We start from the raw sequence: 55,519 nt of genomic DNA, 5'->3' as shown, positions 1-55,519 counted from the left end.
ACGCCCGGCGTCAGGCGGCCGTCCGGCTCGGCCTGCGGGACGTGGCCGCCGCCCGTGTGGTGGCGACCGTCGAGGGCGGCCCGCTCGTCGAAGCGGTGCCCGTCACCGGCGACAGCACGCCCACCACCGGTGGCCGTCGCGCGGGCATCGGCCCCGCGGTGCCCGTACGGGACCTTCCGGCGTCGTGGGCCGCCGCCCGTACCGCCCTGCGGTTCACCGCGGAGGGCACCGACCAGGACCCCGGCCCCCGCACGGTGTACGCGGACGAGCTGGGCGGCCTCGCGCTACTCGCGGACACGGTCGGCCCGACCACGGAACCCGTCCCCGACGTCCGCGCCCTCGAACACGCCGTCGCGACGGCCCCCTGGGCGGCGAGCACGCTGAACGCGGTCGCCTTCAGCGCGAGTCTGCGCGCCGCCGCGGCGGAGCTGAACGTGCACCACTCCACACTCCAGGACCGCCTCGTCCAGGCCGAGCACTGGCTCGACTGGCCGGTCCACGACCCGCACGGCCGACTCCGCCTCCAACTGGCGCTGGTCCTACGACGGTTGCACCGGAACGCGGCACGCTAGTACTGCTACACGGAGCGGTGGTACTGGTCGGGGACGTGGACCTGGACCTCCGCGCCCAGTTCACGGGCCGCCAGGCGTGCGAACGAGGGGTTGCGCAGCAGCTCGCGCCCCAGCAGCACGGCGTCGGCCTCGTCGTTGGCGAGGATCTTCGCGGCCTGCTCGGCGTCGGTGATGAGACCGACGGCGGCGACCGGCAGTGAGGTCTCCTCCTTGACCCGGGCGGCGAAGGGGACTTGGTAACCCGGCCCGACCGGAATGCGTACGCCCGAGACGTTGCCGCCGGTGGAGACGTCGAGCAGGTCGATGCCGTGCGCGCGCAGCTCGCCCGCGAAGCGGACGGTGTCGTCGGCGCTCCAACCGCCCTCCTCCAGCCAGTCGGTGGCGGAGATCCGGAAGAACAGCGGCTTGTCGTCGGGCCAGACCTCCCGCACGGCGTCCACGACCTCGAGGGCGAAGCGGACACGGTTCTCGTACGAGCCGCCGTACGCGTCGGTGCGGCGGTTGGAGTGCGGGGAGAGGAACTCGTGGACGAGGTATCCGTGGGCGCCGTGGATCTCGGCGATCTCGAAACCGGCGTCCAGGGCGCGCCGCGCCGCGTCCGCGAACTGGCCCACGATCTCCCGGATCCCGGCCACGGTCAGCTCGGTCGGCACCGGGTGCCGCTCGTCGAAGGCCAGCGCGCTCGGAGCGAGCGGCTGCCAGCCGTACGCGTCCTCGCCGACCGGCGCGCCGCCCTTCCAGGGGCGGTCGGTGGAGGCCTTGCGGCCGCTGTGCACGAGCTGGATCGCGGGTACGGTGCCCTGGCTCCGCAGGAAGCGGGTGATCCGGCGGAATGCCTCGACCTGGGTGTCGTTCCAGATGCCCAGGTCGTAGGGGCTGATCCGGCCCTCGGGGGAGACGGCGGTGGCCTCGACGACGATCAGCCCCGTGCCGCCGGTGGCGCGGGCGGCGTAGTGCGCGAAGTGCCAGTCGTTCGGCGCGCCCGTCGAGGGTCCCTCCGGCGCGGCCGAGTACTGGCACATCGGGGGCATCCACACCCGGTTCGGGATGGTCACCTCGCGCAGGGTGAAGGGCTCGAAGAGCGTGCTCACGGCGGACTCCGTTCGTCGAGGGTGCCGAGCTGCACCTCGTACGATAGGCGTCGTAGTACGGCATGTGTCAAACTACGAGGGATGTCGAACAATCCCCGTACACTGGGGTTCCTGGACGAAGATGAGGTTCCTGGACGAAGTGGAGCCATCGTGACGACCGCAGACCCCGCCGGCAGCAGCCGTGACCTGCCGCACCCGGTGCGTGAGGAGATCCGCCTGGAGTCGGTGCTGCACGCGCTCTCCGACCCCATGCGGCTGCGGATCGTGCGCGAGCTCGCCGCCGTAGGCGACGAGCTCTCCTGTTCGCACTTCGACCTGCCGGTCACCAAGTCCACCACCACGCATCATTTCCGGGTGCTCCGTGAGAGCGGGGTGATCCGGCAGGTCTACCGGGGAACGGCCAAGATGAACGCTCTGCGAGGAGCCGACCTGGACGCGCTGTTCCCCGGGTTCCTCGACAGCGTCCTCGGCGCGATCGAGCGGCAGGGCGAGCGGCTCGGCGAACCTCGGCGAATGGCTGGGTGACCGGCCGGGTGACCGGCGGGGCTCAGACCGAGGCGGCCTTCGGTTCGGCGGCGGCCCCGGCCGAACCCGCCTTCCCCGGCAGGTGGTTGAAGAGCAGGTTCAGGACGATCGCCGTCAGGCATCCGGCGCTGATCCCGCTGTTCATCACCGTCTGGAACCAGTCGGGGAACTTCGCGTAGATCGTCGGCACGCCGACGGGGAGCATGCCCACGGCGACCGAGACGGCCACCACCGTCAGGTTGTTGTTGCCCTTGAAGTCCACCTCGGCCAGCGTCCGCAGCCCGCTCGCGGCGACCGTCCCGAACATCACCAGACCCGCGCCGCCAAGGACCGGCGCCGGCACCGCCGCGACCACCGCGCCCAGCTTGGGCAGCAGACCGAGCAGGACGAGGATGCCGCCCGCGGTCGCCACCACCCAGCGGCTGCGCACCCGGGTCATGCCGACCAGACCCACGTTCTGCGCGAACGCCGTGTAGGGGAAGGTGTTGAACACACCGCCGAGCACCGTGGAGAGACCGTCGGCGCGCAGGCCGTCGGCCAGCGTGCGTGGCTCGACCTTGCGGTCGGTCATCTCGCCGACCGCGATGAGGTCACCGGTCGTCTCCGTCATCGTCACCAGCGCCACGACCAGCATCGACACGATCGCGGAGGCGTGGAACGTCGGCGTGCCGAAGTGGAACGGCGTGCTGATCCCGACCCAGTGGGCGTCCCCGACCCCGCCGAAGTCCGTGAACCCGAACGGCACCGCCACGGCCAGGCCCACCGCGATGCCGACCAGCACCGCGATCCGGCTCAGGAAGGGCGGCGCGAACCGCTGCACACCCAGCACCACGGCCAGGACGAAGCCCGCGAGCGCCAGGTTCTTCGGTTCCCCGAAGTCCTTCGCGCCCACTCCGCCAGCCGCCCAGTTGCCCGCCACCGGCAGCAGCGAGACCCCGATGATCAGGATGACGGTGCCCGTGACCAGCGGCGGGAAGAAGCGCAGCAGCCTGCCGAAGACCGGCGCCAGCAACACGATCGCGAGTCCCGCGACGATCACCGATCCGTAGATCGCGGGCAGTCCGCCGCCCGTCGTCCCGATCAGGACCATCGGCGTGACCGCCGCGAAGGTGCAGCCCTGCATGATCGGCAGTCGTACGCCGAACCGCCAGAAGCCCACGCACTGGATGAGGGTCGCGATACCGCACACCAGCAGGTCCGCGGTGATCAGATACGCGAGGTCGGCGGGCGAGAGCTTCATCGCCCCGCCCACGATCAGCGGTACGGCCACCGCGCCCGCGTACATCGCGAGCACGTGCTGCAGCCCGAAGGCGGCCAGGTGGCGTACGGGTGGGACCTCGTCGACGGGATGCACGGGATGCGCGGGTGCGGTGGTCGCCATGGGCACTCCAGGAGCGGCGGGTGGGGGCGGGGGCGGCCGGACGGCGCGAGGAACGTCCGAACAGCACGAGACCGTAAGGGGCTTGAACAGTTTGTTGATTTCCGGCCCGTTGCCGCTATGTGTCATGCCCACCGAGTCGCGCCCGACCCCGCCGGAAGGCCTCTAGGACGAAGTCGCCGTCCGCGCCGCCGCCAGCAGTGAAGTCCAGTCGGGCAGCTTGACCACACCCCGTCCGAGCGAGGCCCCGAGCTCCGCCTCCGCCCGCTCGATCGCCTCCCATCCGGCCCACGGAACCGGTGTCGCCCCGGCCGCCCGCAGCGCCGCGAGGGGATCCTCGGCCAGCTCCCGTCGCATGAGTTCGGGCGCGTCCTCGACGAGCGAGGTCACCGTCTCCTTGGCGCACGGCCGGTTGGTGCCGATGACGCCGGTCGGGCCCCGCTTGATCCAGCCCGCCACATACTCGCCCGGCGCGACCACGCCGTCCCGCAGCACCCGGCCCGCGCTGTGCGGCACCGTGCCGTGGTCCGTGTCGAAGGGCAGTCCTTCGAGGGGGACGCCCCGATAGCCGACCGAGCGGAGCACCAACTGCGCCTCGATGTCCTCGTACCGTCCCGTGCCCGTCACCCCGCCGTGTCCGTCGGGCGCCGTACGCTCGAAGCGCACCGCGCCCACCCGGGTGCCGTCGCCCTCGTCGGGAAGCAGTTCGACCGGGCGCAGGAAGAAGCGCAGCCGGATCCGGCGGGCCCGGTCCTGCGCCGGTGCGGCGGCCCACCCCCGCAGCACTTCCACATTGCGGCGCTGCGCGGCGGGCAGGTCCGACGGGTCGACGTACTGCGGATCGAGCGCCAACTCCTCGGGATCCACCACCACTTCGGTGTCCGGCAGCGAGCCGAGCTCGCGCAGCTCCTTGGTGGTGAACCGGGCCTGCGAGGGACCGCGCCGCCCGATCATGCTGATCTCGGTCACCTTGCTCGCGGCCAGCGCCCTCAGCGCCGCCTGCGGAACGTCCGTGGGGCTCAGCTCGGACGCGCCGCGGGCCAGCATCCGGGTCACGTCCACGGCGACGTTCCCGACGCCGACGACCACCGCCGAGCGTGCGCCGAGCGCGAAGCCGTCGGTGGCGGAGTCGGGGTGTGCGCTGTACCAGGACACGAACTCGGTCGCCGACCAGCTGCCCGACAGCTCCTCGCCCGGCACTCCGAGATGGCGGTCGGTGGCGGCGCCCACGCAGTAGACCACCGCGTGGTACAGCTCCCGCAGCCGGGTCACGGGCACCCCGCCCGGGCCGACCTGGACATCGCCCAGGAACCGCACCCGCTCGTCCTCCAGGACCGCCCGCAGATTGTTCTGCAGCGACTTGATCTTCTCGTGGTCCGGCGCCACGCCGTAGCGCACCAGGCCGTACGGGCATGGCAGTCGGTCCAGGACGTCCACCCGGACCTCGGACAGCCCGCTCTGGACGAGGCTCTGGGCGGTGTAGACCCCGCTGGGTCCCGAGCCGACGACGGCGACATACAGCACGGCGGAACTCCCAATCCGAAACCCGAACAGCTCGAGGAGATCGCTGATGGCTCCAGCATCGCACCACCGACGCTCCGCTGACAGGGTGCGGCGCGCGGCACACGCGTATGGGTTCATCCGCACGGAAAGTCATGACATGAATACATGTTGTGATCGTTCCGGTGCTCGCCAGAGGTGTCGCCAGAGGTGTCGCCGAGCGTCACCGCAACTCGCGCATCCTGCTGATCTCGCTCGTCTGCTGGGCGATCACGTCGTCGGCCATCTCCTCGACCTGGATGTTGTTGCCCTGGGCCTTCACCTCCGTGGCCATGGAGATCGCCCCGTCGTGATGTGTGATCATCAGCTTCAGGAAGAGCGTGTCGAAGGCCTTGCCCCGCGCCGCGCGCAACTCCTTCAGCTGTGCCTCGGTCGCCATGCCGGGCATCGCCTCGTGCCGGTGCTCCGTGGCCCGCTTGTCGCCGTCGTGGGCCGTGAGCCAGCCCTTCATCGTGGTGATCTCCGGCCCCTGCGCGGCCGCGATCCGCGCGGCGAGCCGCTTCACCTGGCCCGACGCCGCCTGCTTCGGGGCGAGTGCGGTCATCTCCAGGGCCTGGGTGTGATGTTCGATCATCATCCGCGCATAGGCGAAGTCCGCCGTGTTGGGGGAGTCGTCCTCGTTGCGCTGCTTCGCGGCGTCCGCGGCGGAGAGCGTCTCGGCCGCCTCGCCCGGCTTGCCGGGGGCGATCACCGAAGGCCCGCTCGTCCCGGCGGACTTGGGCGCGGAAGCCGAGCCGGAGTCGCAGCCCCCGAGCGTGAGCACGGCGACCGTCAGCGAGGCCGCGCCCAGGAGCGCACGGCGTGTGCGGGGCGTACGGGACGCGCGGGACGTACGACGGAGCAACACATCGACCTCCAGGGGCACATGAATCACCGGACACCTCACAGGTGTTTCATGACCGTCCTAGCACGCCGGTGAACGTTGCTGATCAAAAACCTTCATTACGAGTACGTTGCCATCTGTTGATCAGCGCATGAGTCGGACGATACTTCTGGGGTCCGTGAACCGTTCGACTGCGAACGGCTACAAGGGAGGACGCAGTGACCCTGTTGATCGATCCCCGAACGCGGCGCAGACGCCTGGGAGTTGCCGCGGCCGCGGCCGGACTCCTGGCCGCGCTGCTCACGGCCGGCCCGGCGGCCGCGACCCCCGATCCCGGGGACGGCCCCGCCGTTCCGGAGAAGGTGTCCCGCAGTGATGCCACTGAGACCAGGACGGCGATCGCGAACGGCGAGATACCCGGGCAGGACGAGATCGTCCACTCCGACAACATCGAACACCTCACCAACATCCCCAAGGACGCGCTGCCCGGCACCAATTCCGACCTCGCGTTCCAGGGCAAGTACGCCTTCGCCGGCAACTACGACGGCTTCCGCATCTTCGACATCAGCAACCCGAAGGCGCCCAGGACGGTGGCGCAGGTGCTCTGCCCGGGCTCGCAGAACGACGTGTCCGTCTCCGGCAACCTGCTCTTCCTGTCCACCGACTCCTCGCGCAGCGACAACTCCTGCAACAGCACCACGCAGCCCGCGACCGAGAAGTCCTCGTGGGAGGGCATGAAGGTCTTCGACATCACCGACAAGGCGAACCCGAAGTACGTCGCCGCCGTCGAGACCGCCTGCGGCTCGCACACCCACACGCTGGTGCCCGAGCGCAAGAACGTCTACATCTACGTCGCCTCGTACTCGCCGAGCGCCACCTTCCCCGACTGCCAGCCCCCGCACGACGGGATCTCGGTCATCAAGGTGCCGCGAAAGGCCCCTGAGAAGGCGGCCGTGGTGAACTTCCCGGTGCTGTTCCCGGGCGAGGGGCCGGACGGCGGCGGCAACCCGGGCGCGCCCACCAACCCGGGCGTCTCCAAGACCACCGGCTGCCACGACATCACGGTCCTGCCCTCCAAGGACCTGGCCGCCGGTGCCTGCATGGGCGACGGCATCCTGTTCTCCATCAAGGACCCGGAGCACCCGAAGGTCATCGACCAGGTCGAGGACAACGTCAACTTCGCGTTCTGGCACTCGGCGACCTTCAACCAGAAGGCGAACAAGGTCGTGTTCACCGACGAGTTGGGCGGCGGCGGGGCGGCCACCTGCAACGCGGCCATCGGTCCGAACCGCGGCGCCGACGGCATCTACGACATCGTCGGCAAGGGCGACAAGCGCAAGCTCGTCTTCAAGAACTACTTCAAGATCCCCCGCCACCAGGCCGACACCGAGAACTGCGTGGCCCACAACGGCTCGCTGATCCCCGTCAAGGGCAAGGACCTCATGGTCCAGGCCTGGTACCAGGGCGGCGTCTCCGTCTGGGACTTCACCGACTCCTCGAACCCGAAGGAGATCGCCTACTTCGAGCGCGGACCCCTGACCACCGACAAGCTCACGGTCGGCGGCGCCTGGTCGGCGTACTACTACAACGGCTACATCTACTCGAACGACATCGCCAAGGGCTTCGACGTCCTCAAGCTCAGCGACCGGCGCACCGATCCGGCCAAGCGGGTCCACCTGCGCGAGCTCAACGTCCAGACGCAGCCGGACTACTTCGACTGATCGTCGGACGACTGATCGTCGGACGGCTGCTCGTCCGGTCGTCGGCCGGTCGTGAAGAACCGTGACAGATCGCTCTCGCACGTCCCGCCGGGCACCTCGGTGCCCGGCGGGACACCCATCTCCCAGTCGAGGTGGTAGCGCTCGAACAGCTCGGCCCGCAGCCTCGGGACCGGCATCGGCACACCCGGCACCAGGGCCGCGTACACCGCGCCCATGAGCACCGCCCGCAGCATCGGGTAGTCGGTGTCGGCGTCCTGGGAGCCGTACTCGGCGACGGTCTCCCGCAGCAGCTGCGCGAGGCGCTGCTGCTCCGGACACTGCACGAACCCCTCGCCCTGCAATATCCCCGCCATGTGCTGACGCATCAGCACGGGCCGGTCCCGCGCCAGGCCCAGGATCGCGTCGATGGCCCGCGCCAGCCGCTCGCGGCCGTCCTCGGTACGCGGCTCGCGCTCCAGCCCCTCCTCCAGCGTGCGGTGCATCATCCGGTGCACGGCGGACTGCAGGAGCTGGCGTTTGCCGGGAAAGTAGTACGACACCAGTCCGCGCGCCGATCCCGCGCGATCCGCGATGTCCCCGAGCGTCGTCGCCTCGTAGCCACGCTCGTTCACCAGCTCCACCGCGGCCTGCAACAGCCGCTCCCGGGAACGCCGGCGCAACTCTTCATTGACCGACGGGCTGCGCGGGGACATGCTGGAACTCCTGTGTTGACTGGCTGCCAGCCAACTATACTCAGAGCGTCCGGGCCATGACCCACCGCGGGGGAGGCTTCGGGCTGCCGTCCGCCTGGGGCGACGCGGGGGATCGTCTCAGGCGGACGGGTACAAGGCGAGCGGAATTCCCGGCCGGGCAGGATTCCCGAGCGAGTCGCACAGCCGCGCTGGCCTCCTTAGAGTGGGCGAAAGTGCCGAGGAGGCGGGTGGAGATGGATCAAGAACAGATCCTGGCCAAGATCACGGCGATGGTGGACGACGAGCGGCGGCTGCGCGACGCCGCCGCATCAGGGCAGATCGACAGCGCCACGGAACACGAACGGCTCGGACAACTGGAGCGCGAGCTCGACCAGTGCTGGGACCTGCTGCGCCAGCGGCGCGCGAAGTCCGAGTTCGGGGAGAACCCGGACGAGGCGCGCGTACGACCGTCCTCGCAGGTCGAGGGCTATCAGAGCTGATCGTGAGGGGCCGCCTCCGGGCCGCCTCCGCACCTCCGGGCCGCCCCCGGGTCTCCAGGCCGACATCGACGGCCTCCGGGCCCGCGGGCGCTCCCGGGAAGGCGCACGGGTCAGCCGACCAGGTCCAGCACCGGCCGCAGTCCCTCCGGGCGCCGCGCCGCGGGCAGGTGGTCCACGAAGTGCACCGCGCAGCCCAGCGCCGCCGCACCCCCGTCCGCGCGGCGGTCGTCCCCGACCATCAGCGTGTCCTCGGGGGCGATGCCCAGCGCCTCGCAGGCGGTCGCGAACAGCCGTGGGTCAGGCTTCTGAATGCCGTGCTCGTACGACAGTACGTACGCGCCCACGTACCGGTCGAGGCCGTGCTCACGGAAGACGGGCCGCAGATCCCAGCCGATGTTGCTGACCACGCCGACCGCGACCCCGCGCTCGCACAGGGTGTCGAGCACCTCGGCCGTGTCGGGGTAGGGCCCCCACGCCGCCGGGAGCATGTGACGGTCGTACAGCGCGTCGTGCAACCGGGCATCGGGCAGCCGCACCTGGCGGGAGATCGCCGTGTACATGACCCGGTGCTCCTCGGCGCTCGCGTCCCGCCTGCGCCACAAGTCCTCCGAGCCCTCCGGCAGCCGGGGCGCGACGCCACCGCCGGGCAGCGCGCCCACCGCCTCCAGGGCCTCCGCCGCCTCGGTCAACTCCCGCTCCGGCAGGGTGAGATCGGCGTCCCTGAGCACCGCGCGCAGCCAGGACTCGGTCGGTTCGGCACGGAACAGGGTTCCGGAGAAGTCGAAGAGCACGCCTTTGATCGTCATGAGGGAGATCCTTCGGGGCGCGCTCCGCGTCGGTCAAGCACGCTCCGGGCGGGTCGAGCACGCTCCGTGCCGGTCAAGTACGTTCCGAGCCGAAGAGGCGCTCATGGGTCATCACCGCCAGGGCGACCACCAGCGCACCGAGCAGCCAGCCGCCCAGGACGTCCGAGGGCCAGTGGACCCCCAGCCAGACACGGGTCAGGCCGACACCCACGACGGAGACCACGGCCAGCGCCAGTGCCGTACGCCGCAGCGCGCGCCCGGCGCCGTACAACTGGAGCAGCCACAGCAGCAGCCCGCACACCACCGTCGCGGTCATGGCGTGGCCCGAGGGGAAGGCCGCGTAGTGCGCGGAGTCCACGGGGTCGGGCCAGACGGGGCGTGCCCGGCCGACCGCCGCCTTCAGTGACTGCTGCGCCACCGTGCCCAGCACACCGGCGGCCGTCACCCACAGCGCCGGCCACCACGCCGAACGCCGCCACACCAGCCCGAGCACGACCAGCGCACCCAGCGCGCGCATCGTCCACGGGTCCCACACCCAGTCCGTCAGAACGCGGAACACCTGGGTGACACCGGGTTCGTCGACCGCCCAGCGGTGCGTGGTACGCGCGATGTCGCCGTCGAGGGCCGACAGCGGTCGCCAGGAGAACGCGACCAGCAGGAGAAGCAGCACGGACGGAACGGCGAGCACCGCCGCGGTGACTGCCGCGGTCCGTGCAGTCGGGGTACCAAGCGGTGGGTCGAGGGGCGGGGAGCACATACGGTGATCCTCACCGACGTACGGGGCCGGGGGCCAACCCCGTGGCGCCGAATCGCCGCTGTTGCAGCTAGCCGAGCGCCCGCAGGCCCGGTACGAACGCCACCAGCAGGGGGATCACCGGCACCAGCGTGGCCGCCGCCGTCAGCCGCAGCCGCCGCGACGGCGTCAGCCGGTCCGGGGGAGCGAGCAGGCGGTGCACCCGCTGCGGGACGTGTGCCTGTGGAGTCGGACAGGGGCCGAACACGCCCCGGTCCTCGTTCAGTTCCACCAGCGCGAGGGCGGTCGTGAGGCGGCCGAAGCGGCGGGAGGCCATGTCGTCGGCGGCGAGTTCGACCAGGCGGTGCATCTCGTCGCGGAACGCGGCGAACACGGGCACCTGCGGAAAACCGACGGCGAGGGCGGCCGAGCAGTGCAGCAGCCAGTCGTGCCGGGCCTGCGCGTGACCCTGTTCATGGGCGAGCACGGCGTCCAGCTGACGCCCTTTGAGACGGCGCAACGCGGCTGTGGTGACGACGAGTTGGGGAGCGGTTCCGGGCAGCCACCAGGCGTCAGGACGCTCGCCCTCCAGCACCACCAGCCGGTCACTGCTCGGCTCCTCACCGGGCAACAGCGGTGCGCGTACGAGGAGTTCGTCACGGCTCTGCCGACGGTGGGCCCGGGCCCGCAGCACCTCGCGGACCAGCATCGCCGCGGTCCAGGCACCGCCGCAGGCGAGCGCCACGGCGGTCGTCGCGGCCCACGGGCTCCCCTTGCTCAACGCGTAGGCCTCCACGACGGAGTGCGGAGCGGGGGCGAAGACATGGCCGCGCACCGCCACCCACGCGGCGGCCGCGCTGAGCGTCATCGACAGGACGCAGCACAACAGAACGGCCGCCACCACGCACTGCCACGCCCACAGGGCGACCACGGGTTCATGGTCCGGCCACTCCGCCCGGGCGAGCAGTCGTGGAGCGACCACGGCGGCCAGGGCGCCGAGCAGCAACAGTGCCGCGGGGACCATCATGAGGTGAAGCCTATGAGCGGAGCGTCGCCGGGGGATACGGCCCGCGACGACAAAGTGACGTACGCCACGGTTTTGCGTGGCCGGGGCCGGAGTGGCGCTCAGAGCGTGACCAGCATGGCCAGCATCGCGATCCCCATGGACAGACGGCATGCCTGTGACAGCTCGGGGCGGTCGCCCCAGCCGAGGGTCCGGGGGGTGCCGCCGAGCGTCCCCGAGTCGCCGGCCATTGCCGAGACCGGCAACAGCCGGGCCCCGGAGCGCAGCACGTACCCGACGAAGTAGACCAGGAGCGCCCCCGTGACCAGCGGAATCCCGGAACCGCCGCCGTGCTCGTGGTGCCCGGGGGAGGCGGCCATCGCGGCGGCCATGTAGACCATGGCGCAGGCCCCGACCAGATGGTGCAGATGGTGCGGGCTGCTGCGGACCGACCACAGGGTGCGCAGCGCGGCGGCAGCGAACACCGCGGCGTACGCGAACCAGGCCCAGCGCGGCGGGGTGGCCGCCGCCGCGGGCACGGCCATCGCGGCCATGCCGAATCCCATGAGCGCCTCGGCGCCCGCGGTGCGGCGCTGCTCCTCGACGGGGCTGCGCATCCGCAACAGGCAGTAGGCCCCGCTCGCCGCGCACAGCGCTACGAGCAGCCAGCCGGGTGACGCCGGTCCGTGCACCGCGTACCTCCCCGCTCGACGGAGTCGGACAGTCGTTGATGTCGGACAGTCGGTCAGGTCATGCCCGGTCAGGGCGGTGCGCAAGCGAGCGCACAGGTGTACACGGGGGAGCGTGCGGGAGTGCGTCGCAGGTGGGCGTGGGTGGGCGGTGACGGGAGAATATATTTCACTAGTAAAACACCTGCTAAGCTTGAAGCTATGAGCAGTGCGACCCCCCAGATCCCCCGTGTACGCCGCCGTCCCCATGGACGTCACCGCTCTCATGGACGTCGTCTCCCGCTGGCCGGTGTGCTGCGGCTCGGCCGCCCCGCCGACATCTGGTTCAAGCCCGCACTGAGCGTGGTCGCCTCGGTCGCCCCGCCGAATCTGACGCTTCTCGCGCTCGGCCGACTGGACCTGGCGATGTACACCATGGCCGGATCGCTCTGCGCGCTCTACGCCCACAACCGTCCGTACGCCGCCCGCGCCCGCGCGCTCGCCTGGGTCGTCCTCGGCATGCTCGGCGGCCTCGCCGTCGCGCTGACCGCGGCCTCGCTCACGACGAACGCCGTCGTGCTGGTCACCGTCGGCGCGCTGCTGGCTGCTGTGCAGAAGGCGCTGTGTGACGCCACGCGCATCGGGCCGCCCGGTCACGTGGTCCTCGCCTTCATCAGCTCCGCGTCCCTGTTCGTGCCACAGACGCTCGGCCAGGTTCCCGGCCATCTCGCGCTGGGCGCCGCGGCGGGCGCCTGGGCGTGGATCGTCGGCATGGCACCCGGACTCGTCCGCCCGCACGGGCCCGAGCGCCGTGCGACGGCGCACGCGCTGAACGCCGCGGCCACCTACGCCGAGACAGCGGGCAGCGGTGACGGGGCCGCCCGGGCCCGCGCCGCCGCGGCCGCCGCCGTGCACGGGGCCTGGCACTCGCTGCTCTCCACCGGCGCCCGCAGTGCGCCCCGGCGCGCCCTGGAACGGCTCGTCGTGCGAGCCGAGGTGGCGATCACCGCGCCCGCCGACACGGAGCCCGAGCGGCTGCGGACGTGGGCGCGCGAGGTACGGGGCACCGGGCCCGTACCTCGTCCGGACGACCTCGGGGAAGCCGCCGACGAACTCCTGGGCGTGGAAGTCGAACTCGCCGTCCCCCCGAACCCCTTGTTCCGTCGTCTGGGCCCACTCGCCCCGATCGCCCTGCGCACCGCGCTCGGCTGTGCCCTCGCCGGATACGCGTCGCTCGCGCTCGGCGTCGGCCGCCCCTACTGGGCGCTGGTCACCGCCGCCTCGCTCTACCAGGCCAACGTCACCCTGACCTGGAGCCGGGGAGTGCAGCGCGTCGTCGGTAACCTGATCGGCGTCCTCTTCTTCGCCGTGCTCGCCCCGCTGGCCCATCTCAGCCAGGCGGTCCTCGTCCTGCTGTGCCTCGCCCTCAACTTCGGCGCCGAGGCCCTGATCGGCCGCAACTACTGGCTCGGCAGCATCTGCGTGACCCCCATGGCGCTGCTCATCACCGAGTTCGCCCGCGTCCAGCAGTCCGGTGAGCTGATGACCGACCGGGTCGCGGACACCCTGGTGGGTGCGCTGGTCGGCTTTGGCGCGGCGGTCGCGGTCACCAACCGGCGGGCCGGCGCCCGTATCGAGGACGCCCTCGACGCCGTCGAGCGGGCCCGTGAACGTGCCGTGGGCCTGCTCGACGCCGAGCGTCCCGAACCCGGCGCCCTGGAGTCCGCCCGCCGCGCGCTGTCCGGCGCCGTCGTCGAACTGCGCGCCACCGCCGACGCCGCCGCCGGCGAATGGTGGCAACGCGCCCTGCCGGAGGAGCGGGTGATGCGGGCCGAGCAGTCCGGACACCGTACGCTCGCGGCGACGGTACGGCGGCAGGGACTGCACTCCTTGGAGGGCGCACAGGCATGACGGCAGCGGATGGGCGCGCGACGGACGCGGCACTCGGCCAGAGCGGCACTGCGACCCCGGCGACACCTCGGCACGCGGCGCCGCACGGGCAGCCGAGTCGGATGAGCGAGCCCCCGGCTGGGCGGTCGGGTTCGGCGGGCGCCGTGGTCGGTGGTGCTGCCGGCGCGGACAGTCCGGCGACCCGGCGGTCGGCGTCGGCGGAGGCGCGCGTCGGTGGGCGCGGCCCGTCGGGCGACTCGGCCGGACGCGGGCTCTCGGCGAGTGCTCCACGCGGAGAGGTGGCGTCGACGGACAACGGGACCGGAGAAGCGGCCGACGCGGGTACCCCGGCCGGGGGGTCCACACCGGCGCATCCGCAGGCCGGCCGGTCGTCGTCGGCGGAGCCGGACTCCGGGCCCGCGCGCGCGTTCGGGCCGGCCGGGGCGGACACGCCCGCCGTCCGCCCCGGCACCGCAACGAACACCGAGACCGCTCCCCAGACTCCGTCAACCAGCCCGGTTGCCTCGGGCAGCCCAGCCGCCTCAGGCACTCCGGCTCCCTTGGGCACTGCGGCTCCGTCGGGGAGCCCGGCCGCTTCGGGTACCCCGGCTCCCTCGGGTACCCCGGCTCCCTCGGGTACCCCGGCTCCCTCGGGCACCCCGGCTCCGTCGGGGAGCTCGACTGCCTCGGTTGCCTCGGGCGCTCGGGCCGCATCGGGCGCTCCTGCCTCAGGCGGCCCGGCCGTCTCGGGCACTTCGGCTCCCTCGGACAGCCCGGTTGCCGCGGGTACCCCGGTTGCCTCGGGCAGCCCAGCTGCCTCAGGCGGCCCGGCCGCCCCGGGCACTGCGGCTTCCTCGGACAGCCCAGCCGTCTCGGGCGCCCCGGCCCCCTCAGGCAGCCCAGTCGCCTCAGGTCCCCAGCCCCCGTCTGGTCCCCAGGCCCCCTCAGGTACCGAGACCCACTCAGGTACCGAGACCCCCTCAGGCACCCCCACCACCGCACCCCCCGGCACCCCGCCCCCGGTCGACACCATGGCTGCCGTGGTGCGGCAGTGGCAGGCTGTGCATCCCGGGATCGACACCGGGCCGATGGAGATCATCGGCCGGATCAACCGCTCGGCCGCGCTGCTCCAGCAGGCCGAGGACGCCCCGTTGCGTCGGGCCGGGCTCACCCGTCCGGAGTTCGACGTCCTCGGGACCCTGCGCCGCACCGGTCACGAGCTGACCCCCAGTGAGATCGCCCGCGAGACATTCTCCTCCGGTGCCGCCGTCACCAAGCGCCTGAAGCAACTGACCGAGCGCGGCCTGGTCGAGCGCCGCGGTGACACCCGTGACCGCCGGGTCGCGCACGTCCGGCTCACCGACGCGGGACGCGACCTCGTCGACGGCATCCTGCCCCAGCAGCTCGCCTACGAGACGACGGCCCTGTCCGGGATCGACCTCGCCCGCCAACGCGAACTCGCCGACCTGCTCGGTGAGTTGCTCGGTCAGCTCGAAGGCCGTCTCGGGGTGCCCCGCGTCTGAGGCGTCCCGGGGGTCCACTCGCTTCGAGGGCACTCGCCGTTGACACGAGCCGCGCGCCGCTCCTACGTTCAGGCTCGCCCGGTTCGGAGTTCCGGCTGACGTACGGGATGTCGAACAAGCAGAGTGACCGCGGAGGCGCAGTGGCAGCAGACACCGAGACGCTCACCATCGACCTCGGCACCGACACCGGCGCCTTCCACGGCGGGGCGAGCGGCACGCTCTACGGCCTGTACGGCGACGGAGTGCCCAGTCGCAACGTGGTCGAGGGCATGTACGTGCGCACGGTGTCGACCAAGGCCCAGGACGGCACCCAGCACCCCGGCGCCGACGCCCTCGACATCCTGCCCTCCTTCGTGGACTGCGGAGGCAGGGACGTCTACCTCTACATGACCGACATCTACCGCGGCTTCCCCTACCAGTGGCCGGGCGCCACCGGCGAGGAACGCCTCGCCGACTACCGGGCCAGGGTGGAGAAGCAGGTCAGGCAGGTCCTGACGACGGGTGCCCTCAAGTCCCACATCGTCTACGTACCGTTCAACGAACCCGAAGGCAACATGTTCGGCACGGGGGAGTGGAGCTACGACAAGACCTCCTGGCACACCGACCCGCGGCACTACTTCGCCGCCTGGAAGGACCTCCACCACCTCATCAAGGACCTCGACCCGCACGCGCGCATCGCGGGCCCCAACACCTGCGTCCTGTACGAGGAGGTGCGGGGCTTCCTGGAGTTCGCCAAGGCCCACGACGTCCTCCCGGACGTGGTGACCTGGCACGAGCTGTCGACGCCCGCCGCGATCCGTACGAACGTCGCCAAGTACCGCGACATGGAGCGGGAGTTGGGTATCGGCCCCCTCCCCGTCAACATCAACGAGTACGCGCACAACTACCACCTGTCCGTGCCCGGGCAGATGATCCAGTGGATCTCCGCCATCGAGGAGTCGAAGATCGACGCCGACATGGCGTACTGGAACATCGACGGCAACCTCAACGACTCGGCGGTCGAGGCGAACAAGGGCAACGGCCAGTGGTGGCTGTTCCACACCTACGGCCGGATGACCGGCCGCACGGTCCACGTACGGGCGCCGCACCCCAATGCCCAGTACACCCTCCAGGGCGTCGCCACGCTCGACCGGGACAAGCGCCAGGCCCGCGCCCTGTTCGGCGGCAGCGGCGGCGCCGCGGATCTCGTCTTCGAGAACGTCCCCGCCGAGATCTTCGGCGGCACGGTCCACGCGAGGCTCCACGAGATCCCGTGGACCGGCCAAGTCGGCGCCTCGGCACAGCCGTTGCGCATCAAGGACCTCGAACTGCCCGTCGGCGAAGGCAGGGTGCTCCTTCCCCTCGCCGACCTCGACGCGATGTCCGCCTACGAGGTGATCCTCTCGCCCGGCGGCGACGGGGTCCTCGCGCCGCCCTCGATCGGCTGGCGCCGGTCGTACCACGCGGAGAACGCGACCTGCACGGGCGAGGGTCACTCGAGGAACGGGCCCGAGGGATCCCCCTCCGACGTCGACAGGTTCGCCACCTCGGGCACCTACCACGTCGGCGGACTGCGCACCGGCTCCGACCTCGCCGTCGCCTTCTGTGTCGAGGTCCCGCAGGACGGTACGTACGACCTGAGTGTCCTCGCCAACTCCCACAACCTCCACGAACTCGTGCGGGAGCAGGGCCCCACCAATGTCTTCCTGCGTGTCGACGGAGCGGACCCCCAGGAGCTGCGCCTCCCCCTCGGCTACAAGCCGGTCGTCTGGGGGCACACCGACACCCGGGTGGAGCTGACGGCGGGCGCGCACACGCTCACCCTGTCCGCGCGGGACCCTGACCTCGGCGCCACCAAGGGCGACGCGATCATCGACCGGATCGACCTCGTCCTGCGGGACGCGCACGTGACCGCGCCCGCGCTGTACGAGGCCGTGTACGCGGACCTCGGCGCCGGCGCCCGCGTGACGTACGAGCACCGCGGCGCCCGCGGGCCGGGTGCCGTACTGCTGCCGCCGGGAGGGACCGCCACATTCTGGGTGCACGCGGCCGCCGACGGCGAGGCGTTCGTGACGGTTGATCAAATCGGACTGGGAGAAGGGTTGTTGACGGTCAACGGGGTGGAGGTCGGAGGTCTCGACCGGGACGGGATCCCGCTGTTCCTGGCAGGCGGCATCAACAAGGTGACGGTGACCGGCACTTCGGAGCGCGTCGTCCTCGACCGGCTGTGCGTCGGACCGGGAACCGGACGCCTCGAGACCACCGTGTACCCCGCCGAGGAGGGCACGGTGACGGGCGAGGCCAAGGTGACGGGCGCCCACACCTTCGCCACCGGCGGGAAGGCGGTCGAGGGAATCGGTCGGGGGCCGGACAACGCCCTTACCCTGATCGTCACGGCGACACGCACCGGACGTCATGCCCTGACCGTCCGCTACTCCAACGGCGAGCAGCCCCCGGCCACCCACTACAACCCCGATCCGGTCTGCCGCCACGCGGACCTGTCCGTGAACGGGGCGCCGGCGCACCGGATCCTCTTCCCCACCACCTTCCACTTCAACAACTTCTGGGACCTCGCCGTCCCCGTCACCCTGAACGAGGGCACCAACACCCTCACGTTCACCGCCGACGAACGGCCCGACTTCGACGGCGACACCACCAACGCCCACCATCAGCGCTCCGCGTACGCGCCGGTCATCGACCAGGTGGCGGTGACACCCCTGGCATGAGGTCCGGTCGAGCGTCCGGCTAGCCCTCCTCGCCCGCCACATGAACCCCGAAGAACGCCCCCTGCGGGTCCCGCAGGACGGCGATCCGGGGGCCGTCCGGCACGGACGTGGGCTCCATGAGAATGCTGCCGCCCGCCCCGACGGTGGCGTTCGCGGTGGCGTCCACGTCCTCGACGGCGAAGTACGGCAGCCAGTGCGGCGGCACCGCGTGCGGGAAGTTGTCGTCCATCGCCACCATGCCGCCGAAGTCGGCTCCCTCGATGCCCCACTGCGTGTAGTGCTCGGAGGCGTTCACGGTCCAGCCGAAGACCGTGGTGTAGAACTCGACGGCCCGGTCCGGGGCGCGCGTCAGCAGTTCCACCCAGCCGAGCGCGCCCGGCGCGTTGAACAGCCCCGCGCCCGGGAAGGCCCGCGCCTGCCACAGCTGGAAGGCCGCGCCGGTCGGGTCGAACACCACTGCGAAACGCCCGACGTCGAACACGTCCATCGGGCCGAGGACGACCGTGCCGCCCGCGGCCTGCACCGCGTCCACGGCGGTGTCGGCGTCGGCCACCGCGAAGGACACGTTCCAGGCGACGGGCTGCGACTCCTGGTACAGCGGGGAGATCGCCGCGACCGGTGCGTCGCCGAGGTGCGCGACCGTGTAGCCCCCCGCCTCCTGGCGCGGGTCGGTCTCCGGGCGCCAGCCGAACAGATCGGCGTAGAAGCGCTTGGCCGCCTCCAGATCACTGGTCCCGAGTTCGGTCCAGCACGGACCGCCGGTCACCGGCTTGTCGAGCTTCATGACGTTCCTCCGCCCTTGCGCCAGAAGGCCCCTCCAGCACGCTATGCCCGTGCCCTGGCCGTGGCCATCCGGCGCAGGGCGTCGTGCGCTCAGATTCCGGGGCGGTAGCGCAGCGGATGATCCGCCGGGATCTCCACGAGCACGATCTCGACACCGTCCGGATCCGCGATCCACATCTCGATCAGCCCCCACGGCTCCTTCACCGGCGGGCGCACGATGTCGACCCCGGCCGCCGACAGTTCCTCGTACGCCGCGTCGGCGTCGGCCACCTGGAGCCACAGCCTGAGCGCGGGCGAGGGCGGGGTCGCGGAGCGGCCCGAGACCTCCAGGAAGCCGCCGCCGAGGAAGTAGACCGTGCCGCGCTCGGGCCCTGTCCCGAACTCCCGGTGGACGGCGAGCCCCAGCCGCTCGCCGTAGAAGAAGCGGGAGCGCTCCGGGTCGGTGGGCCGCAGAAGGATCCGACTGCTCAGTACATGCACCATGCACCCGGAGCCTAGGGCCTCAAGGGTGGGGGCGTTACGCTCAGCGGTGCCCGTGCCGCGCCAGAGATTTCGGAGAACCGTTCCATGGACACCGCCGCCGCCACCGGACTGACCTTCCGCGATGCCACCGACGCCGATGTGGACGCCCTCGTCGCGCTGATCGAGTCGGCCTACCGCGGGGACTCCAGCCGGACCGGTTGGACCACGGAGGCGGACATCCTCGAAGGTCAGCGGACCGACCCGGAGGGCGTGCTCGCCGTCATCAAGTCGCCGGGCAGCCGCCTCCTGACCGTGGAGCGGGACGGCGCCGTCGTCGCCTGCTGCCAGCTCGAACACCGCGGCGACCACGCCTACTTCGGCATGTTCGCGGTCAGCCCGGCACTCCAGGGCGGCGGACTCGGCAAGGTGATCATCGCCGAGGCGGAGCGGCACGCCCACGAGACCTGGGGTGTCGCGGAGATGCACATGACCGTGATCTCCGCACGCGAGGACCTCATCGCCTGGTACGAGCGGCGCGGCTACCGCCGTACGGGAAAGATGACTCCCTTCCCGTACGGCGACGAGCGCTTCGGCATTCCGCAGCGCGACGACCTGCAGTTCGAGCTGCTGGTCAAGCCCCTGGCGCAGCCCGCTCAGTAATCCTCAGGCCGTGAAGCGGCCGGTGCGTTTGATCTGGGGATAGTCGGTGGTCGCGCCGTCCAGCTCCAGGGCCCGCACCAGCCGCAGGTGGTCCTGGGTGTTCACCACCCAGCCGATGATCCGCAGATCCGCCTTGCGGGCGTGCTCGACGACCTCCAGGGTCAGCCGGCGGATGTTGAGGCAGACGGTGGCGGCGCCGACCTCCACGGCGCGGTCCACGACATCGATGCCGTAGCGGCTCGCGATGAGCGCCGTGCGGACGCCCGGCACGAGCCGAGTGATCTCGGCGATCGCCTCGTCGTGGAACGACGACACCTCCACCCGCCCCACCAGATCGCGCCGGTGCATCACCTCGGCGAGCGCCCGCGCCGCCGCCGTGTCCTTGATCTCGGCCTGCAGCGGCGCCCTGATGGTGTCCAGGACCTCTTCGAAGACGGGCACGCGCTCACCGTGCCCGGCGTCCAGGGCGCGCAGCTCGGCGAGGGTCATCTCGGCGATCGGCCCCGAGCCGTCGGTCGTACGGTCCACGTCCGCGTCGTGCATGACGACCAGCGCGCCGTCCTTGCTCAGATGCAGATCGAGTTCGATCAGGTCGAGGCCCGCGTGCTGGGCGGCGATGAAGGAACGGAGGGTGTTCTCGGGTTCTACACCCATCACTCCGCGATGACCGATGGTGAGGAAGTTCAAGATTCGACTCGCTTCCGTCGACGGCGGCTCGGCTCGCGCGTGGTCTCGGCGGCACCCACGCGGCAAGGCCGCAGCCTAATCGTCCCGCCGCGCGATGTACCCGCTCGTACGCCAGGCAGGGCGTGTCTGCCGCAAGGGGAGAGCGGGCCGTTGCCGCCGGGGCGCGTCACCCGGGCGTGGGCGAGTCTCGTGGCGGTTGACCCCGAGCGCCCGGAGCCGTTGCTCCTGCCACTTCCCGGTCCTTCCCGCGGATGTCCGTGTACCCGGCGCCCTATAGGGGAAGTAATCGCCCCCACGGTATCCGGCAGGAAAAAGAGCGGTGAAGTAGGGGTGGTGCAGGATAATCTATCGAGTCTCCCCTTGCGGGAAGGAACCTCGTTTACATACGGTGTGCATACGCGAGGTTCTCCCGTGGAGGGTGAGAGATGACGGAAATTCTTGTGTCAGTGGGTCTGGAGGAGCGGGTTCCTCCCGTGGGCAGGGTGGTGGAGCACCCGGCTTGGCCTGTGCTCAAGGATGCCGTGGAGGAGATCCGGCCCTGGCAGTCCAAGGACGGGTCGATCGACTTCGAGGCCGAGGGTGCCCCGGACGCGGCCGATGTCGATCGGGCCGTAGGCCGTGCCATAGACGCCATCGAGCGGCTCGCCCCGCTGCTGCCGCACGACGCCGAGTACCACGAGGCGCTCGTGAAGGACCTGCGCCGCTGGGTCGACGGTGGCTTCCAGGTGCCCGACTTCCTGGACTCCCTGCTGGCCTTCCAGCCCGCCGCGCACCGCGAGGACGGTCTCCAGCATCTGGTCGTCTTCCCGATGTACACGCAGAACGGCAACCTGGACCGCAACTTCGAGGCGGTCGTGCTGCGCATGGTCTGGCCGGACTGGCTGGCGGAGCTGGAGCGCACCCGCTACGACAACCCGCTGTTCTGCGGCATCACCTTCGAGGATTTCACGGCGGGCTACGACACCAACTCGGCCGTCCTCTTCCCGGAGACGATCGCCGTGCGCGAGGCGCCGGAACGATTCTCCTGGGGCGGCATCTTCTGCGACCGCGAGGCCGCCCGCTTCCGCGCCGTCACCGACGCCGCCGTGGACGTCCTGGGCCTTCAGCTGCCCGAGGACATCGCCGCGATGGTCCACGACCAGGACCGCTGCGAGCAGGCCTTCGTGCTGTGGGACATGGTCCACGACCGCACCCACAGCCACGGCGACCTGCCGTTCGACCCGTTCATGATCAAGCAGCGCCAGCCGTTCTGGATGTACGGCCTCGAGGAGCTGCGCTGCGACCTCACCGCCTTCAAGGAGGCCGTGAAGCTGGAGGCCGAGGGCCACCAGCACGGCCGTGACGTGCAGTACGCGGTGCTCTTCGACCGGATGTTCCGTTTCCCCGTCACCGGCGACCGCGTCCGCAACTACGACGGTCTCGGCGGCCAGCTCCTCTTCGCCTACCTGCACCAGCACGACGTCGTCCGCTGGACCGACAACAAGCTGCACATCGACTGGCAGCGTGCCCCGCGGATCACCAACCAGCTGTGCGCCGAGATCGAGGACCTCTACCGGGCCGGCATCGACCGTCCCAAGCTCGTCCACTGGTTCAAGGCGTACGAGCTCGTCTCCACCTACCTCGCCCCGCACCCCGGCTCCCGCTGGGCCAAGGGCCCGGACGCCCTCGATCTGACCCAGCCGCCCCGTAAGCTCGTCGACGACGTGCTTCCGGACGAGTTTCCGCTGAGCATGTTCTATGAGGCGCTCTCCAAGAAACTGAAGAACGTGATCGCCTCCACCAAGGGCATCACCGCGACGAGCGCCGAGCGGGCCGCCGCGTGAGCGCTCGTACCGGGGATGTTCAGGAGGCGAAGGCGATGGCACACGGAAACGGCAACGGACCTCTCAGCGGCGCGGTGATCGCGGTCGCCGGAGCGGGTGGACCCGCCGGGCGCGCGACGCTGGCCAGGCTCGCCGACGCGGGCGCGACCGTCATCGGATCGGACAACGATCCCGAGCGGCTCGCGGAGGCCGTGGACGCGGCCCGCTACGGGCACGGCGGCGCCACCGTCGTGGGAGACACGGTCGACCTGCTCGATCTCGAGTCGACCCGCGAGTGGGCCGTCCGCGTCGAGAAGGACTTCGGCCATGTCGACGGCCTGGTCCATCTGGTCGGCGGCTGGCGGGGCAGCGAGACCTTCACCAGGACGAGCCTCGACGACTGGGACTTCCTGGAGCTGCTGCTCATCCGCACGGTGCAGAACACGTCCCTCGCGTTCCACGAGGCGTTGCAGCGCAGCGACCGTGGCCGCTACCTCCTGATCAGCGCGGCCGGCGCGAGCAAGCCCACCGCGGGCAACGCCGCCTACTCCGCCGCCAAGGCCGCCGCCGAGGCGTGGACGCTGGCCATGGCCGACTACTTCCGCAAGGCCGGGGGCGAGCAGGGGCCGACTTCGGCGGCTGCCATCCTGGTGGTCAAGGCACTGGTGCACGACGCGATGCGCGCCGAGCGCCCGAACGCGAAGTTCGCGGGCTTCACGGACGTCGAGGATCTGGCCGAGGCCATCGCCGACGTCTGGTCGCGGCCCGCCGGTGAAGTGAACGGAAACCGTCTGTGGCTGACCGAGAAGCCGTGAACCCTCCGAAGACCGACGCCCGGCGTCACCACGACCCGGCCGTCCGCGGCTTCGCCAGCGACAACTACGCGGGGGCTCACCCCGAGGTGCTCGCCGCCGTGGCCCTGGCCAACGGCGGGCACCAGGTCGCGTACGGCGAGGACGACTACACGGCGAACCTCCAGCAGATCATCCGCAGCCACTTCGGCGCCACCGCCGAGGCCTTCCCGGTCTTCAACGGGACCGGCGCGAACGTGGTCGCGCTCCAGGCGGTCACCGACCGCTGGGGCGCGGTGATCTGCGCGGAGAGCGCGCACATCAACGTCGACGAGGGCGGCGCCCCCGAGCGCATGGGCGGCCTCAAGCTGCTCACCGTGCCCACGCCCGACGGCAAGCTCACCCCCGAGCTGATCGACCGTCAGGCCTACGGCTGGGACGACGAGCACCGTGCGATGCCGCAGGTCGTCTCGATCACCCAGAGCACCGAACTGGGCACCCTCTACACGCCCGACGAGATCCGCGCGATCTGCGACCACGCCCACGCGCACGGCATGAAGGTGCACCTGGACGGGTCCCGGATAGCCAACGCGGCCGCCTCCCTGGACGTCCCCATGCGGACGTTCACCAACGCGGTCGGCGTCGACCTCCTGAGCCTCGGCGGGACGAAGAACGGCGCGCTGTACGGCGAGGCCGTCGTCGTCCTCAACCAGGACGCGGTCAGTCACATGAAGCACCTGCGCAAGCTGTCCATGCAGCTCGCCTCCAAGATGCGCTTCGTCTCCGTGCAGTTGGAGGCGCTGCTCGCCAAGGACCTGTGGCTGCGCAACGCCCGCCACTCCAACCAGATGGCCCAGCGGCTGGCCGAGGGCGTGCGCGCGGTGCACGGCGTGGAGATCCTCCACCCGGTCCAGGCCAACGCCGTCTTCGCGCGTCTCCCGCACGACGTGAGCGAGCGGCTCCAGAAGCGCTACCGCTTCTACTTCTGGGACGAGGCGGCGGGAGACGTCCGCTGGATGTGCTCCTTCGACACGACCGAGGACGACGTCGACGGGTTCGTGGCGGCGCTCAAGGAGGAGATGGCTCACGCGTAGCCCGGACACCAGTGTCTGCATAGATATGCGGTCACCTGAAAAGTCATTGACTCTCAGGTGATCGCATTCCTATGCTCTCCGGGCATGGAGCTGATCCAGAACACCGCCGACCTGTCTGCCTACTTGGCCGCCGACGAGGTCATCGACCATCACCATCCGCTCGTACAGGAGACGGCCGCGCGGCTGGCCAAGGGGGCCGTCGACTCGTATGCCTATGCGCGGGCGGCCTTCGAATTCGTGCGCGACACCATCCCGCACTCGCAGGACTCCGGCGATCTTCGGGTCACCTGGCGTGCCTCCGACGTGCTGGAGCGGCGCACCGGCATCTGCTACGCGAAGGCCCACGCCCTGGCCGCTCTGCTGCGGGCCGAGGACATCCCGACGGCGTTCTGCTACCAGAAGTTCGACGAGGTGCACGGGCTCGTCGCCGTGCGGTTCAACGGCGCCTGGCACCGGCAGGACCCCCGAGGCAACAAGCCGGGCGTGGACGCCCAGTTCTCCCTGGACGGCGAGCGGCTGGCCTTCACGCCCGACCCCGAGTTCGACGAACTCGACTATCCGGTCCTGTACGCCGAACCTCACCCGGTCGTGCTGAGCGTCCTCAAGGCCGCCCCCGACCGGCCGCACCTCTGGAAGACGCTTCCCGCCGCGCTCTGAGGCCGACCACCCCTCACCCGGACGCGGGCGATGGGTGGGGTGCGACGAGGCGCGGTGGGGTGCGGCGGGGCCGAACTCGCCGCACTCCTGGAGAAGTTCAGCCCCGAGGCGCGGCGCGGATCACCGGCCACGCCCCGGCGTGACGATTCAGCGGGCCTCGGCCGCCTTCACCTCTTCGGCGGTCGGCGCCGTGCCGCCGAGGTGCGCGGGCATCCACCAGGTGTCGTCCGGGCCCTTGGGGCGGACCGGATAGGCGCGCTGCGCGGCCTCCAGGAGCTCCTGGACACGCTCGCGCAGTCGCCGGGTGATGGCGCCCGCGTACTGGTCCTGCGGCGCCTCCACCGGTTCGCCGACCCGGATGGTGATCGGGGTGTGGCTGCGCTTGAAGTTGCGCGGGTGGCCCTTGGTCCACAGCCGCTGGGTGCCCCACAGGGCCATCGGGATCAGCGGCACGCCGGCCTCCTGGGCCATGCGCGCGGCACCCGACTTGAAGCTCTTCAGGGTGAAGGACTGGGAGATGGTCGCTTCGGGAAAGACGCCGACGATCTCGCCGGACCGCAGTGAATCCAGCGCGTGCTGATACGCCGTCTCGCCCTGCTTGCGGTCCACCGGGATGTGCTTCATGCCCCGCATCAGCGGACCGGAGATCTTGTGCCGGAAGACCGACTCCTTCGCCATGAAACGCACCAGGCGCTTCTGTGGCAAGGTGGCCAGACCGTCGAAGATGAAGTCCAGATAACTGATGTGGTTGCTGACCAGCACGGCGCCGCCCGAGCGCGGAATGTTCTCCGATCCCTTGCAGTCGATCTTGAGGTCCCAGGCCTTGAACAACACTTGGGCGAGACCGACGACGGGACGGTAGACAAGCTCTGCCATGGACGGGGTGGACCCTTTCTCTCTGCTCGGGAAGGGGTCTCCCGGCGGGAAAGTTACGCAGCCGTAGGTTTACGGCATTGCGCAGATCGTGCCCCAAGAACGGACGAGTGGCCAGTCCCAGTGCCGCGATGCGGCGAGATCCTCGTCACGTGTCCCCTGATCGACCTCGGACTTCTAACTCACCGTCACTGGGCGCGTACCGTCACCCGACGTACGAGCAGGTACATCTCGCAGCCCAGGCAGTATCCGAACGCCGCGTTGAGGAACGCGGCCGCCAGCGCGCAGCCGGTCGCGGCGAACCCCAGCCAGTCGGGCCCCGCCGTGAAACCGATCAGCCCCACCACGGCGAACACCAGCCCGACGGCCTGCGCGAACTGCGGCGGTTGCGGCGACTCGTACTGTGCGGGCGGCCCGAGTCGGGGGCGTACGACCGTGCGGAACAGCCAGCCGTAAGGGGAGCGCGCCACGCCGCCCGAGGCGCCCAGCGCGAACGCCAGTACCTGCCAGGCCAACAGCCAGGTGCTGCCGGTGATGAGAACGGCCGCCAGTACGACGGTCGTCACGGCCGCACCGAACCGCGGCCCTCTTGCGTCAATGTCCATGAATCAAGCATTCCGTATGAAGGGCGGTCCGTGGACCCGGGAATCTTTGCGGTCTCGTGAATGCTTGTGCTGGAGATGACCGGACTTGTGGTGTGCGTGGTGGTGCTCGCGGCGGCGAGCGCGTTCGGAGTGCTGCAACGGCGGCGGAGCGGGAGGGTGAGAGTGCGCGGGCGTGACGGTGGAAAGCGGCTCGGCGCGGCGGAGTTGGGGGAGGGGCTCGGTGAACGGGCCACGCTCGTCCAGTTCTCCAGCGCTTTCTGCGCTCCGTGCCGGGCCACCCGGCGGGTGCTCACCGAGGTGGCCGGAATGGTCCCGGGCGTGCGCCACGTGGAGATCGACGCCGAGGACCGCCTCGAACTCGTCCGCGAACTCGAGATCCTCAAGACCCCGACCGTGCTCGTCCTCGACGCCGACGGACGGATCGTGCGGCGCGCGACCGGACAGCCGCGCAAGGCGGATGTGATCGCGGCGCTGGGAGAGGCCGTCTGACTCGTGGCGATCATGGTGAGGCATCTCGCAGATGACCGGACGTACTTGACTGCACGCACCACCTATCGTCAACCTGACCGTATGCCCCCGGAACTCCTTCTCTTCGAGCGCGTCCACGTGGACCTGGCCCGCACCGCGAGTGCGCGCTGTCCGGTCTGTTGAGCACCCACGGACCCCCACGTCACCCCTCGCAGAAGGACGACTCCATGACGGCCACGCCCGACCTGGACAGTTTTCGGCTCGCCTCTCCCTCTCCCGATGCGCAACTCGCCTCACCCGACCTCCTGCGCTCCGTCTTCCGGCAGCACGCGGCCGGTGTCGCCGTGATCACGGCGCAGGGAGGCTCGGGTCCCGTCGGCTTCACCGCCACCTCGCTCAGCTCGGTCTCCGCCGAGCCCCCGATCGTCTCCTTCGGCATCGGTGTCGGCGCCTCCAGTTGGCCCGCGATCTCCGAGTCCGAGCACGTCGGCATCCACATACTCGGCGAGCATCAGCAGGAACTCGCCGCCACCTTCGCCCGCAGCGGCGCCGACCGCTTCGGCGCGCCCACCCGTTGGCGCAAGGGCCCGGAAGGTGTTCCCGTCCTCGACGGCGTACTGGCCTGGCTCGTCTGCCGGGTCGCGGCGCGGGTGCCGGCCGGGGATCATCGCATCGTGCTGGCCGAGGTCGTCCTCGGTGATCCGTCGGGCGCGGGCCGCCCGTTGCTGTATCACCAGGGGCGCTTCAACGGCCTGCGCGACTGAAGCTACTCGCCGGTCCTACTGGTGAGTCCTACTCGTCGGTTACGCAGCGTTGCCAAGGTCACAGTTCAAAGCGCTTGCTTAGTGGGCAGGAACTGGGTGTACTGGCGAGTAATATTTCGTTCGGAGCGCGGGTCGCCCCGACCGGGATCGGCCGCTTCAGGCGCCTATGCTGCCTGAAAGAAGGCAGCCCAGAAATGACGATGCAGTAGGAGAGCCGGCGTGAGCTTGAGGATCGTTGTCACTGTGAAGTACGTGCCCGACGCCACTGGCGACCGGCACTTCGCCGATGACCTGACCGTGGACCGTGACGACGTGGACGGTCTGCTCTCGGAGCTCGACGAATACGCGGTGGAGCAGGCGCTGCAGATCGCCGACGAAGCGGACGACGCCGAGATCACCGTGCTGACCGTCGGTCCCGAGGACGCCAAGGACGCCCTGCGCAAGGCGCTTTCCATGGGCGCGGACAAGGCCATCCACGTCGAGGACGACGACCTGCACGGCACCGACGCGATCGGCACGTCGCTGGTGCTCGCCAAGGCGATCGAGAAGGCCGGCTACGACCTGGTCATCTCCGGCATGGCCTCGACCGACGGCACCGCCGGTATCGTCCCCGCCCTGCTGGCCGAGCGCCTGGGTGTCCCGCAGGTCACGCTGCTCTCCGAGGTCTCCGTCGAGGACGGCGTCGTCAAGGGCCGTCGTGACGGTGACAGCGCGTCCGAGCAGCTGGAGGCCTCCCTCCCGGCGGTCGTGTCGGTGACCGACCAGTCGGGTGAGGCGCGCTACCCCTCCTTCAAGGGCATCATGGCCGCCAAGAAGAAGCCGGTGGAGTCCTGGGACCTGGAGGACCTGGAGATCGAGGCGGGCGAGGTCGGTCTCGAGGGCGCCTGGACCAAGGTCGACTCCGCGACCGAGCGCCCGGCGCGCACGGCCGGCACGATCGTCAAGGACGAGGGCGAGGGCGGCAAGCAGCTCGCCGAGTTCCTCGCGGGCCAGAAGTTCATCTAAAGGCCCGTTCGAGGCTCGCTGAACCTCCACTCGCTGACCGCCCCTCATCTTTCGTAAGCAGGAGAGAAGAAGTCCCATGGCTGAAGTTCTCGTCTACGTCGACCACGTGGACGGCGCCGTCCGCAAGCCCACCCTGGAGCTGCTGACGCTGGCCCGCCGCATCGGTGAGCCCGTCGCCGTCGCCCTCGGCTCCGGCGCCGAGGCCACCGCCCCCGCGCTCGCCGAGCACGGCGCGGTCAAGGTCCTCACGCACGACGCCGCCGAGTACGCCGACTACCTGGTCGTCCCGAAGGTGGACGCGCTCCAGGCCGCGTACGAGGCCGTCTCCCCGGCCGCCGTGCTCGTCCCGTCCTCCGCCGAGGGCAAGGAGATCGCGGCTCGCCTCGCGATCCGCATCGGCTCCGGCATCATCACGGACGCGACCGACCTGGAGGCCGGCGACGAGGGCCCGGTGGCCACGCAGTCCGCGTTCGCCGCCTCCTTCACCACCAAGTCCCGTGTCGCCAAGGGCACCCCGGTCATCACGGTCAAGCCGAACTCGGCCGCCGTGGAGGCCGCCCCGGCCGCGGGCGCCGTCGAGGCCCTCGCGGTCTCCTTCTCCGAGAAGGCCACCGGCACCAAGGTCACCGCGCGTACCCCGCGCGAGTCGACCGGCCGCCCCGAGCTGACCGAGGCCGCGATCGTGGTCTCCGGCGGCCGTGGTGTCAACGGCGCCGAGAACTTCTCGATCATCGAGAACCTCGCCGACTCCCTCGGCGCGGCCGTGGGCGCCTCGCGTGCCGCGGTGGACGCCGGCTGGTACCCGCACACCAACCAGGTCGGCCAGACCGGCAAGTCCGTCTCGCCGCAGCTGTACATCGCCTCCGGCATCTCCGGCGCGATCCAGCACCGCGCCGGTATGCAGACGTCGAAGACGATCGTGGCGATCAACAAGGACGCCGAGGCGCCCATCTTCGACCTGGTCGACTACGGCGTGGTCGGCGACCTCTTCGAGGTCGTCCCGCAGCTCACCGAGGAGATCAAGACCCGCAAGGGCTGATCGAGTCCGGCTCCGGCCGTACGAGGCCCCCGTGACCGCCCGCGCGGTCACGGGGGCCTCGCTCATGCCAGACTCAGCCAGGCCTGCACGGGCAGATGGTCGCTCGGGAACTGGCGGTCCACCGAAAAGGTGTTGACGGCCGCCCGGTGCACGGTCACCCCGGGTCCGACCAGGATCCAGTCGATACGGTCGCCGTCCGGCGTCAGCGGCTGGTAGCCGTGGAAGGTCCCGTAGAGCGTGCCGCGCTCGGCCGCCGTGTCCCAGGTGTCGACGAGCCCGGCGCCCAGCATCGCTTCGTACACCGGGTTCTGGTGGGCGGCGGCATTGAAGTCGCCGGTCACGACGAGCGGCAGAGCCCGGTCGAAGCGCGCGATGCGTTCGGAGATCAGGCGCGCGGCACGCATGCGTGCGTACTGACTCGCGTGGTCCAGATGGGTGTTGAGCACATAGAACTCCCGTGCGTCCCGCAGGTCGCGGAAGCGGACCCAGGTGACGATGCGCGGGAAGGCGGCGCCCCAGGTGTTCGAGCCGATCAGCTCGGGGGTGTCGGAGAGCCAGAAGCTGTCGTGCTCGACCGGTGTCACCCGACGGGTGTCGAAGAAGATCGCCACCGCCTCGTCGTGGCTGCCGCCCACGCGGCCCGTGCCGATCCAGTCGTAGTGCGGTCCGAGGTCGGAATCGATGTCTCGCAGTTGCTGGTAGATGCCCTCCTGGGTGCCGATGACGTGGGGCGCCTCCCGGCGCAACAGCTCGCGCATCACCGGGCGGCGCACGGCCCAGCTGTTGGGCTCGGCGGTGCTCGCGAAGCGCAGGTTGAACGTCATGACCTCCAGACGGTGGCCGCCGCGCCGGCTGGCGGAGGCGGACGCCGTGGTGAGCAGGGGTACGGCGACCGCGGCGGCCACCACCGTCCGCAGACCCATGCGTCGCGTCACTCTGCGGGTGTTCGACATGTGTGATCCCCTCCCCTCGGGGCCAGCATGAGGGGTGTGCCCCGCGACGCGAAAGAAGGCGTGGTGCAGGAGTGCACATGACGGACCATGCCGTGGACAGGTGTTGACCATCGGGAAGGGCCATGGATAACTTCGCTCTACGGATTGTTGATTCCGTGGAGCGGAAAACTGGAGGGTGTGGGATGGGTCAGGGCCAGCAGGAGAACGTGGCGACGAGCCTCGCGGGCGCCGTCAGCGAGGAGATCAGCGCCTCCCTCGCCCCGGTCGACGCCGAACTGGCGCGGCGCTACCCCGGAGACCCCGGCACCCGACAGCCCGTCCACACCGTGTACGTCCCCGGCGACGTGTTCGCCGCCGACACCATCCGCTCCTGGGGCGACCGGGCCCTCGCCGCCCTCGACGAGCACGCCCCCGACGCGGCGTCCTTCGCCGCCGTCCTCGGCCTCACCGACGACCTCGCCGAACCCGTCTACGACCGCGTACGCGCCAAGCTGGAGCGCGAGCCCATCGAGGACCTGCGGGTCGACTTCGAGGACGGCTACGGCCCGCGCCCGGACGCCGAGGAGGACGAGGCGGCGGCCCGCGCGGCCCGCCTGATCGCCGAGGCGTACGAGAACGGCACGGCGGCCCCGTACATGGGCATCCGCATGAAGTGCATGGAGGCGCCGGTACGAGACCGGGGCATCCGCACGCTCGACATCTTCCTGACGGGCCTGATGGAGTCGGGAGGCCTGCCCGCGGGGCTCGTGCTGACGCTGCCCAAGGTGACGTACGCCGAGCAGGTCACCGCGATGGTCCGGCTCCTGGAGGAGTTCGAGAAGGCGCGCGGCCTGGAGCCCGGCCGTATCGGCTTCGAGATCCAGATCGAGACCAGCCAGTCCATCCTCGCGACCGACGGCACCGCGACCGTCGCCCGGATGATCCAGGCCGCCGAGGGCCGAGCCACCGGACTGCACTACGGCACCTTCGACTACAGCGCCTGCCTCGGCGTCAGCGCGGCCTACCAGGCCAGCGACCACCCGGCCGCCGACCACGCCAAGGCGATCATGCAGGTCGCGGCCGCCGGCACCGGCGTACGCGTCTCGGACGGCTCCACCAACGTGCTGCCGATCGGCCCCACCGAGAAGGTCCACGACGCCTGGCGCCTCCACTACGGCCTCACCCGCCGCGCCCTGGCGCGCGCCTACTACCAGGGCTGGGACATGCACCCCGGCCACATCCCGACCCGCTACGCCGCCGTCTTCGCCTTCTACCGCGAGGGCTTCGAACAGGCGGCCGCCCGCCTCTCCCGCTACGCCAACCACACCGACGGCGACGTCATGGACGAACCCGCCACCGCCAAGGCCCTCAGCGGCTACCTCCTGCGCGGCCTGGACTGTGGTGCCCTCGACATCGCGGAGATGGCGAGGGTGACGGGTCTGACGAGGGCCGACCTTGAGGGTTTCGCGGTGCCGAGGCGCGGCGATCTGACCATCTCAGGGAAGTGAAGCTCCCTGCTTTCAGGGGCGCGGGGCTGTGACACTGTGCGGCTCCGCCGCGTGGGCGCGACCAGCCGCATACGGCCCGCACTGTGACGACGGACCCTCTACGCGTATCTCTCGAGCCCCGAAGCCATGGTGAGCCCCTCCGAGGCGAACAGCCGGGTCCCCCGGGCGCAGAGCGCGCCGTCGCCTCGAGCCCGCGCGCAGAACTCCTCCGGCGTCTCCCCGAACAGCTCCCGCAGCCGCGGCGACCCGGCGAGCAGCGAGGCGAGCAGCGGGCGCTCGCCGGGGTGCGGGCGAGGTGATTCGGAGCCGTTGTGGAGCACTCCGCGGCGGTTGACGTACACATGGGCACCCGGCAGGAGCTCACCGGTGTCCAGCTCGATCCGCGCGTCGGAGGCGGACAGCCACGCCCGGCCGTACGCCCCCTCGGCCACCGCGACGCGGACACGTACCCCATCGGACTCACGTGGGCCGAGACGCCGACCCCGAGGCCGAAGACCCGCGTCTTCACCATCGGGATCGTGCCCGACACCCCGGACTGCGCCATCTTGTGCCGGAGTTGGGCCGGGCAGGCGTTGGAGCCGACCGCGAGGACCGGGACGCGGTCCTCGTACACCCTGCGGGTGAGCGGCAACAGCCGGTCCCCGTCGAGGAGTACGGACTCCTCGGGCCGGGCGCCCGGGTAGCTCAGCGGGTGCTCGCGGGGCGCCTCGGCGAGGCCTAGGGCCTGTCGTTTGGATCAGGCCTGGGCCGCGGGGTCTGGCACGCACATCTGCGGCGTTGTCGTCGGTCGCCATGGCTCCGCCATGGCTCCCTCCTCCGCCTTGCAGCTGCACGCACCAGACCCCGCTCACCGGCACCGATCAAGCGCCGTCTCCCGAAACGACCTGATCCAAACGACAGGCCCTAGCGCTTCGAGAGTACGCGGGTCCGGCTCGGCCACGGCTCAGTCCGCGGGCGGCAGTTCGCCCGATCCGCGGGTGATCAGACGGGTCGGGAGTTCGATGCGTTCCGGGGTGATGAGGGTGCCCTCCAACTGGCGGAAGAGGCGTTCGGCGGCGGTGCGGCCGAGGGCGGCGGCGTCCTGGGCGACGACGGTGACGCCGGGCTCGAGGAGGTCGGCGAGCTCGATGTCGTCGAAGCCGACGAGGGCGACGGGCCGGCCGCGCTCGGCGATGACACGGACGACCGTGACGGTGACGCGGTTGTTGCCGGCGAAGACCGCGGTCACGGGGGAGGGGCCGGACAGCATGTCCTCGGCCGCCTTCCGCACCCGCTGCGGGTCGGTGACGCCCAGGGACATCCAGTCGTCCTCGACAGGTATGCCCGCCTCCTCCATGGCCGCCCGGTAGCCGCGCAGCCGCTCGGCGGCGGTGTGGATACGCGGCATGTCGCCGATGAAGCCGATCCGGCGGTGGCCGTGGGCGATCAGGTGGGCGACGCCGTCACGGGCCCCGCCGAAACTGTCGGACAGCACCACGTCGGCGTCGATCTGTCCCGCCGGGCGGTCCACGAACACCGTGGCGACGCCCGCCTTGATCTCGGGCTCCAGATAGCGGTGGTCGTCACCGGCCGGGATGATCACCAGCCCGTCCACGCGGCGTGCGCACAGGGCGAGGACCAGTTCCTGTTCGCGGTCGGGGTCCTCGGCGCTGGAGCCGTTGATGAGCAGCGCGCCGTGGGCGCGGGCCACCTCCTCGACCGCGCGGCTGAGGGGGCCGTAGAAGGGGTCGGCGAGGTCCTCCAGGACGAGGCCGATGCTCGCGGTGCGGCCCTTGCGCAGCACCCGGGCGCTGTCGTTGCGGCGGAAGCCCAGCGCGTCGATGGCCTCCTGGACGCGGCGCTCGGTGTCCGGAGTGACTCCGGGCTCACCGTTGACGACCCGCGAGACCGTCTTGAGGCCCACCCCGGCTCGTGCCGCCACGTCTTTCATGGTCGGACGGTTGCCGTAGCGGTTCTCGGATCGGCGGGCGGTCTCTGCCACGATGCGCTGTCCTGTCCTGTCGTCCACGGTTCCCGTCGTCCACGCGGCGGTCCCTGTCGGCCACGAGTCCTTGTTGTCCACGGGGGTGCGTCGGTCCATGGGGTTGTATGAGGATGTGGCGTCGAGCATAGAGCCTGGACAACGTTGTCAGATGCGGGAGACACTGTCCACCGCATTCTCCGGCCTGCGCCCCCCATCGCGACCGGTCTGCCCCTTTCACCAGGTTCACCGGGAGAACTGACACTGATGCACACCGACCTCGTGGCCGCGCTCGACATCGGCGGCACCAAGATCGCCGGAGCGCTGGTGGACGGCCGCGGCCGCATTCTTCTGCGCGCGCAGCGCGCGACGCCCGCGCAGGAGGACGGCGACACCGTGATGGGGGCCGTCGAGGAGGTCCTCGGCGAGCTGACCGGGTCACCGCTGTGGAGCCGGGCAGGGGCCGTCGGCATCGGCAGTGCGGGGCCGGTGGACGCCTGCGCGGGCACGGTGAGTCCGGTGAACGTGGCGGGCTGGCGCGACTATCCGCTCGTCGAGCGGGTCCGTGCGGCGACCGGGGACCTGCCGGTCGAGCTGATCGGCGACGGGGTGGCCATCACGGCCGCCGAGCACTGGCAGGGTGCGGCGCGCGGCCACGACAACGCCCTGTGCATGGTGGTCTCGACGGGTGTCGGGGGCGGGCTGGTCCTGAACGGTCAGCTTCACCCCGGTCCCACGGGCAACGCGGGCCACATCGGGCACATCAGCGTGGACCTCGACGGTGACCGCTGCCCGTGCGGTTCGCGCGGCTGCGTGGAGCGCATCGCGAGCGGTCCGAACATCGCGCGGCGGGCGCTGGAGGGCGGCTGGCGGCCGGGGCCCGACGGTGACACCTCGGCCGCCGCGGTGGCCGCCGCCGCGCGCGAGGGCGACCCGGTGGCGGTGGCCTCGTTCGAACGCGCGGCGAAGGCGCTGGCGGCGGGCATCGCGGCGACCGCGACCCTCGTCGAGATCGACATCGCCGTCATCGGCGGGGGGGTGGGCAAGGCCGGGGACGTGCTCTTCGAGCCGCTCCGCAAGGCGCTGGCCGACTACGCCACCCTGTCCTTCGTGCGGCGGCTGACCGTGGCGCCCGCATTGATGGGCACGGACGCCGGTCTTGTCGGCGCGGCGGCGGCCGCGCTCAGCAGGCAGCCGAGCACCGCGGAGCGGGTCGCGGGCTGAGCGCCGCCCCGGGCCGTGGCTGATCGGCCGGTGCCTGGGTTGGCCCGCCGGGTCGGGGGCCGATGGCCCGACCCGGGTCGGCTGAGCGGACGCGCGCCGCGGTTCGCGCGTCCGGGCCGGGGTGCCGACCGGAGGTGCGGTTGATCCGCCGGGGGTGAGTGCGGCCCGGTCGCGGCGCGAGGCGCGACCGGGCCGCGGTCCAGGACCGATGCCTCCTGCGGGGAGCCTGCTTGGGCCACGTCCTCCGGCGCGGTCGGCCCGGCCCCGGTCGTGCCGACGACCGACAGGAGGCCGATCGGCCGGGTTTCCGTGCGCTGCCGAGCCGGAGGAGCCCCCGGCTCGGCGCACCGGTCAGCAGGTCAGTCGGGCGTCCGCCCAGTCCGCGTGGTCCGAGTCGACGCCGTCGCCGCCGTCGGTGACGACGAGGCGGACGACCTGCGCGCCGGTCACGTCGGCCGAGACCGGCTGGGCCGGCATGGTGTTGGTGAGCACCCCGGTCGAGGCGACCAACGCGCCGTCCGCCCAGATCTCGAACGCGACGGTGCCCTTGGCACCCTTCTCGTCGTCGACGCCGACGTCCGCGGTGACGGTCCGGCACCGCTTGCCGGTGTAGTACTCGATGGCGCTCGGGGCGTGCGCGCCGAGTCCCTTGGCGTAGACGACTCCGCCGAGAGTGATCGGATGACCGTCGCCCGCGGCGCTCTCCCCGTTGCTGGTGTTGCGCTCAACCGGGCCGAATCCATTGGTCGTCGACAGCCATGGCAGGTCGCCGAGGTAGGAGACGCCCGAGGGGGGAGCCACGACGACCGACACCGTGAGCGGGAGCACGCTCTCGGTGCGTATACCGGTCGGTGAGCGGTACGTGGCCCTGAGCGTCAGGTCGTACGATCCCGCGGCCGTGCCCTCGGGTGCGGTGACCCGCCACTTCGTACGCAGGGAGTGTCCCGTGCGTACCGTGCCCGCCGTGGTCGGTGAGGCGGCCGCGACCTTCCAGCCCGTCGGGCCGCTCAGCGCCACCGAGACGTGCCGCGCGGGCGTACGGCCGAGGTCGGTCATCGCCGACGTCAGGGAAACAGGCTTGCCCGCCTCCACCAACGGGCCTCCGTCCAGGCCGAGTTCGACGGCGGGCGGGTTCTTGGCCCAGTGGCGGTCGGCCGAGACGCGGACGAGGACCGTGCCGTGCGCGGGGACGGTCGCTGAGATGGCGCCCGCGGTGTTGTAGCTCCGGTGCTGCCACAGGTCGCGCAGGGTGTAGCCGTGGGCGGCAGGCAGCCCCACGGCCGTCGTGGTCGTGGCGATGTGCTGGGCGCTGCCGGTCTCGTTGAACAGCGCCACCGTCCGGCTGCCGTCCTTCATCTCCTTGGCGACGACCCAGCGTCCGCCCTCGGAGGAGAGCACGGTGCCCTGCTTGCCCAGGGGGTCCTGGTCGACCGCGATGACTTCCTTGTTGTCGAGGATGTCGAAGGTGGCGGCCGACGCCTTGCGCAGATCCGAGCCGATGAGCAGCGGAGCCGCCATGACCGACCACATCGAGAAGTGCGAGCGGTACTCGGTGTCGGTCATGCCGCCGTTGCCGACCTCCAGCATGTCCGGGTCGTTCCAGTGACCGGGACCCGCGTGCGGGGCGAGGGGCAGGTTCTGCTTGAGGATCGACAGCATCGAGCCCCAGTTGTCGCTGATGTCACCGGTCGTACGCCACAGATGTCCGACGTCCGAGGCCCACTCCCAGGGCTTGTTCTCGCCCCATTCGCAGAGGCTGTAGACGATGGGCCGGCCGGTCGCCTTGAGCGCGTCCCGCATGGTCGTGTAGCGCTGCTTGGCGTCCACGCCCTGGTTGTTGCAGTTGTCGTACTTGAGGTAGTCGACGCCCCAGTCCGCGAACTGCCGGGCGTCGCTGTACTCGTGGCCGAGAGCGCCCGGGAACCCGACGCTGTCGCACGTCTTCGTGCCCGCGCTGGTGTAGATGCCGAGCTTGAGCCCCTTGGCGTGCACGTAGTCGGCGACCGCCTTGATCCCGTTCGGGAAGCGCGTCGGGTCGGGTACCAGCTTGCCGTCGGCGTTCCGGGACGGCAGAGCCCAGCAGTCGTCCAGATTGACGTACTGGTACCCGGCGTCCTTGAGTCCCTTCTCCACGAAGAGGTCCGCGATCCCCTTGACCATGGTCTCGTTGAACTCGGCCCGGCAGTGCGTGGAGTTCCAGTTGTTGAAACCCATCGGAGGGGTGAGCGCGAGGCCGTCGGCCAGGGCGGGGGACGCGGGGGTTTCGGTGGGGGCGGGGGCGGCCAGGGCCTCCGGGGCGGTCAGGCCGGTGGTACACAACAGGGCCGTCGCGAGTGCTCCGACCACTCTTCGGCGGGTTGTGCGGGTTGTGCGGGTGGGAAGGTGACGCATCGTTACGTTCCTCCGAACTCGCGAAAGATAGGATGACTACATGTCCGCGACAAGGGTGCGCGCTTACGGTAGGACCTGTCCAACTCTGTTGGAAGAGAAGTGGTAACGGTTGTTCGATATCTCGTCCGAACCCTTGACGACACTCCGACATGGGAGTGAGATCCAAGCCTCGCGTTCGGTTGTGTTGGGTGGCACCCCGAGGAGGGGGACATGGCACAGTCATCGTTGAAGGGGATTGTCGTGCCCGGAGGCACCTCAGGTCATCGGATGTCCCGGCGAAATCTCTTGCGTGGTGCGGCCCTCGGCGCCGGCGCGCTCACGCTCCCCGCCCTGCTGTCCGCCTGCGGCGACGGACCCGGCGGAAACAAGAACGAAGTCACCGTGGGGTCCAACGCCTCGGACCCGGTCCCCAAGAAGGCGTACGCGGCGGCCTTCTCGGCGTACGAGAAGAAGTCCGGCAAGAAGGTCAAGGTCAACACCAAGGACCACAACGACTTCCAGGAGAACATCAACCGCTATCTCCAGGGCACGCCCGACGACGTCTTCATGTGGTTCGCGGGGTATCGCATGCAGTACTTCGCGGAGAAGGGGCTCCTGCACGAGATCAGCGACGTGTGGAGCGGCTTCACGGGCTTCTCCGACGCACTGAAGGAGCAGTCCACCCACTCCGGCAAGCAGTACTTCGTGCCGTACTACTACTATCCGTGGGCCGTCTTCCACCGCAAGAGCCTCTTCCAGTCCAAGGGCTACCAACAGCCCAAGACCTGGGACGACTTCATCGCGCTGGCCAAGCGGATGTCGAAGGACGGGACGCCCGTCGCCTTCTGCGACAAGGACGGCTGGCCCGCGATGGGCACCTTCGACTACATCAACATGCGCCTGAACGGATACGACTTCCACAAGTCCCTGATGGCCGGCACGGAGGCATGGACCGACACCAAGGTGAAGAACGTCTTCGACACCTGGCGCGAGGTCATGCCCTACTACCAGAAGGGCGCCCTCGGCCGGACCTGGGAGGAGGCCGGGCAGAGCCTGCAGCAGCGCAAGACGGGGATGGCGGTCTTCGGAATGCCGCATCCGGGCACCCAGTTCCCCGAGAACGAACGCGACGACATCGACTTCTTCGCCTTCCCCGAGATCGACCCGCAGTACGCGCAGGACGCCGTGGAAGCACCCATCGACGGCTTCCTGGTCGCCAAGAAGTCGAAGAACCTCGACGGCGCCAAGGCTCTCCTGACGTGGCTGGGCACCCCGACCGCCGAGAACACCTACCTCGCCCTCGACCCCAACAACGTGGCCGTCAACGACGGCGCCGACACCACCAAGTACAGCGCCCTGCAGAAGAAGTCGGCCCAGCTCGTCTCGGGCGCCAAGCAGATCTCGCAGTTCATGGACCGCGACACCCGTCCGGACTTCGCCTCGACCGTGATGATCAAGGCGATCCAGGACTTCATCGGCAACCCGAAGGACGTCGACGGTCTCTGCAACAGCATCGAACGACAGAAGAAGACCATCTTCTCGTCGCCCGTCGGCTGATCACTGGGGGAAGACGTTCCGTGGCGCTCAACATCCCACGGCGCGCCGGACGACGGCGGCTGCGGCGGTTCACCCGCCGCGACACCGTCGTCCTCGGCGTGCTCCTCGGCATACCCGTCCTGCTCGACATCGTCATCGTCTGGGGCCCGACCCTCGCCTCCATCGGGCTCTCCTTCACTTCCTGGGACGGCGTCGGCGACATCCACTGGGTGGGCGGCGACAACTACAAGAACGTGTTCGAGAACTACCCGGCGTTCTGGCCCGCCGTCCGCCACAACGTCCTGTGGCTGCTCTTCCTCGGCCTGATCGCCACGCCGTTCGGACTGTTCCTCGCGGTGCTCATCGACCGCGGAGTGCGCTTCAGCCGCTTCTACCAGTCCGTGATCTACCTGCCGGTCGTGCTCTCGCTCGCCATCGTCGGCTTCATCGCCCAGCTGATCCTCGGCACCGACCAGGGCGTGGTCAACACGATCCTCAACAACCACGAGAACCCGATCGACTGGCTCGGCGACGCGCACCTCAACATCTGGATGATGATGATCGCGGCGAGCTGGCGGCACACGGGTTACGTCATGATCCTCTACCTCGCCGGACTCAAGTCCGTCGACCCGCAGCTGAAGGAAGCCGCCGCGATCGACGGCGCGAACGCCCGCCAGACCTTCTTCCGCGTCGTCTTCCCGACCCTGCGCCCGGTCAACGTGATCGTCGGTGTCATCACCGTCATCGAGGCGCTGCGCGCGTTCGACATCGTCTACGCGGTCAACAAGGGCCGCAACGGCCTGGAACTGCTCTCCGTCCTGATCACCGACAACATCATCGGGGAAGCCAGCCGCATCGGATTCGGCTCCGCCATCGCGGTCGTCCTGCTCACCGTCTCCCTGGGGTTCATCGTGACGTTCCTGGTCCAAGAGCTGCGAGGTGCGCGCGAACGATGACCGCCGACATCCGCACCGGCGCTCCCGTGCGCCCGGCGCCCGCTCCCGAGCCGACGCCCGCTCCCCGCCGCCGGCCGCGCCCCGGCCGCTTCGGCGTCCACATCTTCCTGATGGGCGTCTCGCTCGCCTTCCTCGCGCCGCTCCTGCTCGCCGTCTACGCCTCGCTGCGCCCGTACGAGGAGACGGCGCAGAACGGCTACTTCTCCTTCCCGAAGCACCTGTCCTTCGAGTACTACCGCCGCGCCTACAGCGAATCCGGCATGGGCAAGTACTTCACCAACACCCTGCTCATCGCCGTGCCCGCCGTCCTCGTGACCCTCTTCCTCGCCTCGTTCGTCGCCTTCGCCGTGTCCCGGCTGAAGCTGCGCGGGGGCCTCGTCCTGCTGATGTTCTTCACCGCGGGCAACCTGCTGCCCCAGCAGGTCATCGTCACCCCGCTGTACGTCCTGTTCAACAGGATCCCGCTGCCGTGGTGGATGTCCGACTCGCTGACGATGTACGACTCCTACTGGGCCGTCATCATCGTCAACATCGGCTTCCAGATGGGCTTCTGCGTCTTCGTGCTGGCCAATTTCATGCGGACGCTGCCGCAGGAGATCCTCGAGGCCGCCATCGTCGACGGCGCGGGCGTGTGGACCCAGTTCTGGCGCATCACCCTCCCGCTGTGCCGCCCCGCCCTCGCGGCCCTCGGGACCCTCGAGTTCACCTGGATCTACAACGACTTCCTCTGGGCCCTGATCTTCATCTCCAACCCCGACAAGCTCCCGATCACGTCGTCCCTCAACAACCTCCGCGGCCAGTTCTTCACGGACTACAACCTGCTGGCCGCGGGCTCCGTCCTGGTCGCCCTCCCCACGATCCTGGTCTTCCTGCTCCTGCAACGACACTTCGTCGCGGGCCTGACACTGGGGTCCACCAAGGGGTAGCGACTGTCGGCCGGTCGGACTGTTGGCCGACCCGTAAACACCAGGTCAGCGCCCGAATGCCCCATCACAACTCGGACACAGAAGTTCCATATCGCACACACGGGCGCCATGATCACGCAATGAAGCAAACCCTCACCATCACGGCCGCCGCCCTCCTCATCGCCACCCTCGCGGCCTGCAGCAACACCGAGGCGGGCAACAGCGGAACGCCTGCGAGCCCGGCCGCCGTGAAGCACAGCTCCACCACGAAGCAGGACACCGCGAGCAAGCCGCTGACCGCCGGCGCCGCGTTCGACAAGATCTCCGCAACCGTCACCGCGGCGAAACTCAGCGGTACCGTCACCGCCGAGAACGACCCCAACCACCTCCTCGGCCGCCCCAGCCAGTACACGTCGAAGGTCACCTTCTCCGACAGCCGGATCTCCGCCGACGACGTCAGCGGCACCGACGAGGGAGACGTCGACCGCGGCGGCGCCATCGAGTCCTTCGCCAGTCCCTCGGACGCCAAAGCCCGCGCCGAGTACATCCAGGCGGTCACCAAGTCGATGCCGGCCCTGTCGGAGTACGACTACGTACAGGGCACGACGCTGGTGCGGGTGTCGCACTACCTGACGCCGAAGCAGGCGGGCGAGTACAAGGCGGCAGCGGCCGACCTCGGCTGAGGCGCGGGACACCATGACGGCATGCGCAAGGCCCGCCCCGATGGACGGAGTGGGCCGCCGCTGTGCACGGCCCCCCCGTCACGCGTTCGGCTGCGGGAGTTGCCCTCGAGTTGGACCGCTCGTCACGTCGGTGGAGACCACGCTTCAGGCCCGCCGCCGTGCCACTCGATCACCCTTGAGTTGGCTACATCGACTTCGTCGATCCCTTCCAGCCCGGCGTAGCGGAGGAAGGCGGCCAGGTCGCGCAGTGAGTGTGCGGTGAGCAGTTCTCCGTTGACGCGCACTTGTCGGCTGCCGTCGGTCGGGGATGGGGGGTACACGATCACGTGCAGCTCTCCGGACATGGTTTCAGGCTCGCCCGGCTCGCCCGGATGCGCATCCGGAGCGCGGGCTCAGAGAGCCCCGGCGCAGTGTGTACCGGGCGGCGTGGGTGCTCGTAGCCTGGTGTAGGTCCTCGGCACACACGAGGTGTCACCGTTCCGGGCCGATGACACGGTGCTGCTCGCGCCGGTCACTTCCGCTCCAGCGCGGCCAGCCGCAGCTCAAGCTGGTCAACCCGGTGCCGTAGCAGGGTGACCTGGGCTTCCAGGCTGACTTCCCGTTCCGCCCTGCGCTGAATGCGCGGTGACGCGGCGGCGCGCTCGATCACCGCGTCCAGCTGGACCAGGCGCTGCGGTCCGTTCGGGCCGTCCACCAGCCGGGACCGGATCTCGCCATTGCGGTACCAGGACCGCAGGGCCGAGCGGGAAACGCCGGTCTCGGCTTCCGCCTTGGCCAGCGTGACCCAGGGTGTCTCGTCCAGCTGCTCGAACAGCTCCAGCTCGTTCTGCCAGCGCGCGAGCCGGTCCTCCCAGTCCGACGGTGTCTCCATCACACCCTCCCTTCAGCATGGTGACCCTATCAATAACAGTGTATTGACATGGTTGCGAGCATGGAGACATGACATTTGAACGGTTCACGGCGGAAGCCCGCAAGGTGGTCGTCACGGCTCAGGAGGAGGCGAGGCTGCTCAAGCACAACTACATCGGCACGGAGCACATCCTGTTGGGGCTGCTCGACGCGCCGGACAGCATGGCGGCGAAAGTCCTGCACCAGCTCGGGTACGACAAGGAGACGGCGCAGGTCGATATCGCCGCGGTGGCCAAGCCCGGCACGGAGCAGCTGAGCGGCCACATCCCGTTCGCGCCGAGCGCGAAGAAGACGCTGGACCTCGCCCTGCGAGAGGCGCAGCAGCTGCACCACACCGACATCGGTGCGGAACACATCCTGCTTGCCCTGGTCTCCGGGGAAGGCGAGGGCGTCGGCGCGAAGGTGCTTGCCGAGCGGATCAATCCGGTCAGCAAGATCCGTGCCGTGGTGCTGGCCTCACTGGAGGGATCGCAGGACGTCGAGGCCGGCCCATGGCCGGCCGGCACGCCTGCCACCGAGGAGACCGTGTCCGCCGCCAGCGCGCTGGCCGGTGGCGCACCGGTCGGCAGCCATCACCTGCTCGAGGCGATGCTGCGGGCGGAGAACAGCATGGCGGCCAGGGTGCTGCGTGAACTCGGCGTCGACCCGGACGCGGTCGCCGCCAAGATCGACGAACTGGATCCGGAGACGACCACGGACGCGAACCCGGAGGAGGCCGCCGCGCGCAAGATGGAAATCCGGCTGGTCGACGATGAGGTGCACCTGATCCTGCGGGACCCGGCAACGGTCACGATCGCCAAGAAGGTCGCCGAGCTGTCCAACGGCCCGATCCAGGGCGTCGGGCCGGCGGCCGGCATGTTCGTCCCGCTCTGGCGGTCGACCAACCAGCTGCTGCTGCAGATCCAGCGTGTGCTGGAACCGGAACCCGGAGAAGGAGAAGCGGACGGATCCGCCGCGAGCAATGTGGCCAAGGTCGTGCGCACGGTCCTCGCGTCCCGGCTCCGCCGGTGAACCGGCTGATCAGCGGGCCGGAACCGGTCGGTGGGGCAGACGAGGACGGGGGCGCGGTGAGCGACGATGCGCCGACGCCGTTCTCGCCGACGACCAGGGCGTCGTTCACAGGCACGTTCGCCGCGCCCGCCGAGGCGCAGCGCGGCGCCTGGCAGGCCGTCGCCGCCGGCCGGTACGCGCTGGTGGTCGCGCCTCGCCGAGCCGGCCGAGGGCGACCGGCTGACCTGGTTTCCGGCCGAGGCGATCGGCGAGTCCGGTGTCGCGTTCGGCGCCCCGCCGGTGGTGGCCCGCGCGCACCACGGGTCGATCTCCCGCGAGCAGGCCGTACGGCGAATCGGAGGCAACCATGACCATCACCATCGTCGGAGCCGGACTGGGCGGCCTGGCCCTTGCCCGTGTGCTGCATGTGAACGGCATCGACGCCGTCGTGTACGAACGGGAATCGTCGCGCGGCGCGCGCGGTCAGGGCGGCATGCTTGATCTGCACTCCGGGACCGGGCAGCGGGCGATGCGCGAGGCCGGCCTGATCGACCAGTTCCACGCGATTGCCCGTGGTGAAGGCCAGGACCTGCGACTTCTCGAGCCGGACGGCACTCTGCTGCTGCAGGAGGACACGCCCGACGACGCCCCGCTCGAGCGACCTGAGGTCGACCGTGCCGATCTGCGCAACCTGCTGCTGGACTCCCTCCCCGAACACGCGGTGTGCTGGGGGCACGCGTTCGAAACCGCCGACCATGGCCTGCTGCACTTCGCCGACGGCAGCAGTGCGACGTATGACCTGCTGGTCGGCGCCGATGGCGCGGACTCCAGGGTCCGCGCGCTGCTCACCGACGCCCGCCCGGCGCACACGGGCCAAAGCGTCGTTGAGCTCGGTATTTCCGACATCGACCGCACCCACCCCGACCTCGCCGCGATGGTGGGGCGCGGCAACTACTGGGTGCTCGGCGACGGACAGTCCCTGTCGGCGCAGCGGAACGGCGACGGCCGCGTACGCGTCTACCTCAGCTTCTACAACACCACCGAGGACTGGTTCGCGACCAGTGGGGTCCCGTTCGGCGACCCGGCCGCCGCCCGGGTGCGGCTGATCGACCTGTTCACCGGCTGGGACTCACGGTTCACCGCACTGATCGCAGCCTGCGACGACACGGTGCTGCCGCGGTCGATCACCACTCTCCCGGTCGGCCTGACCTGGCCGTCGACGCCAGACGTCACGCTGCTCGGCGATGCCGCGCACCTGATGCCGTCGGTGGGACAGGGCGCCAACATGGCGCTGCTCGACGGCGCCCTGCTCGGCCTCGCGCTGGCCGCGCACCCGGACGACTTTCCCGCCGCCGTCAAAGAGTACGAACGCGAGATGTTCGAACGCACCAGCGCTGCAGGCCGGCAGTCCGCGCACGTCCAGGAAATCCTGACGTCGCCGGACGCCGGCCGAAAAATGCTCGCGTTCTTCCAACGTGGCGTCCGTTAGGCCCGTCCTGACGCTTTCGTCTCTGTCGTTGCCGTGGCATCGAGGGACGAGCAACGTAGGAGCCGGGCCGAGCGGATCATCTGTGTGCCGGTGGCTCGGCGGCGCAGCCGGCCCGCATTGTCAGTGGCCGTCCGTAGCATGGTCGTCAACATCCCAACGATCCAGTCGGGTTGTTGCTGATGCCCCGCCCGGAACAGCGCCCGGTGCGGGGCTCACTGCTGTCAGAAGCCTTCCCGACCGGAGACGCGAGGAAGCGGCCCGATCGGGGAGCGGGTACGAGCCGGGACGGGCGGGCGAGGTAGTGGCCACGGGCACCGTCCTCGTCGCCCTCCCCACGACCCTGGTCTTCCTGCTCCGGCAACGGCACTTCGTCGCGGGCCTGACACCGGGATCCACCACGGGCTGATCCGCGCGTCACTCGCAGCCGACGCCGTCCCCGTCGCGGTCGAGGTGGCGGCCGTAGCCGGGGTCTCCCACGTGGACGGGCGCGGCGCCGGCCGCCCGGGCCGCGGCGCAGTTCTCGTAGTACACGGAGCCCCCGCCGCTGTCGTCGCTGCCACCGCCCGCTGCGGCGGGCTGCGCGGTGACCGTCGCGCGTACGGTCTTCGTGCTCCGTACGGTCACGGTCGCGGCGGGCGTCGCCGTGATCGTCTCCGTGGCCGTCCGCGTCGCGGTCGCGGTCGTCGTGGCGGTGACGGTGGTGGTCGGACCGGGCTTCGCCGCGGCGGACTCGGTGGTGTCCCCGCCGCTGTTGCCGATGCCGACGCCGATGAAGAGGGCCACGGCCAGCGCGGGCAGTACGTAGCGCTTGCGGGCCCAGCCCGGTGCGGTGCGGGCCGATGCGGCGGGTGGTGCCGTGTACGGGTTGGTCATGTCGTCCCCCCTGAGGCGTTTCGAGTGGGATGACGGTAGTGCCGCTGATGTGTCCGAAGGGGAGGAGTGGGAGTTGCGTGACCCACCCGTGACTCCTCGTCGCGTTCGGAGTTGAACCGGGCATGAAGAAGCGCAGCATGCTCGCCATCGCCTCCCTCGCCACCGGGTTCGTCGTCGCGGCGATCACCCCGTCCCACGCCGTCGACGGCGACTCCCTGGGCGACCTCCCCGTCAAGGACACGCTCAGCAGCCTCGACCACACGCTCAGCAGCGACAGCCTGGCCGTGGACGACACCGCGCTCGGCCAGGACGGCTGAGGCGCCGGGACGGACACGCGGCGCCGGTGCTTCCCGGGACGGAGCACCGGCGCCGCGCCGTCGGCTCCCTCATCTGCGGCTGGTTTCCGTGGCAGGGTGAAGCGGGCAAGCCTCAGGGGGCCAATAGAAGAGGGGGAACTGTCCGTGATCGTCTGGATCAACGGAGCGTTCGGTGCGGGGAAGACCACCACCGCACGGGAACTGATCGACCTGATCCCGAACAGCACGCTCTTCGACCCCGAGGTGATCGGCGGCGAGCTCGCGCACCTGCTGCCCGCCAAACGCCTCGCCGAAGTCGGCGACTTCCAGGACCTGCCGATCTGGCGGCGCCTGGTGGTCGACACCGCTGCCGCCCTGCTCGCCGAGCTCGGCGGCGTGCTCGTGGTTCCCATGACCCTGCTGCGCCAGGAGTACCGTGACGAGATCTTCGGCGGCCTCGCCTCGCGCCGGATCGAAGTACGCCATGTGCTCCTCGCCCCGGCGGAAACGATCCTGCGGGCGCGCATAGCCGGCCGGGAGATACCCGAGGACCTCCCCGACGGCGAGATACGGGTGCGTCAGTGGTCCTACGACCACATCGAGCCCTACCGCGCGGCGCTCGCCTCATGGCTCACCGCCGACGCCCACCCCGTCGACACCAGCGCCCTCACCCCGTACGACACCGCAGTGCGCGTCGCCGAAGCCGTACGCACCGGTGACGCGTCGGCGTGCGACATCGTGCAGACCCCCGAACCGACCTCCGAGACCATCGCCGCCGGGGTCCTCCTCTTCGACGAGGAGGACCGGGTGCTGCTCGTCGACCCCACCTACAAGGCGGGCTGGGAGTTTCCCGGCGGCGTCGTCGAACCGGGAGAGGCTCCCGCGCGCGCCGGCATGCGCGAGGTCGCCGAGGAGACCGGCATACGGCTCGAGGACGTACCCGGTCTGCTGGTGGTGGACTGGGAGCCGCCCGCACCCCCGGGCTACGGCGGTCTGCGCTTTCTCTTCGACGGCGGCCGCCTCGACTCCGACGAGGCCCGCCGGCTGCTGCTCCCCGGCCCCGAACTGCGCGCCTGGCGCTTCGTGACCGAGCGGGAGGCCGCGGACCTGCTGCCACCGGTGCGCTACGAGCGGCTGCGCTGGGCCCTGCGGGCGCGGGAGCGCGGCGCCGCGCTCTACCTGGAGGCCGGTATACCGCTCGGCTGACGTCGATGCCGGGCCATCCCTCGGCCGACGTCGACGGTGTACGGACGCAGGGTGGTCCGTGCGCCGACGGTCAACGGCGCACGGAGCGGAGGCTGTTCACCAGGCCGAGCCAGAGGGTCCTCGCCGGGCCGCGAGGACCCTCTCGGCCGGGTGGTCAGCTCGCCGCGTACTTCTGGAGGAACAGCGCCTCCGTGACCGACAGACGCTCCAACTCGTCGGCGGAGACGCTCTCGTTCACGGCGTGGATCTGCGCCTTCGGCTCGCTCAGGCCGATGAGGAGGATCTCCGCGTGCGGGTAGAGCGAGGCGAGGGTGTTGCACAGCGGGATGGAACCGCCCTGGCCCGCGGACTGCATCTCCTCGCCCGGGTAGGCGACCGCCATCGCCTCGGCCATCGCCGTGTACGCCGGGCTGGAGGTGTCGGCACGGAACGGCTGGCCCTGGCCGATCTGCTCGGTGCTCACCCGCGCGCCCCACGGCGTGCGCGCCTCCAGATGGGCCTGCAGGAGCTTGGTCGCCTCGACCGCGTCCACGCCCGGCGGCACCCGCAGGCTCACCAGCGCACGCGCGCCCGCCTGCACGGACGGGGTGGCACCGACGACCGGCGGGCAGTCGATGCCGAGCACGGTGACGGCCGGACGCGCCCAGATGCGGTCGGCGACCGTACCCGAGCCGATCAACTCGACCCCGTCCAGCACCTTGGCGTCCTTGCGGAACGCCTCGTCCTCGTACTGCAAGCCTTCCCAGCGCGCGTCCCCGGTCAGCCCGTCGATCGTCGTCGAACCGTCCTCGGCGCGCAGCGAGTCCAGTACGCGGATCAGCGCGCCCAGCGCGTCGGGCGCCGCCCCGCCGAACTGGCCCGAGTGCAGGTTGCCTTCCAGCGTGTCGATCTGGACGCGAACGAGCGTCATCCCGCGCAGGGTCGAGGTGACCGTCGGCAGACCCAGCCGGAAGTTGCCGACGTCGCCGATGACGATGGTGTCGGCGGTCAGCAACTCCGGGTGCCGTTCGGCGTACCGCTCAAGGCCGCCCGTGCCCTGCTCCTCCGAACCCTCGACGATCACCTTGACGCCCACCGGAACGCCACCGTTCGCCTTCAGCGCGCGCAGCGCGAGCAGGTGCATGATGAACCCGCCCTTGCAGTCGGCGGCGCCGCGCCCGTACCAGCGGCCGTCGCGCTCCGTCAGCTCGAACGGCGGGGTCGTCCAGGCAGCCTCGTCCAGCGGCGGCTGCACGTCGTAGTGCGCGTACAGCAGCACGGTCTTGGCGCCCTCGGGCCCGGGCAGGAAGCCGTACACCGACTGCGTGCCGTCCGGGGTGTCCAGCAGCGCCACGTCCTGAAAACCCTCGGCGCGCAGCGCGTCGGCCACCCAGTTCGCGGCGCCCTCGCTCTCACTCCTCGGGTACTGGTCGAAGTCCGCCACCGACTTGAAGGCCACCAGTTCGGTGAGCTCCGCCTGCGCCCTGGGCATGAGCGAGGCGACGGTCTCGGCGACCGGATTCGACGACATGGGCACGCTCCTTGTAGGTGCGACGTTGTACTTCTGTGTACAAGTGATCGGGTGGTGCGTACGCGCGTCCATGGTGTGCAGGGCGCATACGCCCCCGATCCTCCCACAGTGGCCTGCGGCGATGCCCGCCGTAGGATGCTCGGGACCGTGGCGGCAGACGGCTGGACTGGGAGCAGTAGACCATCGTGAGCAGCGAGAACTCTTCGGCGGACGACGAACAGCGGGTGTGGGACGTCGTCGTGGTCGGCGCGGGGCCGGCGGGCGCCTCGGCCGCCTACGCGGCAGCGGTCGCGGGACGCAGCGTCCTGCTGCTGGAGAAGGCGGAACTGCCCCGCTACAAGACGTGTGGCGGCGGCATCATCGGCCCCTCGCGCGACGCCCTGCCGCCCGGCTTCGAGCTACCGCTCCAGGACCGGGTGCACGCGGTGACGTTCTCGCTCGACGGCAAGTTCACCCGCACCCGGCGCTCCAAGCAGATGCTGTTCGGGCTCATCAACCGGCCCGAGTTCGACCAGCAGCTCGTCGAGCACGCCCAGAAGGCGGGCGCCGAGCTGCGCACGGGAGTGACGGTCTCGCGGGTCGAGCAGCACGGGTCCGCCGTGCCCGACCGGCGCACCGTCGCCGTCGTCCTCCAGGGCGGCGAGGCCGTGCTGGCGCGGGCGGTCGTCGGCGCGGACGGCAGCGCCAGCCGCATAGGGGCGCACGTCGGGGTGAAGCTCGACCAGGTCGACCTCGGCCTGGAGGCGGAGATCCCGGTGCCGGAGACCGTCGCCGAGGACTGGCAGGGACGGGTCCTGATCGACTGGGGTCCCATGCCGGGCAGTTACGGCTGGGTGTTCCCCAAGGGGGACACGCTCACCGTCGGCGTGATCTCCGCGCGCGGCGAAGGCGCCGCCACCAAGCGGTACTTGGAGGACTTCATCGCCCGGCTCGGGCTCGCCGGGTTCGAGCCGAGCATCTCCTCCGGGCACCTGACGCGCTGCCGCGCCGACGACTCCCCGCTGTCGCGCGGGCGCGTCCTCGTCTGCGGCGACGCGGCGGGGCTGCTCGAACCCTGGACCCGCGAGGGCATCTCCTTCGCGCTGCGCTCCGGGCGGCTCGCGGGGGAGTGGGCGGTGCGGATCGCCGAGGCACACGACGGGGTGGACACCCGGCGCCAGGCGCTCAACTACGCCTTCGCCATCAAGGCGGGGCTCGGCGTCGAGATGGCCGTCGGCAAGAGCATGCTCGCGGCCTTCGAGCGCCGGCCGGGCATGCTCCACGCGGCGATCACCAGTTTCCGGCCCGCCTGGAGGGCGTTCGCCGGGATCACCCGCGGGTCCACCACGCTGGGCGAGATGGTGCGCTCCCACCCTATGGCAGGGCGCGCCCTGTCCGCGTTCGACCGGCGCTCGGCCGCCGCCGCGCCGACGGTTGCCGAGAGCACTGCGACCACGGAGTGACCGTTGGGCGCGGAGCCGTGTCCGTGTCTGTCTCCGTGACCGCGTCCGCGTCCGCGTCCGTGTGCGTGGCTGTGGAGTGGCCGGTGGCTGACGGGGGTGTCCGTCGGCTCCCGGCCGGTCAGCTCGTGACCGTGATCCGGAAGACCGGGTGGTCGGGGGCGATGCGCCGCAGCTCCTCGGGGGACGAGTCGGGGCCGACGCCACCGAAGAAGACGCCGACCTCCGCCTTCCAGCGCTTGAGGTAGGCACGCAGCAGCGGAACCTTGTCGTCGTCGCCGACCTCGGTCGCGGTGAACGTGTCCACCCTCTTGCCGAGGCGCAGTTCGCCGCCGCCCGCGGCCCGCATGTTGTGCGTCCACTGGACGTGGCCGCGGGGGGCGACCAGGTACTGCTGTCCGTCCACGGTGAGCAGATTGACCGGGGTGGTGCGCCACGCGCCGCTCTTGCGGCCACGGACGGCCAGGACCCGGGAGCCCCAGATGCTGAGACCGCGGCGGGTCATGAACGCCACGCAGCGGTTGAAGACGTTGACGGTGAACCAGCCGGGCTTCTGGACGTGCGTGGACATGATGACCCCCATCGGTTGCGAGAGCGCCGCTCTCTGAGTGGGAGCGCTGCTCGCTTTTGTGAGCACTGCTCTCGCTTGAGAGCAGTCTGCATGAGATCGGTGATCCAAATCAAGAGCCGTGCTCTCGTTAGTGTGCGCCGCTCTCGTTTGTGTGCACCGCTCTGAAAACGTGGCACACTTTCCCGCATGAGTACCGCACGCGGAGCACGCGCCCGAGCCAGGATCGAGGTCACCGCGGCCATCAAGGAAGAGGCGCGCAGACAGCTCGCCGCGGAGGGCGCCGCCAAGCTCTCGCTCAGAGCCGTCGCCCGGGAGCTCGGCATGGTCTCCTCCGCGCTCTACCGCTACTTCCCCAGCCGTGACGACCTGCTGACCGCGCTCATCATCGACGCCTACGACTCCCTCGGCGCGAGCGCGGAGGCGGCGCACGCGCAGGTCGCGGGCGCCGGGCCGCGCGAGCGCTGGATCGCGGTGTGTGTGGCGGCGCGCCGCTGGGCCTTGGCGCAGCCGCACGAGTACGCGCTCATCTACGGTTCGCCCGTGCCCGGCTACACCGCGCCGGACACGACCATCCCGGCCGCCTCCCGCGTCGGGCTGCTGCTGGTCGGCATCGTGCGGGACGCGTATCGGGGCAAGGGGGTGGCCCGCACCCCGCTGCCGCCCGAGCTGAAGGCCGAGGCGCAGCGGATGGCCGCCGACCTCGCGCCCGACCTGCCGCCCGAGGCGGTCGCGGCGCTCGTCGCCGCCTGGGCCCAGCTCTACGGGCTGATCGGGTTCGAGCTCTTCGGCCAGTTCAACCGGCTCGTGGAGGACCGCGAGCCGTTCTTCCGGCACGCGGTGGACCAACTCGCCCAAGGCGTCGGCCTGGTGTACCCCGAGCCGACCGGGACCCCGGGCAAGGGGAACGGCATGGCCGGTCCCTGACGACGACCGGGTGGCATTCCGTGGAGAGATCGGGTGGTACTCCGTGGGGAGTACGCGTGATCACCTCGTCCGGCTGACGCCCCCGGCGGCCCGTGCCGTCTAGCGTGACCGTCATGGAAGAGCAGCGAACCCCCAGGTCTCCGGTGTGGGGCGGGGTACCGCCGTGGTGGAGGCACGGGCCACCGGGGTGGCACCGATGGGGCGCCGAGGACCATGGCGGCGGGCGCGGTGACCGGTGGCCGTGGCGTTCCACCCTGCTGCTGACCGTCTTCGTGCTGGGCGGTTCCCAGTTCGCGGCCCACGCCCAGGACGGCGAACGCACCCCCCTGGACCTCTTCGCGAGGGCGCTGCTGATCCTCGGCACCGGCCTGCTGCTGTGGCGGCAGCGGTACCCGGTGTTCGTCGCCTTCGGCACGGCCGCGGCGGCGCTGGTCTATCTGGCCGCCGGATATCCGTACGGGCCCGTCTTCGTCACCGTGGCCGTCGGCTGCTTCGCCGCGGTCGTCGCGGGGCACCGCTGGGCCGCCTGGACGGCCGTCGGCATGCTGTGGGTCGGCCATCTGCTGGTGGGGCACTGGCTCTACCGATGGCTGCCGCCCGCGGGGGACCGGGCCGGCTCCTGGAACCAGGAACTCGGCTTCATCACCTGGGGCGTGGTGATCTTGGTGGCGTCGGAGCTGGCCCGGATACGCCGTGAGCAGTGGGCCCGCGACCGTGCGGAACGCGCGCGGGCCGCCGCCCGGCGCGCCGACGAGGAGCGGCTGCGGATCGCCCGTGAACTGCACGACGTCCTCGCCCACAGCATCTCCGTGATCAACGTCCAGGCGGGCGTCGGTCTCGCCCTTCTCGACTCCGACCCGGAACAGGCGCGCACGGCGCTCACCACCATCAAGGAGGCCAGCAAGGAGGCGCTCGGCGAGGTCCGCCAAGTGCTCGACACACTCCGTACGCCGGGGGAGGCGCCGCGCACGCCGGCGCCCGGGCTCGACCGGCTCCCCGAACTCGTCGAACAGGCGGCGAGCGCGGGTCTGACGGTCGGGATCGAGAAACCCGGCGGCGTTCCGAAGCTTCCGCCGGGTACCGATCTCGCCGCGTTCCGAATCGTCCAGGAGGCCCTCACCAATGTCGTACGGCACTCGGGGTCGCGGCACGCGCGCGTGCGGCTGGAATCCGCTGAGGGCACGCTGCGGTTGCGGATCGACGACGACGGGCCCGCGACCGGCACCGACGTGGGTGGCAGCGGCAACGGGCTGGCCGGTATGCGGGAGCGGGCTGCCGCCCTCGGTGGCACGATCGAGGCGGGCCCGCGCGACGACGGAGGCTTCCGGGTGCTGGCCGTGCTCCCGCTGAAGGTCAAGGAGGACCGGTGAACGGTGAAGGAGAGCCGGCAGATGGCGCAGGAGAGCCGGTGGGTAGCGGGGGAGGATCGGTGGACGGCGCGGGAGGACCGAGGCACGGCGTGGCGGGACCGGTGATCCGCGTCCTGCTCGCCGACGACCAGTCACTGGTCAGGGCGGGCTTCAAGGCGCTGCTCGACGCACAGGCGGACCTGGAGGTGGCCGGTGAGGCGGCCGACGGCGAGGAGGCGGTGCGCAAGGGGCGCGAACTGCGGCCCGACGTCGTCCTGATGGACATCCGCATGCCGCTGCTCGACGGCCTCGCCGCGACTCGCCGTCTCACCGACGACCCGGACCTGAAGGACGTGAAGGTGGTCATGCTCACCACCTTCGAGCTCGACGAGTACGTCTTCGAGGCGATCCGCTCCGGGGCGTCCGGCTTCCTCGTCAAGGACACCGAGCCGGACGAACTCCTGCGCGCGGTACGGGCGGTGGTCGGCGGCGACGCGCTGCTGTCACCGGGCGTGACGCGCCGTCTGATCGCGGAGTTCGCGGCCCGTTCCAAGGAGCCCGCGGCCGCGGAGTCGCTCCTCCGGCTCACCGAGCGGGAGCGGGAGGTGATGGCCCTGGTCGGTATCGGACTGTCCAACGACGAGATCGCGCGGCGTCTGGTCGTCAGCCCGCTCACGGCCAAGACCCATGTCAGTCGCACGATGGTGAAGCTCGGCGCCCGTGATCGGGCCCAACTGGTCGTGCTGGCCTATGAGTCGGGGTTGGTGCGGCCGGGGTGGCTCGGGTGAGTGCCGGCCGCGCGGCCGAAGCGGACGAGCACCGTGACCACGCGTACCGCGAAGAGCGCGGTCGCCAGCAGTACCCCCGAGGTGATCAGGCCCTTCTCGATGGTGAGCGGGAGATCGAAGAGCAGCGCGGGGCCGGATACGGCGCCCAGCGCCAGGCCCGCCGCGAAGGTCGCGCTGAGGAGCGCGTACCCGATCTCGACCGTCATCGCGTCCCGCTGCTCCTGCGTGCGTCTCCCCATGGTCCGAGTCTGTCACGGCAGTGCGCCCGGCGGGCAAGGGGTTGCCCGCCGGGCGCGTCGGGTCGAAGTGCCGGGCCGAAGTGCCGTGTCGACGCGGTGAGTTGAGGTCGTCGGCGAACCGGATCAGTCGCCGATCGCCACCCGCCCCTCCGAATCCTCCCGTGCGGAGTCCTCCCGCACGGAGTCGTTCCCCGTGGAGTCGTTCCCCACAGACCGTGCGACCACGACGGTCTGCCGCGGGCGCCGGGTCCGCAGCCCCGGCAGCGTGATCAGCAGCCCCGCCACGGCGATCCCCGTCACCACGATCAGACCCGCCCGGTAGCTGTCGAGGACGGCCTGCGGCGAGGAACCTGCCGAGGAGTTCGCGGTCACGACGGCCGTGACCACGGCCAGGAAGAGGGCGCCGCCCACCTGGACGGAGGTGTTGAGCAGACCCGAGACCATGCCCTGCTCGTGGTCGTCGACACCGTTGGTGGCCTGGATGTTGAGCGAGGGGAAGATCAGCGCGCAGGCCGCGCCGATCAGCAGCATGGTCGGCAGGATCACGGCCGCGTACACCGGGTCGAGGCTGATGCGCAGGAACAGCGCGTAGCCGACGACCATCAGCACGAAGCCCACCGCGATGAGGCGCGGCGTCCCGAAGCGGTCGACGACGGCGCCGACCTTCGTGGAGGAGAGCGCGACCAGCGCGCCGGCGGGCAGGAAGGCGAGCGCGGTGTGCAGGGCCGACCAGCCGAGCAGCGACTGCATGTACAGCGTCACCAGGAACTGGAATCCGACGTACGAGCCGAAGAACGCCATCGCGCCGAGCTGGGCGCGGATCTGACTGCCGGAGCGGAGCACGCCGAGCCGGATCAGCGGCCCTGGCGAGCGCCGCTCGACACGGACGAAGACGGTGAGCAGGACGGCCACGACGAGGAAGGACAGGAGGGTACGGGTCGAGGCCCAGCCGACCTCGGGGGCCTGGACGACGGTGAACACCAGCAGCAGCATCGAGGCCGTG

General features: G+C 70.6%; 54 protein-coding genes and 2 pseudogenes (2 of these 56 only partly in view). 31 read left to right on the top strand and 25 right to left on the bottom strand.

Annotated features, from left to right (window positions below; translation table 11 throughout):
* Positions 1-572 carry the 3' portion of a helix-turn-helix domain-containing protein gene (locus tag OG798_RS10910; RefSeq protein ID WP_267061064.1) on the top strand. It extends 448 nt beyond the left edge of the window, so the window shows 572 of its 1,020 coding nt (coding positions 449-1,020); its start codon lies beyond the left edge, outside the window; its stop codon occupies positions 570-572.
* Between the two features lie 5 nt (positions 573-577).
* On the opposite strand, the gene OG798_RS10905 is transcribed toward OG798_RS10910, so the two are convergent.
* Complete coding sequence (locus tag OG798_RS10905; RefSeq protein ID WP_267061063.1) at positions 578-1,663, bottom strand: NADH:flavin oxidoreductase/NADH oxidase; 1,086 nt, start codon at positions 1,661-1,663, stop codon at positions 578-580.
* Positions 1,664-1,813: 150 nt separating this feature from the next.
* On the opposite strand from OG798_RS10905, the gene OG798_RS10900 reads away from it, so the two are divergent.
* The gene (locus tag OG798_RS10900) at positions 1,814-2,188 is read left to right on the top strand and encodes an ArsR/SmtB family transcription factor (protein ID WP_267061062.1); all 375 of its coding nucleotides are present in this window, start codon (positions 1,814-1,816) and stop codon (positions 2,186-2,188) included.
* 22 nt (positions 2,189-2,210) lie between these two features.
* On the opposite strand, the gene OG798_RS10895 is transcribed toward OG798_RS10900, so the two are convergent.
* From OG798_RS10895 to OG798_RS10885, 3 genes are all read right to left on the bottom strand, one after another.
* Positions 2,211-3,569, bottom strand: coding sequence for a nucleobase:cation symporter-2 family protein (locus OG798_RS10895; RefSeq protein ID WP_121416944.1), 1,359 nt, complete (start codon positions 3,567-3,569; stop codon positions 2,211-2,213).
* Positions 3,570-3,731: 162 nt separating this feature from the next.
* Positions 3,732-5,090, bottom strand: coding sequence for an FAD-dependent oxidoreductase (locus OG798_RS10890; protein WP_267061061.1), 1,359 nt, complete (start codon positions 5,088-5,090; stop codon positions 3,732-3,734).
* Positions 5,091-5,289: 199 nt separating this feature from the next.
* Entirely contained in the window at positions 5,290-5,991 is a 702-nt protein-coding gene (locus OG798_RS10885; protein WP_413253640.1) for a DUF305 domain-containing protein, read from the bottom strand.
* Between the two features lie 176 nt (positions 5,992-6,167).
* Between OG798_RS10885 and OG798_RS10880 the strand changes: the two genes are divergently transcribed.
* Positions 6,168-7,670: an LVIVD repeat-containing protein gene (locus OG798_RS10880; protein WP_097226613.1), complete on the top strand. Its 1,503-nt coding sequence runs from the start codon at positions 6,168-6,170 to the stop codon at positions 7,668-7,670.
* On the opposite strand, the gene OG798_RS10875 is transcribed toward OG798_RS10880, so the two are convergent.
* A complete protein-coding gene (locus OG798_RS10875; RefSeq protein ID WP_121416947.1) occupies positions 7,658-8,362 on the bottom strand; it encodes a TetR/AcrR family transcriptional regulator in 705 nt (234 codons plus the stop codon). The two genes, OG798_RS10880 and OG798_RS10875, sit on opposite strands and share 13 nt — an antisense overlap.
* A 233-nt stretch (positions 8,363-8,595) precedes the next feature.
* Here OG798_RS10875 and OG798_RS10870 point away from each other — a divergent pair, with 233 nt between their 5' ends.
* Positions 8,596-8,841, top strand: a complete 246-nt coding sequence (locus OG798_RS10870) for a DUF2630 family protein (RefSeq protein ID WP_067373507.1) — start codon at positions 8,596-8,598, stop codon at positions 8,839-8,841.
* Positions 8,842-8,951: 110 nt separating this feature from the next.
* On the opposite strand, the gene OG798_RS10865 is transcribed toward OG798_RS10870, so the two are convergent.
* From OG798_RS10865 to OG798_RS10850, 4 genes are all read right to left on the bottom strand, one after another.
* Positions 8,952-9,647 carry an HAD family hydrolase gene (locus OG798_RS10865; protein ID WP_121416948.1) on the bottom strand — a complete coding sequence of 232 codons (696 nt, stop codon included), beginning with the start codon at positions 9,645-9,647 and terminating at the stop codon, positions 8,952-8,954.
* A gap of 73 nt (positions 9,648-9,720) precedes the next feature.
* Complete coding sequence (locus tag OG798_RS10860; RefSeq protein WP_267061060.1) at positions 9,721-10,404, bottom strand: phosphatase PAP2 family protein; 684 nt, start codon at positions 10,402-10,404, stop codon at positions 9,721-9,723.
* A gap of 67 nt (positions 10,405-10,471) precedes the next feature.
* Positions 10,472-11,407, bottom strand: a complete 936-nt coding sequence (locus tag OG798_RS10855) for a M56 family metallopeptidase (RefSeq protein WP_267061059.1) — start codon at positions 11,405-11,407, stop codon at positions 10,472-10,474.
* Positions 11,408-11,505: 98 nt separating this feature from the next.
* Complete coding sequence (locus OG798_RS10850) at positions 11,506-12,075, bottom strand: DUF5134 domain-containing protein (RefSeq protein WP_267061058.1); 570 nt, start codon at positions 12,073-12,075, stop codon at positions 11,506-11,508.
* A 198-nt stretch (positions 12,076-12,273) separates the two neighbouring features.
* On the opposite strand from OG798_RS10850, the gene OG798_RS10845 reads away from it, so the two are divergent.
* The 3 genes from OG798_RS10845 (at position 12,274) to OG798_RS10835 (ending at position 18,169) form a co-directional block, all read left to right on the top strand.
* Positions 12,274-13,962, top strand: a complete 1,689-nt coding sequence (locus OG798_RS10845; RefSeq protein ID WP_328756875.1) for an FUSC family protein — start codon at positions 12,274-12,276, stop codon at positions 13,960-13,962.
* Positions 13,963-14,972: 1,010 nt separating this feature from the next.
* Complete coding sequence (locus OG798_RS10840) at positions 14,973-15,464, top strand: MarR family winged helix-turn-helix transcriptional regulator (RefSeq protein ID WP_095856167.1); 492 nt, start codon at positions 14,973-14,975, stop codon at positions 15,462-15,464.
* A 107-nt stretch (positions 15,465-15,571) separates the two neighbouring features.
* Positions 15,572-18,169 (top strand): cellulosome protein, encoded by a 2,598-nt coding sequence (locus OG798_RS10835; protein WP_328756874.1) that lies wholly within the window; start codon positions 15,572-15,574, stop codon positions 18,167-18,169.
* 19 nt (positions 18,170-18,188) lie between these two features.
* Here OG798_RS10835 and OG798_RS10830 read toward each other — a convergent pair whose 3' ends face one another.
* Positions 18,189-18,953 carry a VOC family protein gene (locus OG798_RS10830; protein ID WP_067372884.1) on the bottom strand — a complete coding sequence of 255 codons (765 nt, stop codon included), beginning with the start codon at positions 18,951-18,953 and terminating at the stop codon, positions 18,189-18,191.
* Between the two features lie 89 nt (positions 18,954-19,042).
* Entirely contained in the window at positions 19,043-19,435 is a 393-nt protein-coding gene (locus OG798_RS10825; RefSeq protein WP_097226619.1) for a VOC family protein, read from the bottom strand.
* A gap of 84 nt (positions 19,436-19,519) precedes the next feature.
* Between OG798_RS10825 and OG798_RS10820 the strand changes: the two genes are divergently transcribed.
* Positions 19,520-20,074, top strand: coding sequence for a GNAT family N-acetyltransferase (locus OG798_RS10820; RefSeq protein ID WP_095856170.1), 555 nt, complete (start codon positions 19,520-19,522; stop codon positions 20,072-20,074).
* A gap of 3 nt (positions 20,075-20,077) precedes the next feature.
* Here OG798_RS10820 and OG798_RS10815 read toward each other — a convergent pair whose 3' ends face one another.
* Positions 20,078-20,761 carry a glycerophosphodiester phosphodiesterase gene (locus OG798_RS10815; protein ID WP_095856171.1) on the bottom strand — a complete coding sequence of 228 codons (684 nt, stop codon included), beginning with the start codon at positions 20,759-20,761 and terminating at the stop codon, positions 20,078-20,080.
* Positions 20,762-21,186: 425 nt separating this feature from the next.
* Between OG798_RS10815 and OG798_RS10810 the strand changes: the two genes are divergently transcribed.
* From OG798_RS10810 to OG798_RS10795, 4 genes are all read left to right on the top strand, one after another.
* A complete protein-coding gene (locus OG798_RS10810; protein ID WP_095856172.1) occupies positions 21,187-22,584 on the top strand; it encodes a DUF6421 family protein in 1,398 nt (465 codons plus the stop codon).
* A 35-nt stretch (positions 22,585-22,619) separates the two neighbouring features.
* Positions 22,620-23,378 (top strand): SDR family oxidoreductase, encoded by a 759-nt coding sequence (locus OG798_RS10805; RefSeq protein WP_095856173.1) that lies wholly within the window; start codon positions 22,620-22,622, stop codon positions 23,376-23,378.
* Positions 23,375-24,448, top strand: coding sequence for a threonine aldolase family protein (locus OG798_RS10800; protein ID WP_095856174.1), 1,074 nt, complete (start codon positions 23,375-23,377; stop codon positions 24,446-24,448). The genes OG798_RS10805 and OG798_RS10800 overlap by 4 nt, the downstream gene beginning before the upstream one ends.
* An 84-nt stretch (positions 24,449-24,532) precedes the next feature.
* A complete protein-coding gene (locus tag OG798_RS10795) occupies positions 24,533-25,105 on the top strand; it encodes a transglutaminase domain-containing protein (RefSeq protein ID WP_328756873.1) in 573 nt (190 codons plus the stop codon).
* A 147-nt stretch (positions 25,106-25,252) separates the two neighbouring features.
* Here OG798_RS10795 and OG798_RS10790 read toward each other — a convergent pair whose 3' ends face one another.
* Together OG798_RS10790 and OG798_RS10785 are read right to left on the bottom strand one after the other, a co-directional pair.
* Positions 25,253-25,981, bottom strand: a complete 729-nt coding sequence (locus OG798_RS10790; protein WP_328756872.1) for a lysophospholipid acyltransferase family protein — start codon at positions 25,979-25,981, stop codon at positions 25,253-25,255.
* Between the two features lie 185 nt (positions 25,982-26,166).
* Positions 26,167-26,583, bottom strand: coding sequence for a DUF4395 domain-containing protein (locus OG798_RS10785; protein WP_328756871.1), 417 nt, complete (start codon positions 26,581-26,583; stop codon positions 26,167-26,169).
* Positions 26,584-26,658: 75 nt separating this feature from the next.
* Between OG798_RS10785 and OG798_RS10780 the strand changes: the two genes are divergently transcribed.
* The 4 genes from OG798_RS10780 to OG798_RS10765 all read left to right on the top strand — a co-directional run bounded on the left by OG798_RS10780 (position 26,659) and on the right by OG798_RS10765 (position 29,859).
* On the top strand, positions 26,659-27,072 hold the full coding sequence (locus OG798_RS10780) for a TlpA family protein disulfide reductase (RefSeq protein ID WP_095858271.1): 414 nt from the start codon (positions 26,659-26,661) through the stop codon (positions 27,070-27,072).
* Between the two features lie 206 nt (positions 27,073-27,278).
* Positions 27,279-27,815, top strand: a complete 537-nt coding sequence (locus tag OG798_RS10775; RefSeq protein ID WP_095856177.1) for a flavin reductase family protein — start codon at positions 27,279-27,281, stop codon at positions 27,813-27,815.
* Positions 27,816-28,034: 219 nt separating this feature from the next.
* The gene (locus OG798_RS10770; protein ID WP_328756870.1) at positions 28,035-28,820 is read left to right on the top strand and encodes an electron transfer flavoprotein subunit beta/FixA family protein; all 786 of its coding nucleotides are present in this window, start codon (positions 28,035-28,037) and stop codon (positions 28,818-28,820) included.
* 76 nt (positions 28,821-28,896) lie between these two features.
* A complete protein-coding gene (locus OG798_RS10765; protein ID WP_067372924.1) occupies positions 28,897-29,859 on the top strand; it encodes an electron transfer flavoprotein subunit alpha/FixB family protein in 963 nt (320 codons plus the stop codon).
* Positions 29,860-29,921: 62 nt separating this feature from the next.
* Here the strand turns inward: OG798_RS10765 and OG798_RS10760 are convergent, their stop codons facing one another.
* The gene (locus tag OG798_RS10760) at positions 29,922-30,812 is read right to left on the bottom strand and encodes an endonuclease/exonuclease/phosphatase family protein (protein WP_121416953.1); all 891 of its coding nucleotides are present in this window, start codon (positions 30,810-30,812) and stop codon (positions 29,922-29,924) included.
* Positions 30,813-30,994: 182 nt separating this feature from the next.
* On the opposite strand from OG798_RS10760, the gene OG798_RS10755 reads away from it, so the two are divergent.
* Positions 30,995-32,299: a DUF6986 family protein gene (locus OG798_RS10755; RefSeq protein WP_328756869.1), complete on the top strand. Its 1,305-nt coding sequence runs from the start codon at positions 30,995-30,997 to the stop codon at positions 32,297-32,299.
* A gap of 12 nt (positions 32,300-32,311) precedes the next feature.
* On the opposite strand, the pseudogene OG798_RS10750 reads toward OG798_RS10755, so the two are convergent.
* Both OG798_RS10750 and OG798_RS10745 read right to left on the bottom strand, forming a co-directional pair.
* Positions 32,312-32,987: pseudogene (locus OG798_RS10750) on the bottom strand (hypothetical protein).
* Between the two features lie 255 nt (positions 32,988-33,242).
* Positions 33,243-34,307: a LacI family DNA-binding transcriptional regulator gene (locus tag OG798_RS10745; protein ID WP_095858272.1), complete on the bottom strand. Its 1,065-nt coding sequence runs from the start codon at positions 34,305-34,307 to the stop codon at positions 33,243-33,245.
* A 219-nt stretch (positions 34,308-34,526) separates the two neighbouring features.
* On the opposite strand from OG798_RS10745, the gene OG798_RS10740 reads away from it, so the two are divergent.
* Complete coding sequence (locus OG798_RS10740; RefSeq protein ID WP_121416955.1) at positions 34,527-35,483, top strand: ROK family protein; 957 nt, start codon at positions 34,527-34,529, stop codon at positions 35,481-35,483.
* A 351-nt stretch (positions 35,484-35,834) separates the two neighbouring features.
* Here the strand turns inward: OG798_RS10740 and OG798_RS10735 are convergent, their stop codons facing one another.
* The gene (locus OG798_RS10735) at positions 35,835-37,874 is read right to left on the bottom strand and encodes an NPCBM/NEW2 domain-containing protein (protein WP_328756868.1); all 2,040 of its coding nucleotides are present in this window, start codon (positions 37,872-37,874) and stop codon (positions 35,835-35,837) included.
* A gap of 267 nt (positions 37,875-38,141) precedes the next feature.
* Here OG798_RS10735 and OG798_RS10730 point away from each other — a divergent pair, with 267 nt between their 5' ends.
* The 4 genes from OG798_RS10730 (at position 38,142) to OG798_RS10715 (ending at position 41,933) form a co-directional block, all read left to right on the top strand.
* Positions 38,142-39,410: an ABC transporter substrate-binding protein gene (locus OG798_RS10730; protein WP_095856182.1), complete on the top strand. Its 1,269-nt coding sequence runs from the start codon at positions 38,142-38,144 to the stop codon at positions 39,408-39,410.
* A gap of 20 nt (positions 39,411-39,430) precedes the next feature.
* Positions 39,431-40,345 (top strand): carbohydrate ABC transporter permease, encoded by a 915-nt coding sequence (locus OG798_RS10725; protein ID WP_079065231.1) that lies wholly within the window; start codon positions 39,431-39,433, stop codon positions 40,343-40,345.
* The gene (locus OG798_RS10720) at positions 40,342-41,271 is read left to right on the top strand and encodes a carbohydrate ABC transporter permease (protein ID WP_095856183.1); all 930 of its coding nucleotides are present in this window, start codon (positions 40,342-40,344) and stop codon (positions 41,269-41,271) included. The genes OG798_RS10725 and OG798_RS10720 overlap by 4 nt, the downstream gene beginning before the upstream one ends.
* A gap of 119 nt (positions 41,272-41,390) precedes the next feature.
* The gene (locus OG798_RS10715) at positions 41,391-41,933 is read left to right on the top strand and encodes a hypothetical protein (protein WP_121416957.1); all 543 of its coding nucleotides are present in this window, start codon (positions 41,391-41,393) and stop codon (positions 41,931-41,933) included.
* A gap of 122 nt (positions 41,934-42,055) precedes the next feature.
* On the opposite strand, the gene OG798_RS10710 is transcribed toward OG798_RS10715, so the two are convergent.
* Entirely contained in the window at positions 42,056-42,277 is a 222-nt protein-coding gene (locus tag OG798_RS10710) for a hypothetical protein (protein ID WP_095856185.1), read from the bottom strand.
* 167 nt (positions 42,278-42,444) lie between these two features.
* Positions 42,445-42,804, bottom strand: a complete 360-nt coding sequence (locus OG798_RS10705) for an excisionase (protein WP_075025547.1) — start codon at positions 42,802-42,804, stop codon at positions 42,445-42,447.
* 68 nt (positions 42,805-42,872) lie between these two features.
* Here OG798_RS10705 and OG798_RS10700 point away from each other — a divergent pair, with 68 nt between their 5' ends.
* The 3 genes and pseudogenes from OG798_RS10700 to OG798_RS10690 form a co-directional block, all read left to right on the top strand.
* Positions 42,873-43,853, top strand: a complete 981-nt coding sequence (locus OG798_RS10700) for a Clp protease N-terminal domain-containing protein (RefSeq protein ID WP_267061052.1) — start codon at positions 42,873-42,875, stop codon at positions 43,851-43,853.
* A 346-nt stretch (positions 43,854-44,199) separates the two neighbouring features.
* Positions 44,200-45,321, top strand: coding sequence for an FAD-dependent oxidoreductase (locus OG798_RS10695; RefSeq protein WP_328756867.1), 1,122 nt, complete (start codon positions 44,200-44,202; stop codon positions 45,319-45,321).
* Between the two features lie 298 nt (positions 45,322-45,619).
* Positions 45,620-45,727 (top strand): annotated as a pseudogene (locus tag OG798_RS10690) (carbohydrate ABC transporter permease); the annotation flags it as partial.
* 8 nt (positions 45,728-45,735) lie between these two features.
* Here OG798_RS10690 and OG798_RS10685 read toward each other — a convergent pair.
* Complete coding sequence (locus OG798_RS10685; protein ID WP_095856189.1) at positions 45,736-46,194, bottom strand: excalibur calcium-binding domain-containing protein; 459 nt, start codon at positions 46,192-46,194, stop codon at positions 45,736-45,738.
* 122 nt (positions 46,195-46,316) lie between these two features.
* On the opposite strand from OG798_RS10685, the gene OG798_RS10680 reads away from it, so the two are divergent.
* Together OG798_RS10680 and OG798_RS10675 are read left to right on the top strand one after the other, a co-directional pair.
* Positions 46,317-46,511 (top strand): hypothetical protein, encoded by a 195-nt coding sequence (locus tag OG798_RS10680; protein ID WP_095856190.1) that lies wholly within the window; start codon positions 46,317-46,319, stop codon positions 46,509-46,511.
* Positions 46,512-46,655: 144 nt separating this feature from the next.
* Positions 46,656-47,696: an NUDIX hydrolase gene (locus OG798_RS10675; RefSeq protein ID WP_095856191.1), complete on the top strand. Its 1,041-nt coding sequence runs from the start codon at positions 46,656-46,658 to the stop codon at positions 47,694-47,696.
* A 154-nt stretch (positions 47,697-47,850) separates the two neighbouring features.
* On the opposite strand, the gene OG798_RS10670 is transcribed toward OG798_RS10675, so the two are convergent.
* Positions 47,851-49,206 carry a dipeptidase gene (locus OG798_RS10670; RefSeq protein WP_328756866.1) on the bottom strand — a complete coding sequence of 452 codons (1,356 nt, stop codon included), beginning with the start codon at positions 49,204-49,206 and terminating at the stop codon, positions 47,851-47,853.
* Between the two features lie 185 nt (positions 49,207-49,391).
* On the opposite strand from OG798_RS10670, the gene OG798_RS10665 reads away from it, so the two are divergent.
* Positions 49,392-50,648, top strand: a complete 1,257-nt coding sequence (locus OG798_RS10665; RefSeq protein WP_095856193.1) for a geranylgeranyl reductase family protein — start codon at positions 49,392-49,394, stop codon at positions 50,646-50,648.
* A 118-nt stretch (positions 50,649-50,766) separates the two neighbouring features.
* Here the strand turns inward: OG798_RS10665 and OG798_RS10660 are convergent, their stop codons facing one another.
* Positions 50,767-51,216, bottom strand: coding sequence for a nitroreductase family deazaflavin-dependent oxidoreductase (locus OG798_RS10660; RefSeq protein WP_079089222.1), 450 nt, complete (start codon positions 51,214-51,216; stop codon positions 50,767-50,769).
* A gap of 186 nt (positions 51,217-51,402) precedes the next feature.
* Between OG798_RS10660 and OG798_RS10655 the strand changes: the two genes are divergently transcribed.
* From OG798_RS10655 to OG798_RS10645, 3 genes are all read left to right on the top strand, one after another.
* Positions 51,403-52,140 (top strand): TetR/AcrR family transcriptional regulator, encoded by a 738-nt coding sequence (locus tag OG798_RS10655; protein WP_121416961.1) that lies wholly within the window; start codon positions 51,403-51,405, stop codon positions 52,138-52,140.
* Between the two features lie 113 nt (positions 52,141-52,253).
* The gene (locus tag OG798_RS10650; protein WP_267061049.1) at positions 52,254-53,510 is read left to right on the top strand and encodes a sensor histidine kinase; all 1,257 of its coding nucleotides are present in this window, start codon (positions 52,254-52,256) and stop codon (positions 53,508-53,510) included.
* 101 nt (positions 53,511-53,611) lie between these two features.
* Positions 53,612-54,277, top strand: a complete 666-nt coding sequence (locus OG798_RS10645) for a response regulator (RefSeq protein WP_267063772.1) — start codon at positions 53,612-53,614, stop codon at positions 54,275-54,277.
* Here the strand turns inward: OG798_RS10645 and OG798_RS10640 are convergent.
* Complete coding sequence (locus OG798_RS10640) at positions 54,238-54,516, bottom strand: DUF6332 family protein (protein ID WP_095856196.1); 279 nt, start codon at positions 54,514-54,516, stop codon at positions 54,238-54,240. The two genes, OG798_RS10645 and OG798_RS10640, sit on opposite strands and share 40 nt — an antisense overlap.
* Positions 54,517-54,639: 123 nt before the next feature.
* A protein-coding gene (locus OG798_RS10635; protein ID WP_095856197.1) for an MFS transporter crosses the window boundary here: on the bottom strand, positions 54,640-55,519 show its 3' portion. Its footprint extends 644 nt past the window's final position; 880 of the gene's 1,524 nt are visible here — the last part of the coding sequence; the start codon falls outside the window, past its right edge — the gene reads right to left on this strand; it ends in the stop codon at positions 54,640-54,642.

Source organism: Streptomyces sp. NBC_00271, from assembly GCF_036178845.1.
In the GTDB taxonomy this organism is placed as follows: Bacteria; Actinomycetota; Actinomycetes; order Streptomycetales; family Streptomycetaceae; genus Streptomyces.
The sequence above is the reverse complement of the archived record's forward strand: the minus strand, read 5'-3'. Positions and strand labels throughout refer to the sequence as shown.

What these genes read in the sequence shown, in the direction of transcription:
- OG798_RS10655 (WP_121416961.1), top strand. Translation starts at nt 51,403, where the DNA reads ATGAGTACCGCACGCGGAGCACGCGCCCGAGCCAGGATCGAGGTCACC.
- OG798_RS10755 (WP_328756869.1), top strand. Translation starts at nt 30,995, where the DNA reads ATGGGTCAGGGCCAGCAGGAGAACGTGGCGACGAGCCTCGCGGGCGCC.
- OG798_RS10680 (WP_095856190.1), top strand. Translation starts at nt 46,317, where the DNA reads ATGAAGAAGCGCAGCATGCTCGCCATCGCCTCCCTCGCCACCGGGTTC.
- OG798_RS10780 (WP_095858271.1), top strand. Translation starts at nt 26,659, where the DNA reads ATGACCGGACTTGTGGTGTGCGTGGTGGTGCTCGCGGCGGCGAGCGCG.
- OG798_RS10765 (WP_067372924.1), top strand. Translation starts at nt 28,897, where the DNA reads ATGGCTGAAGTTCTCGTCTACGTCGACCACGTGGACGGCGCCGTCCGC.
- OG798_RS10710 (WP_095856185.1), bottom strand. Translation starts at nt 42,277, where the DNA reads ATGTCCGGAGAGCTGCACGTGATCGTGTACCCCCCATCCCCGACCGAC.
- OG798_RS10650 (WP_267061049.1), top strand. Translation starts at nt 52,254, where the DNA reads ATGGAAGAGCAGCGAACCCCCAGGTCTCCGGTGTGGGGCGGGGTACCG.
- OG798_RS10670 (WP_328756866.1), bottom strand. Translation starts at nt 49,206, where the DNA reads ATGTCGTCGAATCCGGTCGCCGAGACCGTCGCCTCGCTCATGCCCAGG.
- OG798_RS10795 (WP_328756873.1), top strand. Translation starts at nt 24,533, where the DNA reads ATGGAGCTGATCCAGAACACCGCCGACCTGTCTGCCTACTTGGCCGCC.
- OG798_RS10870 (WP_067373507.1), top strand. Translation starts at nt 8,596, where the DNA reads ATGGATCAAGAACAGATCCTGGCCAAGATCACGGCGATGGTGGACGAC.
- OG798_RS10835 (WP_328756874.1), top strand. Translation starts at nt 15,572, where the DNA reads ATGTCGAACAAGCAGAGTGACCGCGGAGGCGCAGTGGCAGCAGACACC.
- OG798_RS10865 (WP_121416948.1), bottom strand. Translation starts at nt 9,647, where the DNA reads ATGACGATCAAAGGCGTGCTCTTCGACTTCTCCGGAACCCTGTTCCGT.
- OG798_RS10840 (WP_095856167.1), top strand. Translation starts at nt 14,973, where the DNA reads ATGGCTGCCGTGGTGCGGCAGTGGCAGGCTGTGCATCCCGGGATCGAC.
- OG798_RS10740 (WP_121416955.1), top strand. Translation starts at nt 34,527, where the DNA reads ATGCACACCGACCTCGTGGCCGCGCTCGACATCGGCGGCACCAAGATC.
- OG798_RS10705 (WP_075025547.1), bottom strand. Translation starts at nt 42,804, where the DNA reads ATGGAGACACCGTCGGACTGGGAGGACCGGCTCGCGCGCTGGCAGAAC.
- OG798_RS10845 (WP_328756875.1), top strand. Translation starts at nt 12,274, where the DNA reads ATGAGCAGTGCGACCCCCCAGATCCCCCGTGTACGCCGCCGTCCCCAT.
- OG798_RS10820 (WP_095856170.1), top strand. Translation starts at nt 19,520, where the DNA reads ATGGACACCGCCGCCGCCACCGGACTGACCTTCCGCGATGCCACCGAC.
- OG798_RS10875 (WP_121416947.1), bottom strand. Translation starts at nt 8,362, where the DNA reads ATGTCCCCGCGCAGCCCGTCGGTCAATGAAGAGTTGCGCCGGCGTTCC.
- OG798_RS10830 (WP_067372884.1), bottom strand. Translation starts at nt 18,953, where the DNA reads ATGAAGCTCGACAAGCCGGTGACCGGCGGTCCGTGCTGGACCGAACTC.
- OG798_RS10810 (WP_095856172.1), top strand. Translation starts at nt 21,187, where the DNA reads ATGACGGAAATTCTTGTGTCAGTGGGTCTGGAGGAGCGGGTTCCTCCC.
- OG798_RS10895 (WP_121416944.1), bottom strand. Translation starts at nt 3,569, where the DNA reads ATGGCGACCACCGCACCCGCGCATCCCGTGCATCCCGTCGACGAGGTC.
- OG798_RS10855 (WP_267061059.1), bottom strand. Translation starts at nt 11,407, where the DNA reads ATGATGGTCCCCGCGGCACTGTTGCTGCTCGGCGCCCTGGCCGCCGTG.
- OG798_RS10700 (WP_267061052.1), top strand. Translation starts at nt 42,873, where the DNA reads ATGACATTTGAACGGTTCACGGCGGAAGCCCGCAAGGTGGTCGTCACG.
- OG798_RS10760 (WP_121416953.1), bottom strand. Translation starts at nt 30,812, where the DNA reads ATGTCGAACACCCGCAGAGTGACGCGACGCATGGGTCTGCGGACGGTG.
- OG798_RS10735 (WP_328756868.1), bottom strand. Translation starts at nt 37,874, where the DNA reads ATGCGTCACCTTCCCACCCGCACAACCCGCACAACCCGCCGAAGAGTG.
- OG798_RS10785 (WP_328756871.1), bottom strand. Translation starts at nt 26,583, where the DNA reads ATGGACATTGACGCAAGAGGGCCGCGGTTCGGTGCGGCCGTGACGACC.
- OG798_RS10695 (WP_328756867.1), top strand. Translation starts at nt 44,200, where the DNA reads ATGACCATCACCATCGTCGGAGCCGGACTGGGCGGCCTGGCCCTTGCC.
- OG798_RS10805 (WP_095856173.1), top strand. Translation starts at nt 22,620, where the DNA reads ATGGCACACGGAAACGGCAACGGACCTCTCAGCGGCGCGGTGATCGCG.
- OG798_RS10790 (WP_328756872.1), bottom strand. Translation starts at nt 25,981, where the DNA reads ATGGCAGAGCTTGTCTACCGTCCCGTCGTCGGTCTCGCCCAAGTGTTG.
- OG798_RS10640 (WP_095856196.1), bottom strand. Translation starts at nt 54,516, where the DNA reads ATGGGGAGACGCACGCAGGAGCAGCGGGACGCGATGACGGTCGAGATC.
- OG798_RS10825 (WP_097226619.1), bottom strand. Translation starts at nt 19,435, where the DNA reads ATGGTGCATGTACTGAGCAGTCGGATCCTTCTGCGGCCCACCGACCCG.
- OG798_RS10730 (WP_095856182.1), top strand. Translation starts at nt 38,142, where the DNA reads ATGTCCCGGCGAAATCTCTTGCGTGGTGCGGCCCTCGGCGCCGGCGCG.
- OG798_RS10685 (WP_095856189.1), bottom strand. Translation starts at nt 46,194, where the DNA reads ATGACCAACCCGTACACGGCACCACCCGCCGCATCGGCCCGCACCGCA.
- OG798_RS10775 (WP_095856177.1), top strand. Translation starts at nt 27,279, where the DNA reads ATGACGGCCACGCCCGACCTGGACAGTTTTCGGCTCGCCTCTCCCTCT.
- OG798_RS10660 (WP_079089222.1), bottom strand. Translation starts at nt 51,216, where the DNA reads ATGTCCACGCACGTCCAGAAGCCCGGCTGGTTCACCGTCAACGTCTTC.
- OG798_RS10720 (WP_095856183.1), top strand. Translation starts at nt 40,342, where the DNA reads ATGACCGCCGACATCCGCACCGGCGCTCCCGTGCGCCCGGCGCCCGCT.
- OG798_RS10715 (WP_121416957.1), top strand. Translation starts at nt 41,391, where the DNA reads ATGAAGCAAACCCTCACCATCACGGCCGCCGCCCTCCTCATCGCCACC.
- OG798_RS10860 (WP_267061060.1), bottom strand. Translation starts at nt 10,404, where the DNA reads ATGTGCTCCCCGCCCCTCGACCCACCGCTTGGTACCCCGACTGCACGG.